Source organism: Clostridium sp. C8, assembly GCF_001010885.1.
GTDB lineage: Bacteria > Bacillota > Clostridia > Clostridiales > Clostridiaceae > Clostridium > Clostridium sartagoforme.
Genome location: NZ_LBMX01000031.1, coordinates 1 through 42,301 on the forward strand (window position 1 = coordinate 1; position 42,301 = coordinate 42,301).

Below are 42,301 nucleotides of genomic sequence, written 5' to 3' on the forward strand. Positions count from 1 at the left end.
AAAGGGACTGTGCACTAATTATTAGTGCGACAGCCCCTTTTTATCTTTATAATGAGAATATTAAAATAGTAAAAAAAGTTAATAATTTTGAAGATTTAACTAATAATATCATATGTAAAATATTGGGAAAAGGTATTATAATTAAGTAGGAAATTACCTTAACAAACATGCACTTATTTTGTACTGGGATAGTAAACCCCCAACATTAAACGTTTACTAAGGAAATTTATTCTATAAATATAGAAGTTAGAGTTAATTAAATGTTTATTAAGGTGTGTTTGATTTGATAATTTACAATAATTTAGGGAGGTAAAATATGTATCGTAAAAAGAAGAGAATAATATCTCTAAGTGTTTTAGTCACGTTAGTTTTATCTATCTTAGGACAATCAATTCCAATAGATGTAGCAGCAATAGAAACAGTAAATCGAGAAATTACACCATGGAAGGGGGAAAAATGGCCAGAATTAATACAGGCAGAAACAAAACTTGGACCAAATGATAAAAAATTTACTCACAAGGAATATATGGGAATAGATTATACTGATCTCAAAGGTAAAACAGTTAGGGCGGTAGATGTGTTTGGAATAAATAGAGAGGAATCATCTACTTCAACAGTTGCTTATCATGATGTAGAATCAGCTCGTCTTGGTGCTTTGAATTATGAAAAGGAAAGATCAAATTATTATCAGCTATTAACAGGTGAAAATAATGATTGGGATTTAACAGTAGTGCAAAATGCCAGTGAAGCACAGAAGTTCTTAGACAATGGTTTTATGAATTCTAATTATGAATTAGATAATAATGATGGGTGGAAAAATGTTTCTTTACCAGCAAGCTGGACAAGCTATGGCTTCGATTTTCCAATATATACAAATGTGCAAATGCCTTGGCAAAGCAAATATGATCAAAATGTAACCGTTCCAAAAGCACCAGTGAACTATAATCCTGTTGGTTTATATCGTAAGAATTTTGTGTTAAATGAAAATATGATACAAGATAATGGAAGAGTTTATATATCATTTCAAGGTGTAGAATCAGCTTATTATGTATATGTAAATGGTAAGGAAGTTGGATATAGCGAAGATAGTTATAGACCACATGATTTTGATATTACAGATTATCTAAATCCTCAAGGGGAAGAAAATTTATTGGCTGTAAAAGTTCATAAGTTTTGTGATGGTACCTGGATGGAAGATCAAGATATGATTTATGATGGAGGGATATTTAGAGATGTATATCTTAGATCAACTCCTAGTACACATATATATGATTATTCAGTAGTTACTGATTTAGATGAAAATTTTATTAATGCAGAATTAGACTTATCTTTAAAATTAAAAAATTTATCATCAGAAATTTCCTCTAATTATAAAGTTGATGTAAAACTTTTTGATGAAAGTGGAGTTAATATATTAGAAGATGATGAAATGATTATTCCTATATCCAATATAGAATCTAATAAAACAGTAGAAGTAAAAGGGCTTAAAACTATCGTTTCTCCTAAATTATGGTCAGCAGAGAATCCAAATCTATATACATTAGTAATGACATTGAAAGATAGTAGAGGAAGCCATTTAGAAAGTTTATCACAACAGCTTGGATTTAGAGAAATAACATTTACTAGTAGTGCCGTAAACAATAGAACTGATTATAATAGAGTAACTTCATCTTATGATACTATTAGAATAAATGGTCAACCGCTATTATTTAAAGGAACAAATCGTCATGATACTGATCCAGTGTATGGTAAGCATGTTCCAAGAGAAGTTTTAGAAAAAGATGTTGAATTGATGAAACAATTTAATATCAATGCAATTCGTACATCACATTATGGAAATGATGAATACTTATATTACTTAGCGGACAAATATGGCTTATATATGATGGGTGAAACTAATGCAGAATGTCATAGTTTAATGAATAATCAAAATGCAATAGGAACTTATTTAAAACCACTTACAATGGATAGAACAAATACTTCATTCCAAACATTAAAGAATCAAACAGCTATAGTTATGTGGTCAATAGGAAATGAAATGTCTTATAGTAAAAATGGGGCAAATAATTTGTATCCTGAAATGGTATGGTATTTTAAAGATCGTGATAATACGCGCCCTGTTCATAGTGAGGGTTTAGGATCCAATGGGGGAGTAGATACAGATAGTAATATGTATCCAACTGTAGATACTACATGGTCTAGAGCATCAGCTTCAACAAAGATGCCATATGTACTTTGTGAATATTCTCATGCTATGGGAAATGCGGTAGGTAATTTAAAAGAATATTGGGATGCTATAAGAAGCTCAGAAAATATGATAGGAGCCTTTGTATGGGACTGGGTGGATCAGTCACGTTTAGCTGAACTACCAAAGCGATATAGCATTAAGGATCAAAGTAGTAATTCTGCTAATGGAGCTGTTTATGGAAGTGGAGTAGCAGTAGATGCAGAAATAGAATCAATAACAGGTAAAGCATATGATGGATATACTATAATTGAATCCCAAAATAATAATTTATATAATAGTGAACTATCAGGAGATAATGCTTCATTTACTTTTGAAGCAATTGTAAAACCAGCATCTACAAATATGAATAGTGTATTACTTTCAAAAGGCGATAATCAAGTTGCCTTAAAGACACAAAGCTCTGGAAGTGGATTAGAATTTTTTGTAGTTACTAATGGAAGTTGGAAAAGTTGTACTGCGAATTTCCCGGAAAATTGGGTTGGAAACTGGCATCAAGTTGCAGGAACTTATGATGGTAGTACTTTAAAGATATTTATTGATGGTGTTCAAGTTGCTTCTAGAGCAGATAAGGTAACTGTTGATTCAACAGAAGCCCCAGTAGCTGTTGGATATGATACAGTAAGAAGTAGAAGTTTTGATGGTGAAATATCAATGGCACGTATATACAAGGATGCATTAACAGCAGATGAACTAAAAGCACAATACAATGTTAATCCTGAAATAAGTTCAGATTCATCAAAAGTATTAGTATGGATAGATTATTCAAAAAATATAGAGGAAAGTTCAGATGGCGTTTGGGATTATTATGCATCATCTGATGTATATCAAACTTTTTATAATGAAGAAGCAAATGGTAAATTCTATGGTTATGGTGGAGACTGGGGAGATACTCCAAACGATGGAGACTTCTGTAATAATGGATTAATATCAGCTGATAGAACAGTTCAACCAGAGTTATATGAAGTAAAATATCAATATCAAAGTTTCTGGTTTAAAGCCAATGAGAATGAGGTTGCTACAAGAAAAATTAATGTTTACAATGAAAACAATTTCAGAAATCTTAATGAATATAATCTTAATTGGCAATTATTAGAGGATGGTCAAGTAATTGATAGTGGTGTAATGGCTGATGTAAATGTTGCGCCTAAAGAAACCAAGGCAATAAATATACCATATAATATGCCAGAGCAAATTAAAGCAGGTTCAGAATATTATTTAAATATTTTTGTAACATTAAAGGAAGATACTTTATGGGGAAAAGCTGGTCATGAAGTTTCACATGAGCAATTTGAAGTAGCTGCTAATGTGCCGAAGGCAGCTCCAGTTATTTCAGAAAAAGATATTGATGTAGAGGAAAAAGAATCAGAGTTTTTAGTATCAGGAGAAAACTTCTCTTTTAATATAGACAAGACAACAGGATTAATGAATAACTATGTTTATAATGGAGAAGTATTAATTGAAGAAGGACCTACTCCAAACTTCTGGAGATCTCCAATAAGTAACGATAATGGTAATTATGATGGCACTTGGAAAAATGCAAACCAAAATATAACTGTTAATAGTATAAATGTAGGTAAGTCTGAAGATGGAAGAACTGTAATTACAAGTGATTTAGTATTAAATAACGCAAAAGGAGCAACAGAAAAAATTATATATACTATAAATGGAACTGGAGAAATAACTGTTAATCTTACAACAGATGCAACTAAAACAAGTATGGGAAGATATTTGAAAGTAGGATCAACAATGACTTTACCAGAAAATTATGAAGATGTAACTTGGTATGGAAATGGACCAATAGAATCTTATCAAGATAGAAACACTTCTTCAATTGTGGGAGTTTATGAAAATACTGTATCAAATTTCTTCTATCCATTTTTGAAAACTCAGGATTCAGGAAACTTGACAGGAGTTAAATGGATTAGCTTAAAAAATTCAAATACTAATAATGCATTATTAGTAACTAGCAAGGAATTACTTGAAGCCAGTGCGTTACATTTCACGGCTCAAGATTTAAGTAATACAAGACATCCATATGAATTAGGGTCTCCAAGAAAAGAAACAATATTATCAGTAGATTATGTATCACAAGGTAATGGGAATAAGAGTTGTGGACCAGATACACTACCACAATACAGAGTAAATAATGATAAAGCATATAATTATGAATATACAATTGTACCATATACAACAGATAAGTCACCAATGGAATTAAGTAAAGCGTGGAGAGATGTTAAAGGGTTTGACGAAAAAGAAATATCAAAAGAAATTAAGGATTTAGTAGTATATTCATATTCTCAATATGATGATATAATGGGTCTTAAATTTAAATATGACAATTTAAGCGAAGAACAAAAACAAATAGTTGGAGAAGATCTTAAAAATAAGCTTGTAAGAGCAGTAAAAGATGTAGAAGCAATTAATGGAAAAGCTCCAGCATATATAGAAGATAAGAGTAAAAATAAAATAAATCCTATTATTATGAAAAGTGCTACTTTAGTCACAGATGATATTAGCGGTATTAAGCTAAATGGAAGATTAGAGCTTGCTAATAATAAGGGAGAAAATGAAGAAGATATATTTGACTCAATATTTAAAGGTAAACAAGCATTTACAACTGAGACATGGGTAATGCCTACTGGTAGTGGTAAAGACTACAATATGATTATAGGCAAAGGAGATAGTAGCTTTGGCTTAAGGACTAGAGATGGTAGTTCAGGAAAAATATCTGTAGATATTTTTGTTAAATCTACAGATAATAAATGGTACACAAAAGAAGCTATTATTGATGTTCCGTCAAATTGGATAGGAAATTGGCATCAAGTGGTAGGAAGTTATGATGGTAATGTATTATCAGTATATCTTGATGGAAACCTACTTGGAACAGCTCCAGTTTCAGCAAATGGTGTTGTACAAAATGATCAATCCTTATGGCTTGGATATTGTCCAGAAACAAATAGAACAAGTGATTACAAATTTGCAAGTTCTAGAGTTTACTCTAAAGCGTTGACAGAAGAAGAAGTAAAAGCACAAAAAAATGCATTTGAAAATAAAGAAAATGAATATGCAATTAATCCAGAAGATAATTCAGTTGTTATGTGGTTGGATATGAAGGACTTAGTTGTTCCAGGAATAAATTCTGAAGAAGCTAATAAATCATTATTAACTAATTTATACAATGATTTAAAGGATAAAATAAAAGAGGATTATACAGAAGAAAGTTGGAATAACTTTATTGAGGCGCTTAATGAGGCAAAAGCTATACTTGACAATAAGTATGTACAACAAAGTGAAGTTGACGAAGCATTTAATAAATTAACCCTAGCAGCAAGTATGTTAGAATATGCGGTTGACAAGGAAACTTTAGCAGGAACAATAGAGATTGCAAAAGAGAAATTACAAAACCAAGATAGCTTCACACCTGCATCAGTAGAAAGTTTGAAGAGGGCAATTGAAAAAGCAGAGGGAATCCTAAATAATAACGAAGCTACTCAAGAAGATGTTAATAGTATGGTTGAAGAATTACTTGAAGCAATGATAAACCTAGTTGATAGAGCTGATAATTCATCATTAGTAAGCATTATAAATACAGGAGAAGCTTTAATAAAATATAAAGATAAATATACTAGTTCATCATGGGATAAATTTATAGTAGCTTTAAATAATGCAAAATTAATTGCAGAAAACGGAGATGCTACAGAAAATGATATAAGTAAGGCTAAGGATGAGCTTGGAGAAGCTATGGTGAATTTAGTATTTAGAGCAAATAAAACATCTTTAGAAACAGTTTTAGGTGTAGCAAATAAAGTCCTTTCTAATATTGGGTCATACAAGCCTATAACAGTTGAGGGTCTAGAAGCTATAGTTAAGGAAGCTCAACTAATAATTGAGAAAGATGATGCTAATCAACAGGAAGTTGATAGAATAACTAAAACCTTATTAGATGCAGTTTCTAAGGTATCTATAAAAGCTAATAAAGAAAATCTAATAAATGTAATAAATAAATTAGAGCAAACAGACTTAACAATTTATACAAAAGCAAGTTCTAAGGAATTAATTGATTTGCTAGAGAAGTCAGATGAAATATTAAAAGACGAAAATATTGAACAATCAAAGGTAGATGAATTACAAGTTAATATTAATTTAGCAATAAATAAATTAGTATTGAAGGGAGATAAAACAGAATTAAATGCAAAAATAGCTTCAGCAGAGAATTTAGATAAAGAAAAATATACAACTTCTAGTTGGAATGTATTATCACAATCTTTAGTTAATGCAAAAGATGTAGTGGATAATCAAGATGCAGATCAAAAAACTGTTGATGAAGCATTAGTTGCTTTAAACAATGCAATTAAAGGTTTAATCACAAAAACTGATGAAGATAATACAAACAACAATGGTGGAAACAATAATGGTGGAAACAATAATGGTGGAAACAATAATAATGGTGGAAATAATAACAATGGAAGCAATAATCAAAATGGAAAAGGTGATGATTTACCTGAAACCGGAGGAACAAACTCTTCATATGTAATAATACTAGCTATAAGTATAATGATAGCTGGAGGTATCCTTACAAATAAGAGAAAGAAAGATGCAACTAATAATTAAGAGCATATAATATTTAAGGAGAAGCTGAAAGGCTTCTTCTTTTTTGAATTCGCTAATAAGGTATATAAATTTAAAAATAGAAATATATTTGAATTTATTATATTATAGATATAATGGCTATTTATTATAAATTCTATATTTATAATTTGTACAATTGAAAATAATATAAATATATGCAAAGATAAATAGATTTTGATTAAATAAAATATTTACTATTGTAGTGAAGACGTGTAAAATAATAAATTAGTCAAAGTATGTTAGAAAGGACTGAATTTAAATGCAAGGAACTTGGATAGAAGTTAGAGTTATAACTAAAAGTGAAGCACTAGAACCTGTTTCAGGAATATTTTATGGATTAGATTGCAAGGGGGTTGCAATTGAAGACCCAAATGACATATTAGAAAGAGAACAAGGTCCATTAACTTGGGATTTTGCAGATATAAACGTATTAGAGCATAAAGGTAAAGTAGCAGTTGTTAAAGCTTATTTTTCAGAGGAAGATAATATAAATGAAATATTAACGTACATAAATGAAAAAATGGATGAACTTAAAGAGCTTGGAATTGATACAGGATTAGCTAAAGTAGAAAGTGAAAAAATGTTTGAAGAAGATTGGGCTAATAACTGGAAAAAGTATTATAAACCAACTAAAGTAGGCGAAAAAATAGTTGTGAAACCTATATGGGAAGAATACCAAGAGCAAGGTGACGAAAAAGTAATAGAACTTGATCCAGGTATGGCATTTGGAACAGGGACACATGAAACAACAAGAATGTGCATTCAATCATTAGAAGAGTATGTAAAAGCTGATAGCACTGTTTTTGACGTTGGATGTGGCTCAGGGATACTTGCTATAGCTGCAGCTAAACTTGGGGCTAAAATGGCAGTAGGAGTTGATCTAGATCCGGTTGCTGTTGAGTCTGCAAAAGAAAATGTTGGATATAACAATTTAGATAATATACAAATACTTTATGGTAATTTAGTAGAAGTAATTGATGGAAAAGCAGATATAGTAGTTGCTAATATAATAGCAGAAGTTATATGCATTTTAACAGAAGATGTAAAAAGAGTTTTAAAAGATAATGGATACTTTATTACTTCAGGAATAATACATGACAGAGTAGAGATGGTTACTAAAAAGCTTGAAGAAACTGGTTTTGAAGTAATCGAAATAAATAAAGATGGGGAATGGAACTGTATAGTTGCAAAAGTAAGATAAGTTTTAAGGAGAATGAACAATGCATAAATTTTTTACTCCTAAAGAAAATTTTATAGAAAATAAAGCAAAAATATTAGGTGATGATGTAAAACATTTATATAAAGTACTAAGGCTAAATGAAGGGGATAAAATAGTTTTAAATAATTGTGATGGAGAAGAATTCACAGGTATTATTTCAACAATAACTAAACAAGAAGTCATTATTGAAATAATAGAAAAGCTTCAAATAAACAATGAAAGTAATGTAAAAATATATTTGTTTCAAGGATTACCAAAAGCACAAAAGATGGATTTAATAGTGCAAAAAGGTACAGAACTTGGAATTACTGAATTTATTCCAACTCTAACAGATAGAGTTGATATAAAGTTAAAAGGTGATTTTAAAAAATTAGATAGGCTTAATAGAATAGCTTTAGAAGCGGCCAAACAAAGTAAGAGAAGCTTAATACCAAATGTAGTAGATCCAATTAGTTTTGATGATGCTATAAATAAAATGAAGAGTTTAGATATAGTTATAGTTCCATATGAAAATGCAGAAAACTTTGGAATCAAAACTCTATTTAGTAATACTGATATTGATAAATCTAAAATCAAAACTGTGGGGATACTAGTTGGTCCAGAAGGCGGTTTTGAATTAAATGAAATAAATAAACTACAAGAAAATGGAGCTTATATAGTAACTTTGGGAAGTAGAATACTTAGAACAGAGACAGCAGGTTTTGTAGCTACTTCTTTAGTTCAGTATGAGCTAGGAGATTTAGGAGGAAATTAATAATGAAAGTTGCATTTTCTACATTAGGATGTAGAGTTAATGTATATGAATCAGAAGCAATGGCTGAAAAGTTCATAAGAGAAGGTTATGAAGTTGTAGATGCTAGTGAGGCAGCTGATGTATATGTGATAAATACTTGTACTGTTACTAATATGGGTGACAAAAAATCAAGACAAATTATAAGTAGAGCAAGAAGATTAAATGAAAATTCTATAATAGCAGTTGTTGGTTGTTATTCGCAAATAGCACCAAAAGAAGTTTCAGAAATACCGGGAGTAGATGTAGTTCTTGGTACAAGAAACAAAGGTGATGTTGTGTACTATGTAAATAAGGCTAAAGACGAAGGAAAGTCACAAGTTCATGTTGAAGGAGTACTTAAGAATAAAAAGTTTGAAGAACTTAACATAGAAGAGTACCAAGATAAGACAAGAGCATTCTTAAAAATACAAGATGGATGTAATAGATTTTGTACATATTGTATAATTCCATATTCAAGGGGATCAGTATGTTCAAAAGATCCTAAAAAGGTATTGGAAGAAGTTAACAAATTAGCAGAACATGGCTTTAAAGAAATAATTTTATCAGGAATACACACTGCTTCTTATGGATTGGATTTAGAAGGAAATGTTAATTTAATAGATATAATAGAAGAAATAGAAAAAGTTGAAGGAATAGAAAGAATAAGAATAGGATCAATTGAACCTGCATTCTTTACTCCTGAAGTTATAGAAAAAATAAAGAAATTTAAAAAGTTATGTCCACATTTTCATTTATCATTACAAAGTGGGTGTGATTCTACACTTAAGAGAATGAATAGAAGATATACAGCACAAGAATATGCTGATTCAGTAAAACTATTAAGAGAAACTATGCCAGATGTTTCTATAACTACAGATGTTATAGTAGGTTTTCCAGGCGAGACAGAAGAAGAGTTTAATGAAACATATGAGTTCTTAAAAAATATTAAACTTACTAAAACTCATGTATTTAAATATAGTCCAAGAAAAGGAACTAAAGCTTCAGATATGCAAGATCAAATTGATGGAAGTATAAAGGAAAAAAGAAGCAAGTTATTAATTGAGTTAAGCAATAAAAATGAAAAAGAATTTATAGAGAAATTTATAGGCACAGAAATGGATGTACTTATAGAAACGGAAGCTAAGGGACAAGAGGGGATGTATGAAGGGTATACAAGAAATTATATAAAGGTTCAGGTTCCTTGTTCATGTGCAGACGTTACTGGTAAAATAGTTGATATAGAAATAAGTAAAGTAGAAAATGAATATGGAATAGCAAAACTTTTATAAAAAACTATTCAGTACACTGTTAGCTAGAAATATTGTTTTGAAAAATAAAACAATATACTATATTAATTACTTGATATATTATATAATAATAAAATATTAATAATATTTAAAACTAATTGTAAGATAATAAAAAAATAAAGTTATTACTTAATGACTATTATCAATTAAAGGAACGGGGTGAATTTATGGATTGTATTTTTTGTAAAATAGCAAATGGTGAAATACCAAGTAAAAAAATATATGAGGATGAAAAGGTAATCGCGTTTCATGATATTAGTCCTGAAGCTCCTATTCATTTTCTAGTTATACCTAAGGATCATATACAAAGTGTAAATGAAATAAGTGAAGAAAATGCAAATATTATTTCACATATTTTCTTAGTTATTAATAAACTAGTAAGAGAGTTAAATATTGAGAAAACTGGATATAGAGTAGTAAATAACTGTGGAAAAGATGGTGGGCAAAGTGTAAATCATATACATTTTCATGTCTTAGGGCAAAGGGAACTAAAATGGCCACCAGGTTAAAGTTTTTTATCTAGATGTTGACTTTAAGGTATGCCTATTGTATAATATAGCGTGTGTTATTAAGCCCGTAGCTGAGTTAAATTAATTAATTTGAGCTAGCGGAGGGAGGGATAATAGATGTCAGAAATAAAAGTTGGAGAAAATGAAACACTTGAAAGTGCATTAAGAAGATTTAAGAGAAAATGTGCTAGAGCTGGAGTTCTTTCAGAAGTTAGGAAGAGAGAACACTATGAAAAGCCAAGCGTGAAGAGAAAGAAAAAATCAGAAGCTGCTAGAAAGAGAAAGTTCAAGTAGGAACTATTTTGATTTAAGATTTCAATAGAACTTAATTATTTAAGCTATTATTGGAGAATATACTTATCCAATACTTTAAATATATTATTTTATAATATATTTAGTTGAGGAATATAGTTTTATATTTTATCAAAAATAAGTGTAAGTATTATTATACTTGAATTTAAAGGGGAATAAACAGGATTTAATTAATCGGATTTTCTGAAGAGATAGATCTTGTTAAAGTACCTTCCTCAGCAGTTAAACAAAGAAAAATAAAATTGTTAAATGAACGGCTACACCATCGGTGTTAATAACATTGGATATATATCTAGGCTTTAATAAGCTTAGTATAGGCAGTTAAAGTCAATTTATAATAAGAATATTAACTAATAAATAAAAGCAAAGGAAATTTAATTTCTTTTGCTTTTTTTCTTTTTAAATTTTATTTGATAAAAATATTAATATAGTCTTACTAAACATCAATTATTTATGTGTAATTTTCTTAAGATTCTTATCATAAATTACTATTAGGCACAATCAAACAAATAATAAACCAGTATGTTATCATATTTTGCGTAATACTGTGTCAGTAAACACTTAGATAGCTACCAGTATCTGCGCATTTACTTCCTTGTCTTACACAAAATACTCGTTACATCTTTGGTTTATTATTTATATTCATGTGCCTTAGAAAAAATATAAGGAGAGAAGATTATGCAAGGAAAGATAGAGAGAAGTAGAGAGATAATAGCGGAAAAATTAGACTTACCTAAAGATATAGTACTAAGCGTTCCTAAAATAACAATTATAGGGAACGATGAAATAACAATAGAAAATCACAAAGGAATAGTATTATTTGATAGAAATAGTATAAAGGTAAATACTAAAGTAAAAGTTATTAATATTGAAGGAGAAAACTTTGAAATATTATATATTGGAGATTCTACAATAACGATTAGCGGAAAATTTAGATCAATTTCATACGAGGTGTAATATGGCAACAGGAGTTTTTGAAAGTGGAAAAGTAGTAGTAGAAGTTAACATATTAAAACCAGAAAGACTTTTAAACATATTATGGAATGAAAATGTAAATGTTATAAATATAAAAAGAATTGATGTGGCAACAATAAGAATATCAATAGATTATAATGACTATGATATACTAGTAGAAGCAGTTAGAAGTTTGAATGGGAAAAGTAAAATTGTTTCTAAAACAGGAATATTATTTATTGTAGGAAAACTAAAAAGCAAACTATTCTTAGCAATAGGAGGAATGCTATTTTTAACTATATTATTATATTTATCTACCTACGTATGGAGCATAGAAATTAATACTAAAAAGAATGTTTCTCCATATGAATTAAGACAGCAATTATATAGTATAGGTATAAAACCAGGAATAAGTAAAGATAAAATAGATGTAAAAGATATTGAAAAACAGTTAGAAAACATGAATTCAGAAATATTATGGTTAAGGGCAAGAATAGAAGGCTCAACCTTAAAGATATTTATTGAAGAAAAAGTTAATCCGCCAGAAATTAAAGAAGGTAAGTATGGAAACTTAGTTGCTAAAATGGATGGAGAAGTTAGTAGAGTATATGCTTTTTCAGGAAGGTCTTCAGTTCATATTGGAGATATGGTAAAGGTAGGAGATGTAGTTATTGAAGGAATCAATGGGAAGGAAGAAGATCCTTATCAAGTGGTACCAGACGGGGTAGTTATGGCAAATACTTTTTATGAAAAGAGTATGACAACTAAGATAGATGGAACAGAGCTTAAAAGAAGCGGAGAAAAGGATAGCGATATTTATATAAAAATATTAGGTAAGAAAATTTATCTTAAAAAAGCTATAAAAGAATTTAAAGAGTATGATAAAATAGAAGAGAGTGGAAAAATAATAAATAAAGTAAATTATTTTGAAAAGAAGGAATATCCAGTTCAATTATCGAAAGAAGAAGCTATAGATAAAGCTGTAAAAGAATTGGAAGAATCATTATATAGTAATTTAACTAGAGAAGCTAAAATAATTGATAGAATAATAAGTACTAGTGATAGCTCAGATGGGAATATAGTTGTTAATGTAGTGTTTGTAGTAGAGCAAAATATAGTAAATAATGAACCAGTAGAGTATTGAAAAACTATTCAGATTAGAGGGTGAGGGACTTGTTTTTAAATAAAAAAGATAAAGAAAATAAAAAAGAAGAAAAAAAATACAAAAGAATATTAATATATCTAATTGTATTTTTAACTATATACTTTCTTTTATTAACTGTAATTGCGCCTAAAAGGCATAATTTATCTGTCGGTGATATAGCAACTGTAGATATAAAAGCACCTATTGATACAATAGATGAAATTGCTACAAAGGAAAAGGAAGAAGAGGCTATAGCAAAAGCTAAAGAAGATAAACAGTACACAGTTAAAAGTGATGTTAAAACTCAAGCAATTGAAAATGCAAATAAATTGTTTAGTAAAATTACCGCTGAAAATGCATCTAACCCAAGTAAAGAAGAGACCGATAAAATAGCTGAAATAAAACAAATAGAAGAATTTAAGCTAACAGACGAAGAATATAAAGAGCTTTTATCATTGAATTCAGTTAGATTATCAGAAGTACAAAAATTAATAATAGAATCATTGGAAGCAGTATACAAAGAAAATATAGGTGAAAATGATTATGAAAGCTTACAAAAAGCTAAAAATATAGTGGATACTAATTTAGGAAAAAGTAATATTGATAGAACTTTGGAAGATATATTAAGAAATATAACTTATACTGAAATAAAACCAAATTTCTTCTATGATAGTGAAAAGACAGAGGAAAAAATTAAAGAAGCTCAAAAAAATGTTCAAAAAGAAATAATAAAGAAGAATCAGATAATAGTAAAAGAAGGAGAGCCTGTAACAGAAAGACAATTAGAAGTTTTAAAGGAATTAGGACTTTTAAATGATGGAACAACTAAAAGTTATTTATTATCATTTATTTCTCTAGCAATATTAGTTGCTTTAATTCTATTTATTCAATATAGTTATATAGCAAAAGAGAGAGCAGACATATTTAAAGATACTAAAATGATAATATTGATAAGCAGTATTAATATTATCATGCTTATAATTTCAATGGGAGTAAATATAATTTCACCATATTTAATGCCATTAGTATGCAGTGCAATGCTTATGACTATTTTAATAGATAATAAAATATCATTAGTTATAAATTTATTAAATATAACATTTATATCTATAATTGTAGGATTTAATCCATCTGTTATACTAATATCAATAGTAAGTGTTGTTCTTGGCTCAAGTGCACTTAAAAAAGTACAGCAAAGAAATGATATAATATATTCAACTCTTTATATAACTGTTGTGTCAGCTATAGGAACAGTAACGCTAGGGATGATTTCATCAAATAACTTAAAGGAGATTTTTATAGAAACTGGGTATACAGCAATAGGAATCCTACTTTCTGGAATATTAGCAGTGGGACTACTTCCATTCTTCGAATCAATATTTGATGTAGTTACTAATATAAAGCTACTAGAATTATCAAACCCAAACCAACCATTAATGAAAAAGTTACTTATGGAGGCACCGGGAACTTATCATCATAGTATGATGGTTGCTAATTTGGCAGAAGCAGCTGCGGAAGTTGTTGGAGGTAATCCAGTTATAGCTAGAGTAGGTGCATATTATCATGATATAGGAAAAACAAAAAGGCCGTATTTCTTTGGAGAAAATCAAATGGGGAAAGAAAATCCGCATGATAAAATAACTCCGAATCTAAGCACATTAATAATTTTATCGCATACTAAAGATGGCTTAGAAATGGCTAGGGAGCACAAGATTCCTAAAGTAATACAAGATATAATAGAACAGCATCATGGAACAACCTTGGTTAAGTATTTTTATTATAAACTTAAGAATTCATCAGATAGGCCAGAAGAAATTAAGGAAGAAGACTTTAGATATCCAGGGCCTATACCATCAAGCAAGGAATCAGGAATATTAATGCTTGCAGATAGTGTAGAAGCATCAGTAAGGTCAATTGGTGAACCGACAAAAGGTAAAATAGAAGAAATGGTGAATAACATAATAAATGATAAACTTAATTCAAGACAACTTGTAAATTGTGATTTAACCTTAAAAGATATAGAAATTATAAGAAAAAGCTTTTTGAAAACTTTAGATGGAATATATCATCATAGAATTGAATATCCTACTGAAAAGAAAGTAAAATAATTAAGAAAATTATAATGACTTTAAAAAGGGAAGGGGATATAACCTTTCCTTTTATTTTTATAAATAAAAAGGAGAAAAAAATGTTATATACAGAAAATAGACAAAATAAATTAGAAGTAACAGAGCAATTTATAAATAAAATAACAGAGGTATGTAATTTTGTATTAAAAGAAGAAGAAGTGTTGTGTGAATATCAAATTTCGCTGTTATTTGTTGATAATAATGAAATAAGGGAAATAAATAAAGAAACAAGAAATATAGATAGAGAAACAGATGTATTATCTTTTCCAATGTTAGATTTTGATTATAAAAAAGTATTTAAGGATATGTACGTAAATTATGTTTTTGATGAAACATATAAAGATGGAGACGAATTAGTATTAGGAGATATGGTATTATCATTAGAAAAGGCTATGGAACAGAGTGTAGAATATGGACATTCTTATGAAAGAGAAGTAAGCTATTTAGTAGTACATTCAATACTTCATTTATTAGGATATGATCATATAGATGAGGATGACAAAAAAATAATGAGAAAAAGAGAAGAAGAAATATTAAATAAATTACGAATTAGAAGATAATACTATAAGTGTGGGGGTATTATATGAAAATAAAAAGGCTAGTAGAGAGCTTTAATTATGCAATATCAGGAGTTTTAGATACTGTTAGAACACAAAGAAATATGAAAATTCATTTGTTTACTGCATTATGTGTACTCTTAGCATGTTTTTTATTGGATGTATCAAAAATAGAATTTCTTATTTTAGCAATTACAATAACATTAGTTCTTGTAGCTGAAATAATTAATACAGCTATAGAAGCAACTATTGATATATCAACTAATTATTATCATCCTTTAGCCAAAATAGCTAAAAATGCAGCAGCAGGAGCTGTATTAGTAACAGCAATAAATGCATTACTTGTAGGGTATATAATATTTTGGGATAAGATATCTAATATTTCTTATGATTTAATACATAAAGTAAAAGAATCAGAACCATATATGATATTTATAGCACTAGTATTTGTTACTATTGCAACTTTAATAATTAAAGCTATATTTGGCGAAGGCACACCATTAAGAGGTGGAATGCCTAGCGGGCATAGTGCACTTTCGTTTTCAATTGCTACAGCACTTTCATTAATAACAGAAGAACCAATATGCATAATTCTAAGTTATCTAATGGCTCTTATAACAGCTCAAAGCAGAGTGGATTCTAATGTTCATTCTATATGGGAAGTAATAGTAGGAGCTTTATTTGGAACATTACTTACTTTACTTATATTTGTTATATTTAAATTGTAATGTATCAAGTAGTTGAGTTTACAAAACTTAATAACAATACTTTAATTTTAAGAAAGTAATGATATAATAAAAGACACAACAATTTTATAGGAAATTAGGAGGAAAGATGTTTAAATCAGGATTCGTAACAATAGTAGGTAGGCCAAATGTAGGAAAGTCAACGTTATTAAATCAAATAATGGGAGAAAAACTATCAATAGTATCTAATAAACCACAGACTACTAGAAATAATATACAGACAATATTAACTGGAGAAAATCATCAATTAATCTTTGTAGATACACCAGGAATACATAAACCTAAGCATAAATTAGGAGAGTATATGGTTAATTCCGCTAAAGAATCTATGAAAGAAGTAGATCTTGTATTATTTTTGATTAATCCAGAAGAAGAAATAGGAAGAGGAGATAAATTTATAATAGAAACACTAAAGAATCAAAAAGCACCTGTGTTTTTAGTTGTAAATAAAATTGATGAATTTACTCAAGAAAGAGTAGCTAAAACTCTTCAAATGTATTCCTCAGAAATGGAGTTTAAAGAAATAATACCTATTTCTGCTTTGAAGGGGAAAAATGTAGATAAATTAGTTGAATTAATGATAAATTCAATGCCAGAAGGTCCTAAATATTATCCAGATGACATGATTACAGACGTTCAGGAAAGATTTGTTATTTCAGAAATAGTTAGAGAAAAGGCGTTGAGAACATTAAGAGAAGAAATACCTCATGGAATTGCAGTAGATATAGTACAAATGAAACAAAGCCCAATTGGAACATGGCATATTGAAGTTGATATGCTTTGTGAAAAAGATTCTCATAAAGGGATAATAATAGGGAAAAATGGCCAAAGTCTTAAAAAAATCGGAGAAACAGCAAGATATGAAATAGAAAGATTTTTAAGGAATAAAGTAAATTTAAAGATTTGGGTAAAGGTTAGAAAAGAGTGGAGAGATAATCAAAACCTATTAAAAGAATTGGGGTATAAAAAGGTTAAGTAAAATAAGGGGATGGTGTTTCTGTCACTACATAAGGTAAATGCAATAGTTATAAAAACTAAGGAATTTAAAGAAAATGATAAATTAGTATGGTTATATACAGATAAATTGGGGAAAATAACAGCTATAGCAAAAGGATCTAGAAAAAGTAAGAGTAAACTTCTATCTCTTACTTTACCTTTATGCTATGGAGAGTATGTTTTATTTAAAGGGAAAAGTTTATTTAATTTACAAGAAGGAAAGATAATTAATTCTTTTCAAGGATTATTAGATAGTTTAGACAAATTAACCTACTCATCGTATATATGTGAATTGATAGATATATGTGTAGAAGAAGGGGAAACAAATGAAGAATTATTTAGAAATTTCTTAACTTGTATGTATTTACTTAATACTAATGCATTAGATTATGAAATGCTTACTAGATCCTTTGAATTAAAATTATTAAAAGCAACTGGGTATGGATTAAATTTAGAAAACTGCGTAAGTTGCAGAGAAAAAATATCAGTATCCAATTATATATCTTTATCACATTATGGAGGTGTATGTGAAAATTGTAGAAGAGAACATGGGACATATATATCTAAGCCTGCATATAATGCAATAAAATTTCTCATGAGAACACCTATGGATAAGATATATAAACTAAACATAAATGAAGAAGTAAAAAAAGATATAAGTAAAATAACAACATTTATTATTTCTTCAAACTATTCTAAAAAACCAAAAAGCTTAGAAATGCTAAATTATATAAAGGAGTGAATGAATATGGGAATAACTTTAGAAAAGGTAGATAAAGTAAAAGAAAGAACAGGCGTAAGCTATGCAGAAGCAAAGTATGCTCTTGAAGTAAGTAATGGAGATGTATTGGAAGCAATAATATACATTGAGGGTATTAAAGGAATAAAGCCAGATTATATAAAAGAAAATGATACAAAAGAAAATGACTCAAAAGATAAATATGAAACAATAGATGAATTTAAAAGATGGCTAAAAGATTTAATAAATAAAGGAAATGTTACAAGAATTAGAATTAGCAAAGATGGAAAAGAAATTGTAGATGTACCAGTTAATGCAGGGATAGCAGCAGGAGTAATAGCTGTTATAATACCTCCAGTATTAGCTTTTGTTGTTATTGCAGCAGTAGTAACACAAATAACAATAGAAATAACTAAAGCTGATGGTAGTGTAGAGGTTGTTAACAAATATATTAGTAAAGCAGTTGATGACATAAAAGATGCAGCAACTGATGTAGCTTATATGGTTAAAGACAAAGTAAATGAAGTTAAAAATGAAAAATTTAAAGGTAATGACAATAAAAGCAGTAAAAAGAAAAGTGATAAAGAAGAACAAATAGATGAAAATGTATTTACATACACTGTGAATTTTGAAGATGATACTAAATCGGAGTAATATTAAGATAAACAGTAGATACAGTAGAATAAAATAAACAGAAAAGGAATATTCAGCTAATATGACTAATTTTTCAGAAAATTAAGTATAGTCAAACTTTTATAAAATGTTATAATTAGTATGTAAATATCAAACAAATCAAAATTATCTGAATATTCCTTGCAAATGTAGAAAGAGGGATAAATTTGCAATTATCACCAAGGCAAGAGCAAATAGTAAAGATAGTAAAAGAGGGACAGCCAGTAACTAGTGAAGCTTTAGCTGAAAAACTAGGAGTAACTAGGGCTGCATTAAGAGCTGATTTAGCCATTCTAACGATGATAGGCATGTTAGATGCTAGACCTAAGGTTGGTTATGTATATTTAGGAAAAGCTCATAATACTAGAATTTTGGAGAATATATCTAAGGTTCTAGTTGGTGAAATAATGTCTAAACCAGTTACAGTTACAGAAGAAACAACAGTATATGATGCAATCGTATTCTTGTTTTTAAATGATGTAGGGACATTATTTATAGAAAGTAATGGTATATTAGTTGGAGCAGTTTCAAGAAAAGATTTTTTGAAAAATGCTATAGGGGGAACCGATATACATAAGGTTCCAGTGGGAGTTATAATGACTAGAATGCCAAATATCATATGTGGATACGCAGAAGATAGTGCATATAGCTTAGCAAAAAAAATTATAGAACATGAAATTGATAGTATACCAATAGTAGAAAAGGTAGAAAATTCTACTAATGAAAAAAATCAATTTAAAATAATTGGTAAAATATCAAAGACTAACATAACTAAACTTTTTGTAAAGCTTGGAGAAGGCAATTAGAGTAAGGACTATGGATTAAATGTTTTAGGGTAACTACAGTGCAGAAGTACTGTTAGTATATATATTCAATTTGATTGAACGGAGGAGTATTGAGATGGAGAAAAAGAAGTACGTTTACCTTTTCAGTGAAGGCAATGGATCTATGAAGAACCTTCTAGGAGGTAAAGGAGCAAATTTATCAGAAATGATTTTACTAGGAATTCCAGTACCACAAGGATTCACAGTTACAACAGAGGCTTGTAATAAATATTACGAGGATGGAAAAGTAATCTCAGAGGACGTTATCGAAGAAATTCACCAAAAAATTTCAGATTTAGAAAAACTAACAGGAAAAGAATTTGGAAGTTTAACAAAACCTTTATTAGTGTCTGTAAGATCAGGTGCTAGAGTATCAATGCCAGGTATGATGGATACAGTATTAAACCTTGGTTTAAATGATCAATCAGTAGTAGCTATGGCTGATTTAACTCAAAATCCAAGATTCGCATATGATTCATATAGAAGATTTATTCAAATGTTCTCAGATGTTGTTATGGGTATTGAAAAGAGATTATTTGAAAATTTAATAGATGAACTAAAAGAAGAAAAAGGTGTTGAGGTTGATACTGATTTAACAGCTGATGATTTAAAGGTATTAGTTGGAAGATATAAAGAACTTTATAAAAAAGAAATGGGAAAAGAATTCCCACAAGATCCAAAAACTCAATTAATTGAGTCAATAACAGCAGTATTTAGATCATGGGATAATCCAAGAGCTATAGTTTATAGAAGATTAAATGATATTCCAGGGGAATGGGGTACAGCTGTTAACGTACAAGAAATGGTATTTGGTAATAAGGGAGAAACTTCAGGAACAGGGGTTGTATTCTCAAGAGACCCAGCTACAGGAGAAAATAAAATATATGGTGAATACTTAATGAATGCACAAGGTGAAGACGTTGTTGCAGGTATAAGAACACCACTTCCAATAGCTAAGTTAGAAGAACAAAATCCAGAAATATACAAAGAATTTACAGATATAGTTCATACATTAGAAAATCACTATAGAGATATGCAAGACATGGAAATAACTATAGAAGAAGGAAAATTATATTTCTTACAAACTAGAAACGGTAAGAGAACAGCTCAAGCAGCTTTAAAGATAGCTGTTGATTTAGTTGAAGAAGGAATGTTAACTAAAGAACAAGCAATATTAAAGGTTGAGCCAAATCAATTAGATTCTTTACTTCACCCAGCTTTCCATACAGAAGATTTAAAAAAAGCTACACCAATTGCAAAAGGTCTTCCTGCATCTCCAGGAGCTGCATGTGGTAAAATAGCTTTCACTGCAGAAGAAGCTAAGGAAAGAAAAGAAAAAGGCGAAACTGTAGTTTTAGTTAGATTAGAAACTTCACCAGAAGATATAGAAGGAATGATAGCAGCAGAAGGTATATTAACTGTTAGAGGTGGTATGACATCTCACGCAGCAGTTGTTGCTAGAGGAATGGGAACTTGCTGTGTTGCTGGATGTGGAACTTTAAAAGTTAATGAAGAGGCAAAAACACTAGAAGTTGGTGGAAAAGTTTATACAGATAATGACTTTATTTCAATAGATGGTTCAACAGGTAATATATATGGAGAAGCTGTTAAGACAGTTACACCAGAAATATCAGGACATTTTGCTACATTTATGGCATGGGCAGATGAAATTAGAAAATTAAAGGTTAGAACTAATGCTGATAGCCCAAGAGATACTAAGCAAGCTGTTGAATTTGGAGCAGAAGGAATAGGTTTATGTAGAACTGAGCATATGTTCTTTGCTGAAGATAGAATTATGGCAGTTAGAGAAATGATAGTTGCTAAAAATGAAGAGCAAAGAAGAAAAGCTTTAGAAAAATTACTTCCAATGCAAAGAGAAGATTTTATTGGAATATATGAAGCATTAGGTGGAATGCCAGCAACTATAAGATTCTTAGATCCACCACTACATGAATTCTTACCTCATAATGATGAAGACATTATGGGCTTAGCTAAAGAAATGGGATTAACATTTGAAGAATTAAAAGCAACAGTTGCAGAATTACATGAATTTAACCCAATGATGGGTCACAGAGGATGTAGATTAGCAGTTTCTTATCCAGAAATAGCTGAAATGCAAACTAGAGCTGTAATCGAAGCTGCAATAGAAGTTAAAAATTCTAAGGGATATGACATAGTTCCTGAAATAATGATTCCTCTTGTTGGAGAAATAAAGGAATTAAAATATGTTAAGGATATAGTTGTTGAAACAGCTGAGAGAGTTATGGAAGAAAAAGGTGTTAAGCTAAATTATATGGTAGGAACAATGATTGAAATACCAAGAGCTGCATTAACTGCAGATGCAATAGCTAAAGAAGCTGAATTCTTCTCATTTGGAACAAATGACTTAACTCAAATGACATTTGGATTCTCAAGAGATGATGCTGCTAAATTCTTAAAGGATTACTATGATAAAAAGATATATGAACAAGATCCGTTTGCTAAAATAGATCAAACAGGTGTTGGTGAACTAGTTAAGATTGCAGTAGAAAAAGGAAGAGCTGCAAGACCAGGAATTAAGCTTGGAATATGTGGAGAACATGGTGGAGATCCATCATCAGTAGAATTCTGTCATAATATAGGATTAGACTATGTATCTTGCTCACCATTTAGAGTTCCATTAGCAAGACTAGCAGCTGCACAAGCACAAGTTAGAAATAAAAGATAATATATATAAGAGGAGGTGTTAAACCTCCTCTTTAAAATTTTACATCATAATGATTTCGAAAGGCATTCATAAGTTCATAAGTAAATTGAAGTTGATTTTCTGCTCTGTCTAATCCTTTATTTAGAAGAAGAATAAAGGAGTTTTTATTACATCTCTTAATATTTTTATAATAATCTCTAGATAACTTCCAAAATTTTTGAGGAAAAGATATATAAGCTAATATATATTTAAAATCAGATTGCGTAAGAGTATTCTCTTCCATATATCTATCAAGAACATCTAAAGTTAAATTTATCTGCCAATTTGTATTTTCTCTTTTTAATAGCCTCCTTAAAAAGTAAGATATATCCCTAGAGCAATAATCCATTTTACATTTATCAAAGTCAATTAGTGCAATAGTATCATTATTTATTAATATATTTTTATTTACATAATCACCATGACAAAGAGACCTCGAAAGTTCCTCAGGTATAATTGAAGATGATACTTCAAAGGAAATCTTAGCAAGTTCTAGGTTTTCACTTAGATTTTCAAGAAATATTTTTGAAAATCTATCATTGTATTTATGAGCGTTATTTATATTAATTAGTAATTGATTAAAATGTTTTGATATAGTTTCATTATAATTTTCAAATCCTTCCCTTTGATTACTACCAACTATTGAGGAAAAGTTTTTAGAAGCTATATGTAATTTTCCAAGTGTTTTTGAAGAAAGTAAAACATGATTTAAATTATCAAAATCACACTTTTCCCCATCAAGCCATGGAGTTAAAATAAATAACATATCATTATATTTCACATATCTATTTCCATTATTAGTTGGCAAAAGTTTTGGAACATTTATTCCATTTCTATGACACCACTCCATTGCAGAGTAAACATATAAAAGATTTGCCTCATCATAATAAACTTTTTTCAAACAATAGCTTTCACTAGCAGAATCTATCCTATATACAGCTCTTTGCTTATCTGTATCTTTAAACTTTATACTAGTTATAGATGCATTCTGAAGATTGTAATAAGATAAGATATTAGACTTTATTTCCTCAACAGGAAGCAGCTCATCTTTTAAATCTGATAATACGTTTTCCATAGTTCTCTCCTTATATAATTACTCATTATTAAGATATTAGTAAAAAAAAGAAAGTATACTTGGTATTAAATATATTATTATAAAATATGTTTAAATAGAGGAAAATAGAGAAAAATATAGAATATGTAATATAGAGGTGAGATATATGAATGTAAGAGAAAAAATAGAGAGTTTCGAAAGGTTGACATTAATTCCACAAGCTACTTTCAGCACCTTGACACTAGGAAGAAAAATAAAAGAAGAAAGTGATAGTATAAGAACTTGTTTTATGGTTGATAGAGATAGAATAATTCATAGTAAGTCTTTTAGAAGATTAAAGCATAAAACACAGGTTTATATAAAAACTTTTGGAGATCATTATAGAACAAGATTAACTCATACATTAGAAGTATCTCAAATAGCAAGAACAATAGGAATTGGTGTTGGATTAAATGAATCACTAATAGAAGCTATTTCATTAGGACATGATTTAGGGCATGTGGCTTTTGCACACAATGGAGAAGAGGTATTAAATAAATTTTTAGAGGGTGGATTTAGACATAATGAACAAAGTGTGAGAGTTGTAGAAAAACTTGAGAGGAATGGATTGGGTCTAAATTTAACGGAAGAAGTTATAGATGGAATATTACATCATAGTGGTCTTGAAAATGGTTATAATAAAGCTAAGACACTAGAAGGTAGAGTTGTAAAAATAAGTGATAAAATAGCTTATTTAAATCATGATATAGATGATTCAATAAGAGCAGGACTTTTAAGTGAAGATATATTGCCTAAAGAAGTTATAAAGGTATTAGGTAACACTCATTCTAAAAGAATTGAAACTTTAGTTTTAGATGTAATTAAAAATACTACAGAAGCATTAAATAATAATGATATAGATATTAAACTTAGTAAAGAAGTTTGGGAAGCAATGACTGAACTAAGAAGATTTATGTTTAAAAATGTTTACTTAGGGGATATTTTAAAAGTAGAGAGAAATAAAGCAAAGTTTATTCTAGAAAATTTGATAAATTATTACTATACACATGAAAATGAACTACCTAATATATATCAAAATATAGCGAAAGAAGAAGGATTAAAAAGAGCAGTAGCAGATTATATAGCAGGAATGAGCGATGATTATTGCTTAAATAAATTTAATTCTCTTTTTGTTCCTAAAGTAGTTATATATTAAGAGCTATTAAAAAATATAAATTTGATTAAAATTTTAAATTAGAGAAAATATAAATAAAGAATATTTAATAAAAATTAATTTTAAAGAAGGAAATATAGAAAAAATGTCGAAATAAATATAAGTTGACGAAAATTATGAGTAAGGAGGTGAATCTCCTTGCAGATTTCTGAAGAGATTCTAGAAAAGGTAAAAGAACAAAATGATATAGTAGATGTAATATCTGAATCAGTTAGGCTTAAACGATCTGGAAGAAACTTTTCAGGACTATGTCCATTTCATAATGAAAAGACACCATCATTTTCAGTATCGCAAGATAAGCAAATATATAAATGTTTTGGGTGTGGAGAATCTGGAAATGTAATTTCTTTTGTTATGAAAAATAAAAATATGCCCTTTGTAGAAGCAGTTAAATATTTAGCTGATAGAGCTAATATTACAATAGAAAGTGAGCAAGGGAGAATAAGTCCAACTGCAAAAAAGAGAGAAATACTTTATAAAGTAAATGTAGAAGCAGCAAGGTTCTTTTATTCAAACTTGAAAAACACAAGAGAAGCAAAGGAATATTTTTTAAACAGAGGCATAAAGGAAGAAACAATAAAGAAATTTGGGTTAGGCTTTGCAAAAGATAGTTGGAACAATTTAATATTACATTTGAGAAAATTAGGATTTAGAGATGACTTATTACTTGAGGCAGGATTAGTTTCGACCTCAGAGAGAACAGGAAATAAATATGACAGGTTTAGAAACAGAGTTATATTTCCAGTATTTGATTATAGGGGTAAGGTAATAGGCTTTGGAGGAAGAGTCTTAGATGATTCAAAACCAAAATATCTAAACTCTCCAGAAACTTTGGTTTTTCAAAAGGGAACCAATCTATATGGATTAAATTTTGCTATAAAAAGTAAGATGCAGGATAGATATTTCATTATGGTAGAAGGATATATGGACTTAATAACTTTGCATCAATATGGAATTACAAATGTAGTAGCATCCTTAGGTACAGCTTTAACTACAAATCAAGCTAGATTATTAAAGAGATATGCTGATAAAGTTATAATATCATATGATGCTGACATAGCTGGTCAGGCAGCAACTATGAGAGGTCTAGAGATATTAAAAGATGCAGGATTTGACGTAAGGGTGTTAAGTATTCCACAAGGAAAAGATCCAGATGAATACGTAAGAAGTAATGGAAAAGAAGCATTTATTAAATTAATTAATAATGCTGAAAGTTTAATAGACTATAGGATTAAAAAAGCAGAAGAAGGAATTAACCTTAAGGATAGCAATGATTTAGTTAAATATGGGAAAAGAGTAACAGAGATTTTAGCAAATGTTAATTCTATAGAAAAAGATGTCTATATAAAGAAGATATCAGAAAATACTGGTATAAGAGAACAAACATTATATGATTTATTATCAAAAAAAATGACAAAAAGTATAAAAGAAAATGCTTTCATGAATAATAAGGAAGAAAATGGAACAAAATTATATTTAGAGCCAGCTTTTTTAAAAGCTGAGAGATCTTTAATGAAATTATGTTTAGAAGAAGAATATTTTGACTATATTAGTCAAGTGATAAGCCAAGATGAGTTAATTCTTCCAGAACATAAAGAGATTTTTTCTATTATTAAAGAAGCTAAAAAGGGAAAGATAAATAATATAATAACTTTTTTAGAATCAAAATGTACTAATTTAAAAACTATTGATGAAATAATAAAAATTAAAGAACAACATGTTCTAATAGGTAAAGATAATAAAAGATTAATACAAGATTTTATCAAGCAATTAGATAATTATAAATTAAACCAACAGTTAGATGAGTTAATAAAAAAACAAAAGCTGTTAGAAGCACAAGGTAAAATTGAAGAATCTATAAAAATAGCAATTGAGTTAAAAAAAGTTAATGAGAAATTAAAGAGAGGTGCAAAGTAGTAGTTGGCAATAACGGAAGGAGGTAACAAAATGGTAGATGAAAAAACAAAAGCTAAGCAAGGTAAAAAAGAGAATGAGGATAAGACTAGCAAAATGAATATAGTTAAAAATCTACTAGATAAAGGAAAGAAAAATGGTACTTTAACATATAAAGAAATAATGGATGAAATTGAACATATAGACTTAAGTCCAGAACAAATAGAAAAAATATATGAAGTGTTAGAGTCCATGGGTATAGAGGTTATAGGTGATCCTAATGGTATTGATGTAGTTGAAGAAGAATTAGAATTAGATTTAACTATTCCAGAAGGTATAGCTATAGATGACCCAGTAAGAATGTACCTAAAAGAAATTGGAAAAGTTCCTTTATTATCTTCAGAAGAAGAAATAGAATTAGCAAATAGAATAGAACAAGGAGATCAAAGAGCTAAAAAGAAATTAGCAGAAGCAAATTTAAGACTTGTTGTAAGTATTGCTAAAAGATATGTTGGAAGAGGAATGTTATTTCTAGACCTTATTCAAGAAGGAAATTTAGGACTTATTAAAGCCGTAGAAAAGTTCGACTATAGGAAAGGATTTAAATTTTCTACCTATGCTACATGGTGGATAAGACAGGCAATAACTAGAGCTATTGCAGACCAAGCAAGAACTATAAGAATACCTGTCCATATGGTAGAAACTATAAATAAATTAATAAGAGTACAAAGACAATTATTACAAGAGCTAGGAAGAGATCCTTTTCCAGAAGAAATTTCAAAAGTTATGGACTTACCAGTAGATAAAGTAAGAGAAATACAAAAAATAGCTCAAGAACCAGTATCTTTAGAAACTCCTATAGGTGAAGAAGAAGATTCACATCTTGGAGATTTTATCCCAGATGATGATGCTTTAGCACCAGCAGAAGCGGCAGCATTTACTATGCTTAAGGAGCAATTAATAAATGTTCTAGATACTTTAACTCCAAGAGAAGAAAAAGTATTAAGACTAAGATTTGGATTAGATGATGGAAGAGCAAGAACTTTAGAAGAAGTTGGTAAGGAATTTAACGTAACTAGAGAAAGAATAAGACAAATAGAAGCTAAGGCTTTAAGAAAATTAAGGCACCCTTCAAGAAGTAAAAAATTAAAGGATTATTTAGATTAGCACCAAAAGGTGCTAATTTTAATTTAGCAAGGAGAAAAAAATATGGAACTAAGCGAAAGATTAAATTTTATAATTAAAAATATTGAAAATACCTCAGTACTAGCAGACATAGGCACAGATCATGGATATATTCCATTACATGCTTTGAAAAGTGGAATTTGTAGTAAAGCTATAGCTGTAGATATAAATAAGGAACCATTAGATAAAGCAAGGTTAAATGCAATATTAGAAGGCATGGGAGAGGAATTAGAGTTTAGATTAGGTGATGGACTTAAAGTTTTAGAAAAAGATGAAGTGGAAGTTACAGTAATTGCTGGTATGGGTGGAAATTTAATTAAAGATATACTGGAAGAACAAATTGAAAAAGTTAATTCTATGAAGTATTTAATACTACAACCAGCACAAAATCCAGAAGTTCTAAGAGAATATCTTTACACTAATAATTATGAAATAATAAATGAAGATCTTTGTTTAGATGAAAATATATATTATGAACTTTTTAAAGTAAGGAGAAAAGAAGGAGAGGCTACGAACTTAGATCCAATATACTATGAAGTAAGCCCTAAACTTTTAATGCAAAAACATCCTTTAATGAAGGAGTATTTAATTTCAAAAGTTGAAAACTATGAAAAAATTAATAGTTTCATAACAGAAAGTACTATTAATGCAAATGAAAGAAGAAAATCAATACAAGAGAAGATAGACGTTATTACAAATATGATTAATTTTCTATAAGGAAGATGTTTATGAAAAAAATTAAAGATATTATTAGAATAATGGAGGAGTTTGCTCCAAAAACATTAAAAGAAGATTTTGATAATGTAGGTTTGATGGTAGGAGATAGAAATAAAGAGGTGAAGAAAATACTTTTAGCTTTAGATTGCACATTGGATGTAATAAAAGAAGCAAAAGAAAAAAGCGTAGATTTAATAATAACTCATCATCCTCTTATATTTAGAAAGCCAAGCAGTATAACAACAGATACATTAACAGGTAAAAAGATAATAGAATTAATTAAAAATGACATAAGCTTATATTCAAGTCATACTAATTTAGATTCTGCAGAGAATGGTTTAAATGAAACTATAGTAAATCTATTAGGTTACAGCACTAATGAACTTATAGAAGTTAATAAAATGGCTAGAAATGATAATGAAGGATTAGGAAGAATTGTTAGATTAGAAGATTTTATTAAATTAGAAGACTTAATAGAAGATATTAAAGAAAAATTAAATGTAAAATCATTGAAAGTCGTTAAGGGTTGTGAAAAAGTTAAAAATATTGCGATCATTAATGGAAGTGGCAGTGATTTCTTTGAAAAAGCATACAAAAAAGGTGCAGATTGTATAATAACAGGTGATACAACATATCATTATGCATCTGATTATAAAGAATTAGGAGTCTCAATAATAGATACAGGGCATTTTTCTTCTGAATGGATTGTTTTTTTACAAGTTATCAATAAATTAACAGATAAATTACAAGACATAGAAATCTTAATATCTACTAAAAGTGAAGACCCTTACACATTTGTGTAAGGGTTTTTCTCTTACTTAATTCTTCAAATGGAAATGTATAAAGTTGCTTTTAATTAAAATAAAGCAACTTACATATGGTTACATTTTTATAAACAACTTTTATTAATTTAAAGCATAAACTAATAATAATAAGAGTAATATATGGGAGATTAATTATGGGAAAATCATATTATAGAAAGAAGAGCAGTTCTTGGGGCAAAACATTTCAAGATGGGTTTAAAGATATTTGTGAGGGAATAAGTAAAAACATAAGTAAGGGAGTACCGTTTTTTAGAAATTGTTGTAATCCTGCAGCTAGATTATGTATATTTATACTCATTCTCTTAACATTATTACTTTCGGGAATAGGATTTTATTCTTGGGTAATTCTAATTATGTTAGTAATAATCCTACAATTTGTTTAAAATGTAAAAAATATCATTTGCATTATTGACTAAGTTGTGATAACATAATCTTCGCGAGTAAGACATGCAATCGCTGCTAGACTAGATCTAGGAGAGGAAAGTCGGAGCTCCATAGGGCAGGGTGCTGGATAACGTCCAGTCAAGGCGACTTGAAGGAAAGTGCAACAGAGAGATACCGCCTAAAGTTTAAACTTATAACTTCTAATTTATTAGAATGTATAAGTTCCACTAACCAAATCGTAGATTTGGAGTGTTATTTAGGTAAGGGTGGAAAGGCGAGGTAAGAGCTCACCAGCATCATGGTGACATGATGGCTATGTAAACCCCACTTGGAGCAAGGTCGAATAGGGAAACATTTTGGAGTTGCCCGCTCCGTTTCCGGGTGTACCGCTTGAGCTTATTGGTAACAATAAGCCTAGATAGATGATTGCTTAATACAGAACTCCGCTTATGGCTTGTCTCGCATAAGTAATAGCAAGGGTTTATAGGTGTAGATATTAAAATCTTACCTTAATATTCTCTTGTTATTTTATTTTTAATAATTGTTAAATATTTATCAATGAGGAATTTTCTAGATGGGTTTTTTATTCTATAGATTTAATCTTACTTATTATTAAATAAGTGCATGTAACTATAGTTGCAAAAATAACAGTCATTCCAATATAATAGGTAAAACGATATGATTGTGCAACTGTCACTTTAGTCATTAAGAGAAATAATATCATTGGTAAAATATAAAAACTGAAGAATACAAAAAATGTACAGGATAAGATAAAAATAAAAAATACTTTAAGATATTTCATAAAACTACTCCAATCATAAATTATTTCCTTAATTATACTATATTTGTTTATAATTGGTTAGAGGAAAATTTAATTAGTAGCTCTAAATTTTATTTGAAAAGATTTTTATAAAAAACTATTGCTAAAACTATTATAATATGATAATATAAATGAATAGCGAAAAGCTAATTAATATAGGTTTGATTTAGATAAATAATTTCTCGTAAATTGGAGATTATTATCCATTTGGAATCTTTAAATTTAGGAGGAATATTTATGACAGATAAAACAATAACTTGTAGAGATTGCGGAAGCGAATTCATATTTTCAGTAGGAGAACAAGAATTCTACAAAGAAAAAGGATTCGATAATGAGCCAACAAGATGTATATCTTGTAGAAGAGCTAAAAAAGAGCAAAATAGAAGATAATTTTTGTTTAAATCAAGAGTTTTAAGTATATCTTAAAACTCTTTTTTATTTTAAAAATAAAAAAGATATCTACTATAGAAAGAGGAAAATAAAGTGAATTTATAAATATCTTTATGATATATCTAAAATCAATAAAGAGAAGGTTCTTAGTAGCATCCTTTAAAAAAGCTACTTGCCATAAAGATAAAAGTACTTAGAAATTTAGGTGCTTTTATTTTATATAAAGAAGAAAAGAAATAAATTAATTATTGAATCAATTTATATTAGGAACATTATTATAGAATTAAATATAATTAATATTGTTTAATACCAGGTAGAAAAGCAGTATGTATAAAATTCTACCTGGCAAATAGTTAACTACTTGTATAGATAATAAATTAAAGACAAGTTTTTTGTCAATCAGAAAATTATAAATAAAAATTTTTTATAGGTAAAAGTCATAAAAAAATTAAATTTATAATATTAGATAATATAATAAATAAATTGGAGAGATTTAAATGGAGAATTTTATTATCTTAATTCTAATTTCCTTACTAGCTGAAAGTGTATGGGAAACTTTAAAGATGATATGGCAAAATGGAAAGTTAGTTATAGATAGAGTAGGAGCATTAGTGGTCTCCGTACTAATAGCTATAGGAACTAATCTAGATATATTATCATTACTAGGGGTAAAAACTTTTATTCCCTATTTAGGTGTTATATTAACTGGGATATTAATAAGTAGAGGATCGAACTTTATACATGATTTATTAGTTAGAGTTGGAAATATAAAAATTAGTGAATAGAAAAAAATTTCAAAAATAACATTCAGAAAAGTTAAAACAATCCTTGCATTAATAATCAAGGATTGTTTTTTAATTATAATAAATCATTATGTAATATTTTATTATAAGAGTTTAGATCATCTAAGGAATTAAAAGCGTCCAAGACACTATTAATAATATAAATAAACAAAAACGTAGAAATTAGAATAATCAAATAAAAAAGTATATTTGACATAATTACCATATAAATCACCTCAGTTTAATTATTTCCAGCAATATGCAATTTTAAAACTAAAGCATAAGAAATAATTTTTTTTATTTAGTTAATACTATATATAGACAATATAAATTTTACAAAGGAGGAATTAATATGTCTCAAAGTAATAATACAAGGGAAAATAAAACTAGTATAGTAGGATGGATAGGAAGATTAGTAATGGTGGCTATAATTTTAGGAATAACATCCTTTTTTACTCCTGGATTTAGTATCAATGGATTATGGTCTTATTTAATAGCAGCAGTAGTAATTACTATATTAGATTATATAGTAGAATCCTTTATGGGAGTAGATGCTTCTCCATTTGGAAAAGGGTTAAAGGGGTTTGTTATTTCAGCAGTAATAATATATGTAGCACAGTTTTTTGTGCCTAATATGAGAGTATCAATTATAGGAGCCTTAATAGCAGCATTAGTTATAGGGATATTAGATGCTATTTTCCCATCAAGAGTTATGTAATTATAAAGTTATATACTAAATTAAATTTAAAAATAAGAGTTCTCAAATAAGAGAATTCTTATTTTATATTCAATAGATAAAAATTCAGCACTTGATTTAGAAAAATATATTTTTTATACTAAATGTAAGTTAATAAATTAAGGAAGGTGATTTTTGAATGAAGGATTTATTTACACCCTATAAAATGAAGGGGCTTGAGTTAAGAAATAGAATTGTATTACCTCCAATGTGTCAATATTCAGTAGAGAAAAAAGATGGAATAGCTAATGAATGGCATTATATGCATTATGTAAGCAGAGCAATTGGTGGTGTAGGATTAATAATTATAGAGATGACAGATGTAGAACCAGATGGAAGAATAAGTGATTATGATTTAGGATTATGGTGTGATGAACAGATAGAGCCTTTAAAGAAAATAGTAGATGAGTGCCATAAATATGGTGCTAAAGTGGCAATTCAAATTGCACATGCAGGAAGAAAGGCTGAAGATGCAGAGATACCAGTTGCACCATCGCCTATTCAATTTGATGAAAAAAGTAAAACTCCAAAGGAATTATCTACAGAAGAAGTAAAAGAAATTGTGGATAAATTTAGATTATCAGTTAAGCGTGCTATTAAAGCAGGATTTGATGCTATAGAAATTCATGGAGCTCATGGATATTTAATACATCAATTTCATTCACCATTAACTAATAAAAGAAGTGATGAGTATGGAAAGGATTTAACTAAATTTGGAGTAGATATAATTAAAGCAGCTAAAAGTGAAATGCCAAAAGATATGCCTCTAATAATGCGCATATCAGCAGTAGAATATGTAGAAAATGGATATGGAATAGAAACAGGTATTAAGCTTTCCAAAGCATATAAAGAAGCAGGAGCAGATATATTTCATATTAGTGCAGGGGGAGAAGGCAAAATAGCAGCAGCCGGTAAACCAGGAACACATGCAGCATATCAAGTACCTTATGCAAAAGCTATTAAAGAAGCTTTAAACACAGATGTTATTGCTGTTGGAAGGCTAGATGAGCCTGAGCTTGCTAATGCAGTAATAGGAAATGAAGAAGCAGATCTTGTAGCAGTTGGAAGAGCAATGTTTAGAAATCCATATTGGCCATTAGAAGCAGCTATTAAATTAAATAAAAAGGTTGATCTACCTAGACAATATGAATTAGGTTTTCCAAGAAATATTTTAAATAAATAGGGAGATTAAATGAGAGATTTAAAGTATCCAGCAATTTATAAGCATTTTAAGAATAAATATTATGCTGTTATGGGAGTTTGTAAATATATAGAAAACAAAGATAATAGCGAAGATTTTAAAGTATTAGAAGCATTTCATACAGAATTAAATTCATTAATAGAAATATACATAAAAGATGATGGATATTTTCATTCAAATGATAATGATAAGGACTCAACTTTAGTTTTATATAAAGCTCTTTATGATGATAAAGGAATATATGCTAGACCTATGGAAATGTTTTTAAGTGAAGTAGATAATGATAAATATCCAGAGGTGTTACAAAAATATAGATTTGAATTATTTAAATATTAATTGGAAAATTAGTATAAGAACTTAGAATATCTTATTAATATAATAAAAGTTTATAGATAATAAAAATAGAACCATGTATAGTACTAAGGCAAATTAAATACTATACATGGTTCTGCTACATTTTTAAGTACTTAGGGATGTTTTTATCAGTTTCCATTATATGTACCTTTATCCAATTAGAAACAACATCTAGTATATTATTTATAGATCCTTTTTGATCCATATCTATAGAATATATGTCAAATTTATTAATTTCTTCGATAAAAGCATCATGAGCAAATTTATGTGTTAAAAATTTTGAGTAGCCATTTTCACGCATAAAATCTTCTTCAGTTTGGAAATGATAAATGGTATATTCTTTTAACTCTTCAAGTATAGTGATAATTTCATCATATTTATCATTTTCCTTATTTTTCAGTAATAGTTCATAGCATTTATCAAGTATATCAAATAATTCTTTATGCTGCTTATCTATAATGTCTATGTTAACAGAAAATTTATCAGACCAAGATCCCATTTTAACTCCTCCATTATAATAATTATAATTTTATTATAATAAGATAGCTCCAAATAAACAATAGAAATAAATTTTTATTAAGTATTAATTTCTTTATGAAATCTTAGAGATATTAAATATTGAACTTATTAACAAAGTTATAAATATATTTAAATTATATAAATAATCATTTGAAAATTATAAAAATATATTTTAATTTAGTAAAAATTTACCAAAAACGTCTTTTATAATTGACTGTTATATTTTATCGGTATATTATGAATATAGCTAAATGTTTGGATTGTTATATATTTTAAAGTGTAGAAAAATATTAGTAAAATATAATTTATTAGTATACTAAAAAAGTATAAGTTTTAGGAGTGAAACTATGGAAATTTTAAAGGTGTTAATTGGGAAGTTTAATAACAAAAAGGTAGAAAGCTATAACTTAAGAAACTCTAATGGTTTTGGGATAAATGCATTAAATTATGGTGCTATAATAACTGATATATTAGTACCAGATAGAAATGGAATAATTGAAAATGTAGTTCTTAAATATGAAGATATAAACTCATATGAAAAAAATCCATCATATTTAGGAGCATTGATAGGAAGAACAGCTGGTAGAATTGCAAAAGGTAAAGTCGAATTAAATGGCAACGTTTTAAGTTTTGATAAAAATTATGGGCCTAATCAAGGTCATGGAGGAATAAATGGCTTTGACAAAAGGTTTTTAGATGTAAAAACAAACATTAACGAAAACGAAGGATATATAGAATTTTCTTATTTAAGTCCATCAGGGGAGGAAGGATATCCTGGTAATTTAAAAATTAATGTAAGATATACTATAACAGAAGAAAATGAATTGAAAATATCATATAAAGCAATAAGTGATGAAGATACATTAGTTAATCTAACTAATCATAGTTATTTTAATTTAAGTGGCAATTATAAAGAGAACATTTTAAATCATCATTTATATATAGATAGTGATTTTATAACTGAAATAAATAAAAATCAAGTTCCAACTGGAAAGATAATAAGCGTAGATGGAACTCCATTTGATTTTACAAGTCCTAAAACAATAGGAAGAGATATAGAGGAAGAAGATTATCAACTGGAAATTGGACAAGGATATGATCATACTTGGATACTAAATGGCGGTAATGATATAAAAATTAGATTATACCATAAAGCTTCAGGAAGGCAAATGGATGTTTACACAAATCAAAATAGCGTAGTTTTATATTCGTTAAATTTCCCAGATGATGAAAAAATATCTTATGCAAATAGAAGTGCTAAGAGAAGAGAGGCCTTGGCAATAGAAACTCAAAGTCCTCCTATAGGAGAGAATAATATATTTGCTAAGTATTCAATTTTAAGAAAAGGTGAAGAGTATAATAAAGAAACAATATATAAGTTTTCAATTATATAAATTATTAGGCAGTACTAATTCAAGTATTGCCTTTTTACTTATATAAGTTGATAAAACACTGATATCAATTGAATAATCTCAAATTAAAATAGAATTAAGCTAGGTGTGTGATATTTATTACATCGTATATATCATTTTTTCTAAAGTTACTATATAAAATATAAGTAGATAACTATAGGAGAGGTATTTGTATGCAAAAGAGATTAGTTTATGATATCTTTATTGGTTTATTATCGCTAATGGGTGCAATAATGATAATATTAGAACTTATGTATAAACTGCCCATTAGTGTAGTAGAAACTTTTTATTATATAAATTTAATAATTTGCTATATATTTTTTATGGACTATATAATAAGATTAGGTTTATCAAAAAACAAAATGAATTTTATAATTAATAATCTTGTAGATTTAATTTCTATAATACCTGTTTTTGGAATAAGCAAAATGATTTATACTTTGAATATAGGAATGGTTATAGACTTAAAATTATTAATAAAAATAACAAAAGTAGTTATACTTATAATTTTTATAATAAAATTTAAGAATAAAATAAGAGAATCTGTAAAAATTAATAAATTTAACTATATGTTAGTTTTAACTACTATTATAATTGTATTAGCAGCAGTAATTATAGCTTTATTAGAAAATATGAGTTTTGGAGATGCTATATGGTGGAGCTTTGTAACTTTCACTACCGTTGGGTATGGAGATGTACTTCTCACAACTAATAGTGGAAGAATAGTGGCTATTTTATTAATGATTTTTGGAATTGGATTTATAGGAGTAACTACAAGTACGATAGCGGCTTATATAATAAATAATGATGGGAGAAAGAAAAGAAAAAGAGATTTTAAGGACGAAACTATAGATTTTATTAAATATAAAATAGATAATCTTGATTCATTATCAGATTCAGAATTAGATAATATATATAAGACTTTAAAAACCTTAAAATCAAATAATAAGGAAAAGTAGTAAAGGAAGAGGTACACATATGAAAAAAGTATATAGAACTATAATTATGATATTGATAATATTAATTTTATCTTCTTATTTAGGATATATATATTTATATAAATATATAAAAAAAATAGAAATAAATTCAGTTATTTCAAATGAGGAAATAACTAAGGAAGAAGAAATATTAATTAATTTTATAGACAGTAAATTAATTAATGAGTTTGGAGGAATATATACTAATTATAATAATGTCAAAACAGAAGGGGATTTAACTAAGGGGCATGATATCTTATCAGAATCTCAAGGAATGATTTTAAATTATTATTTATATAAAAATGATCAAGCAAATTATAAAAAATCCTTTCAGTATTTAAAAGAAAATATGATTTTAAAAAATAAATTAGTTAGTTGGAGAATAGAAAATAATAAGCCTTCAGAGGTATCAGCGACAATAGATGATTTAAGAATAGTAAGATCTCTAGTAATTGCTTCAGAAGAATTTCATAATTTAAGATATAGATACTATGGAATAAAGGTTTCAAATGGAATATATAAAAATTTAATTACAGACAATAGATTAATAGATTTTCATGATGGATATGGAAAAAGTAATATAACTACCTTATGTTATTTAGATTTATATGCAATAAAACTTTTATCTTTATTTGATGACAAATGGAATGAAGTTTATAATAAATCAAGTGAAATTATAGAGCAAGGTTACATAAGTAAGGATTTACCACTATATAGAAAGTATTATGATGGTAGTACAAATGAATATGATAAGGAAGAAAATATAGATACTTTATTGTCTATATTAGTTATTTTAAATAAAGCAGAAGTGAATGAAGATATAAGCGAAAGTACAAATTGGATTAAAGATAGATTAAAAAATTTTGGATATATATCAACTTCATATAATGTAAATATGAAGGATGAAAGTAAAATAGAATCTACAGCTATTTATGCTAATATTGCACAATTAGCAAAGGTAATAAATGATGAAGAACTTTACAAAATGGCAATAAATAAAATGAAAGTTTTCCAGGTAATAAATATAAACAGCAATATATACGGAGCATTTGGAAATGAAAAAACTGAAGAAGTATATTCCTACGACAATTTAAATGCATTACTAGCACTAAGAAGAAAATTTAATAAGTAAGAAAATAAAAATGAATCAAGAAGCAATATTTCTTGATTCATTTTTATTATATATGAAGTTATAATCTCTTAGCATATGTAGAAAAGGTAAATTTGTCTGGTCTATGACGTGATTCAGTATATTCAAATAAAGTTCCATCTTCTAAATAGACATAATTTTTTATTATGGCAACTAAATTGTAATTTTTTAAATCTATAAACTTCATGTCGAGTTTAGAGACTGGCTCTACCGAAACTATTTTTTGAGCACCAGCAATTTTTAAAGAAAGATTATTTTCTATGTGTTCATAAATTGACTTACTTGCAATATTTTTATCCAAGTCTTTAATTATGTCTTTTAAGAAGAAATTTATATCTAATATACTTTCTTCTCCATCTATATTTCTAGATCTTATTATATAAATAACTTTTGATCCTAATGAAAAACCAGTTTTTTTTGAGAGCTTTTCATCAACTGTTAATTCTTCGAATCTATGTACATGAGTTAAATAATTTACATTGTTAGTTACTGAAGCTTCTTTAAAGCTTTGTAATCCACCAACTAAAAATTTAAGTTGTTGTTTTTCTAAAATAAAAACTCCTTTTCCATGAACACTTGCAACAAGACCTTCAAAGGATAGCTGATTTATTGCTCGTCTAACAGTATTTCTACTTACTTCAAATAATGATGTTAATTCATTTTCAGAAGGAAGTTTTTCGCCAGATTTAAATTCATCATTTAATATTTTATTTTTTAAGTATTCATATATTTCCGTGTATTTCACTTGTTTCATATTAATTAAAATCTCCTTTAGGGCTTACTATATAGTATATTATAGCACTAAGAGGTAAAAATAAAATAAAAAAAGAAAAAACAATCTTGTTTAAACAAGTGTTGACATACTTGTTTAAACAAGATATAATGTAATCGTAATCAAAAATAAAATATTTAAAAGGAGAGAACGCTATGGGAAAGTTTAGACAAGAGGCATTAGACTTGTTAGAACTTGTTGGGGGGAAAGACAACATTGCCAGTGCAAGTCATTGTGTAACTAGATTAAGATTTGTCTTAAAAGATGAAAAGATTGCTAAAGAGAGAGCGAAGGATATTGAAAAACTACCATCAGTTAAAGGTACATTTGTAAATGCAGGTCAATTCCAAGTCATTATAGGAAATAGTGTACAAGCTTTTTATGATGAATTAATTCAAGTATCAGGATTGAAAGCAGAGTCTAAGGAAGAAGTTAAAAAGGCTGCTCAAAAGAATATGTCAATAGTACAAAGAGTTATAGCTGGACTTGCTGAAATATTTATTCCCATTTTACCAGCAATTATTACTGGGGGTTTAATATTAGGATTTAGAAATATAATAGGTGATTTAGCTGTATTTGGAGATGGTACACAAACACTTACTAGTTTACATCCAATTTTAGCAGAAATTCATAGTTTTTTATGGATTTTAGGAGAAGCAATATTCCACTTCTTACCTGTGGCGGTAACTTGGTCAACAGTTAAAAAATTTGGTGGCTCAGAAATTCTTGGTATAGTACTTGGTATTACATTAGTATCACCACAGTTATTAAATGCTTATGGATATGCAGAAGCAGTGCAAAATGGAAGTGTTCCATTCTGGAATTTTGGTTGGTTTACAATAGACAAGGTTGGATATCAAGCACAAGTAATTCCAGCTATGTTATCTGGTATCGTATTAACTAAAATTGAACTTACACTTAAAAAATATATACCTGATGTATTGAAATTAATAGTTATCCCATTTACAACTCTTTTAGTAACAGTTTTATTATCTTATATAATAATTGGACCAATTTCAAGAGAACTTGGCAATTACGTTGCAATTATTTTCAATTATTTATTAACAGGACCATTTAAGATACTTGGAGCAATAATTTTTGGAGTAGCTTATGCGCCATTAGTTATTACAGGATTACATCATACTTTTATTGCAGTAGATTTACAATTAATTGCAAATGGGGGTACTATGATATGGCCACTTATAGCATTGAGTAATATTGCTCAAGGAGCTTCAGCAGTAGCTATGTTAATAATATACAAGAAGAATGCAAAAATAAAATCAATAGCAGCATCAGCAGGTATATCTGCATGGTTAGGGGTTACTGAACCAGCTATGTTTGGTATTAATTTAAAATATAAATTCCCATTTATTGCAGCATTAATAGGATCAGGCTGTGCAGCAGTAATTTCAATACTTTCTGGAGTATTAGCTAATTCTATTGGAATAGGAGGATTACCTGGATTTTTAGCAATTCAACCTCAATATTGGGTTCCTTTTATAATCGCAATGGTAGTAGCAGTAGTAGTTCCAATAGTTTTAACCTTCATATTTAATAAAAAGTTTGGATCAGATATAGAAAACTTAGAATAATAAAAAAATTGAGCTGTCACATCTTTGTGACAGCCCATATCTATTAAGAGGTGGAGTAAATGAAAGAACAGAATTGGTGGAAATCATCAGTAGTATATCAAATTTATCCTAAAAGTTTTAAGGATAGCAATGGAGACGGAATTGGAGATATAGTTGGAATAATAGAAGAATTAGATTACTTAAAGAATTTAGGGGTGAAGGTACTTTGGCTTACACCTATATATGTATCACCTCAAAATGATAATGGTTATGATATAGCGGATTATTATAATATAGATAAAATGTTTGGAACTTTAGAAGATTTTAAACAATTACTTAAGGAAACTCATAAAAGAGGAATGAAGTTAATACTGGATATGGTAGTGAATCATACATCTACAGAGCATATTTGGTTTAAAGAAGCGCTTAAAGGTAAAGATAATCCTTATCATGATTTTTACATATGGAGAGAATTGCCTAATAATTGGAGATCTAAGTTTGGTGGATCTGCATGGCAATATGTAGAAAGCTTAAATGAATATTATCTTCACCTATTTGATAAGACACAGGCAGATTTAAATTGGGAAAATCCAAAACTTAGAGAAGAAATATTTAAAATGATGAGATATTGGCTAGATATGGGAGTTGATGGATTTAGATTAGATGTTATTAATCTTTTATCTAAGGATGAAGAATATTTAGATGATGATTTTAAATCCCCTACTAGAGATGGTAGAAGATTTTATACTGATGGACCTAAGATACATGAGTATTTAAAATTAATCAATAATGAAGTTTTTTCAAAATATGATGGAATTATGACTGCTGGTGAAATGTCTTCTACAACAATAGAGAATTGTATAAAATATACTAATCCAAATAATGAAGAGTTAAATATGACTTTTAATTTTCATCATTTAAAGGTAGATTATCCTGAAGGCGAAAAGTGGAAGTTAGCGCCATTTGACTTTGAAAAGCTAAAGGATATATTGTTTAGTTGGCAAGTAGAAATGGAAGAAGGAAATGGATGGAATGCTTTATTTTGGTGTAATCATGATCAACCTAGAATAGTATCTAGATTTGGAAATGATACAGTTTATAGAGACGAGTCTTCAAAAATGTTGGCTACAGCTATGCATTTAATGAGAGGAACACCATATATATATCAAGGTGAAGAAATTGGAATGACAAATCCTAATTTTGATAATATTAATGAGTACAGAGATGTAGAGTCACTAAATGCTTATAATATTCTCTTGAATAAGGGCATAAATGAAAATGAAGTTATAAATATATTAAAAAATAGATCAAGAGATAATTCAAGAACACCAATGCAATGGAATAGTGAAGAAAATTCTGGGTTTACAAAGGGAACACCGTGGATAGGCGTTTCAAAGAACTATAAAAATATAAATGTATATTCTGAAAAGAAAAATTCTAATTCTATATTAAATTACTATAAAGACTTAATAAATTTAAGAAAGAATAATGAAGTAATATGCGAGGGCAGTTTTATACCAATTTTAAAAGATCACCCAAGGATATTAGCTTATATTAGGGAACATAAAGGTCAAAAAATATTAGTAGTATGTAATTTTTATGGAGAAAAAATTATGGCATCTTTAAGTGAGTTAGACAATGTAAAAACTAAAATGATTTTAACTAATTCAGATGAAAATAAAATCGATGAAAATAAGATATTTTTATCACCTTATGGATGTATGGTAATTTCTTTGAGTAAATAAAATATTATAAAAAATACTTATAATGTTTTATAAGTAAAAACCATGTATAGAAAGAATTTAATTCTTTATATACATGGTTTTTAAAGTTATATATGATTATACTAATATATAATTTAATAT

General features: G+C 28.2%; 35 protein-coding genes and 1 other RNA gene. 33 read left to right on the plus strand and 3 right to left on the minus strand.

All coding sequences use genetic code 11. The features are described from left to right. Window positions 1-316: 316 nt before the first annotated feature. The 16 genes from AAT22_RS04205 to ppdK all read left to right on the plus strand — a co-directional run bounded on the left by AAT22_RS04205 (window position 317) and on the right by ppdK (window position 22,464). A complete protein-coding gene (locus AAT22_RS04205; protein ID WP_052953906.1) occupies window positions 317-6,859 on the plus strand; it encodes a glycoside hydrolase family 2 TIM barrel-domain containing protein in 6,543 nt (2,180 codons plus the stop codon). Between the two features lie 277 nt (window positions 6,860-7,136). Then, a complete protein-coding gene (gene prmA, locus AAT22_RS04210) occupies window positions 7,137-8,078 on the plus strand; it encodes a 50S ribosomal protein L11 methyltransferase (protein ID WP_016207168.1) in 942 nt (313 codons plus the stop codon). Window positions 8,079-8,097: 19 nt separating this feature from the next. Beyond that, complete coding sequence (locus tag AAT22_RS04215) at window positions 8,098-8,850, plus strand: RsmE family RNA methyltransferase (RefSeq protein ID WP_016207167.1); 753 nt, start codon at window positions 8,098-8,100, stop codon at window positions 8,848-8,850. Between the two features lie 2 nt (window positions 8,851-8,852). Next, window positions 8,853-10,157, plus strand: a complete 1,305-nt coding sequence (gene mtaB, locus AAT22_RS04220; protein WP_047000361.1) for a tRNA (N(6)-L-threonylcarbamoyladenosine(37)-C(2))-methylthiotransferase MtaB — start codon at window positions 8,853-8,855, stop codon at window positions 10,155-10,157. 185 nt (window positions 10,158-10,342) lie between these two features. Next, a complete protein-coding gene (locus AAT22_RS04225) occupies window positions 10,343-10,684 on the plus strand; it encodes a histidine triad nucleotide-binding protein (protein WP_047000362.1) in 342 nt (113 codons plus the stop codon). Window positions 10,685-10,801: 117 nt separating this feature from the next. Next, window positions 10,802-10,978: a 30S ribosomal protein S21 gene (rpsU, locus tag AAT22_RS04230; RefSeq protein WP_003441547.1), complete on the plus strand. Its 177-nt coding sequence runs from the start codon at window positions 10,802-10,804 to the stop codon at window positions 10,976-10,978. Between the two features lie 696 nt (window positions 10,979-11,674). Further along, a complete protein-coding gene (gene yqfC / locus AAT22_RS04235) occupies window positions 11,675-11,953 on the plus strand; it encodes a sporulation protein YqfC (RefSeq protein ID WP_016207164.1) in 279 nt (92 codons plus the stop codon). A gap of 1 nt (window position 11,954) precedes the next feature. Then, a complete protein-coding gene (yqfD, locus tag AAT22_RS04240; RefSeq protein WP_016207163.1) occupies window positions 11,955-13,094 on the plus strand; it encodes a sporulation protein YqfD in 1,140 nt (379 codons plus the stop codon). A 29-nt stretch (window positions 13,095-13,123) separates the two neighbouring features. Further along, a complete protein-coding gene (locus tag AAT22_RS04245; protein ID WP_047000363.1) occupies window positions 13,124-15,202 on the plus strand; it encodes an HDIG domain-containing metalloprotein in 2,079 nt (692 codons plus the stop codon). A gap of 80 nt (window positions 15,203-15,282) precedes the next feature. Further along, window positions 15,283-15,783, plus strand: coding sequence for an rRNA maturation RNase YbeY (gene ybeY / locus AAT22_RS04250; protein WP_016207161.1), 501 nt, complete (start codon window positions 15,283-15,285; stop codon window positions 15,781-15,783). Between the two features lie 23 nt (window positions 15,784-15,806). Continuing rightward, a complete protein-coding gene (locus AAT22_RS04255; protein WP_016207160.1) occupies window positions 15,807-16,508 on the plus strand; it encodes a diacylglycerol kinase in 702 nt (233 codons plus the stop codon). A 106-nt stretch (window positions 16,509-16,614) separates the two neighbouring features. Then, a complete protein-coding gene (era, locus tag AAT22_RS04260; RefSeq protein ID WP_016207159.1) occupies window positions 16,615-17,505 on the plus strand; it encodes a GTPase Era in 891 nt (296 codons plus the stop codon). A 9-nt stretch (window positions 17,506-17,514) separates the two neighbouring features. Next, on the plus strand, window positions 17,515-18,264 hold the full coding sequence (recO, locus tag AAT22_RS04265) for a DNA repair protein RecO (RefSeq protein WP_040436672.1): 750 nt from the start codon (window positions 17,515-17,517) through the stop codon (window positions 18,262-18,264). A 6-nt stretch (window positions 18,265-18,270) separates the two neighbouring features. Beyond that, complete coding sequence (locus tag AAT22_RS04270) at window positions 18,271-18,915, plus strand: DUF4342 domain-containing protein (protein WP_016207157.1); 645 nt, start codon at window positions 18,271-18,273, stop codon at window positions 18,913-18,915. 185 nt (window positions 18,916-19,100) lie between these two features. Then, complete coding sequence (locus AAT22_RS04275; RefSeq protein ID WP_047000364.1) at window positions 19,101-19,739, plus strand: helix-turn-helix transcriptional regulator; 639 nt, start codon at window positions 19,101-19,103, stop codon at window positions 19,737-19,739. A 94-nt stretch (window positions 19,740-19,833) separates the two neighbouring features. Then, window positions 19,834-22,464 (plus strand): pyruvate, phosphate dikinase, encoded by a 2,631-nt coding sequence (ppdK, locus tag AAT22_RS04280; RefSeq protein WP_047000365.1) that lies wholly within the window; start codon window positions 19,834-19,836, stop codon window positions 22,462-22,464. A gap of 31 nt (window positions 22,465-22,495) precedes the next feature. Here ppdK and AAT22_RS04285 read toward each other — a convergent pair whose 3' ends face one another. Further along, window positions 22,496-23,557: a CotS family spore coat protein gene (locus tag AAT22_RS04285; protein ID WP_047000366.1), complete on the minus strand. Its 1,062-nt coding sequence runs from the start codon at window positions 23,555-23,557 to the stop codon at window positions 22,496-22,498. A 145-nt stretch (window positions 23,558-23,702) separates the two neighbouring features. On the opposite strand from AAT22_RS04285, the gene AAT22_RS04290 reads away from it, so the two are divergent. The 12 genes from AAT22_RS04290 to AAT22_RS04340 all read left to right on the plus strand — a co-directional run bounded on the left by AAT22_RS04290 (window position 23,703) and on the right by AAT22_RS04340 (window position 34,017). After that, window positions 23,703-24,731, plus strand: a complete 1,029-nt coding sequence (locus AAT22_RS04290; RefSeq protein ID WP_047000367.1) for a deoxyguanosinetriphosphate triphosphohydrolase — start codon at window positions 23,703-23,705, stop codon at window positions 24,729-24,731. A 156-nt stretch (window positions 24,732-24,887) separates the two neighbouring features. After that, complete coding sequence (gene dnaG / locus AAT22_RS04295) at window positions 24,888-26,666, plus strand: DNA primase (protein WP_047000368.1); 1,779 nt, start codon at window positions 24,888-24,890, stop codon at window positions 26,664-26,666. 30 nt (window positions 26,667-26,696) lie between these two features. Further along, window positions 26,697-27,809: an RNA polymerase sigma factor RpoD gene (gene rpoD, locus AAT22_RS04300; protein ID WP_047000369.1), complete on the plus strand. Its 1,113-nt coding sequence runs from the start codon at window positions 26,697-26,699 to the stop codon at window positions 27,807-27,809. Between the two features lie 42 nt (window positions 27,810-27,851). Next, window positions 27,852-28,544, plus strand: coding sequence for a class I SAM-dependent methyltransferase (locus AAT22_RS04305; protein WP_047000370.1), 693 nt, complete (start codon window positions 27,852-27,854; stop codon window positions 28,542-28,544). Window positions 28,545-28,555: 11 nt separating this feature from the next. Further along, window positions 28,556-29,347, plus strand: a complete 792-nt coding sequence (locus AAT22_RS04310) for a Nif3-like dinuclear metal center hexameric protein (RefSeq protein ID WP_047000371.1) — start codon at window positions 28,556-28,558, stop codon at window positions 29,345-29,347. Between the two features lie 155 nt (window positions 29,348-29,502). Beyond that, window positions 29,503-29,751 carry a hypothetical protein gene (locus AAT22_RS04315; RefSeq protein WP_047000372.1) on the plus strand — a complete coding sequence of 83 codons (249 nt, stop codon included), beginning with the start codon at window positions 29,503-29,505 and terminating at the stop codon, window positions 29,749-29,751. A 54-nt stretch (window positions 29,752-29,805) separates the two neighbouring features. Further along, window positions 29,806-30,218, plus strand: an RNA gene (gene rnpB / locus AAT22_RS18535) — RNase P RNA component class A. Window positions 30,219-30,809: 591 nt separating this feature from the next. Then, the gene (locus AAT22_RS04320) at window positions 30,810-30,962 is read left to right on the plus strand and encodes a zinc-ribbon domain-containing protein (protein WP_008677353.1); all 153 of its coding nucleotides are present in this window, start codon (window positions 30,810-30,812) and stop codon (window positions 30,960-30,962) included. A gap of 497 nt (window positions 30,963-31,459) precedes the next feature. After that, complete coding sequence (locus AAT22_RS04325; RefSeq protein ID WP_016207146.1) at window positions 31,460-31,747, plus strand: hypothetical protein; 288 nt, start codon at window positions 31,460-31,462, stop codon at window positions 31,745-31,747. 349 nt (window positions 31,748-32,096) lie between these two features. Beyond that, on the plus strand, window positions 32,097-32,462 hold the full coding sequence (locus AAT22_RS04330) for a phage holin family protein (RefSeq protein ID WP_016207145.1): 366 nt from the start codon (window positions 32,097-32,099) through the stop codon (window positions 32,460-32,462). Window positions 32,463-32,619: 157 nt separating this feature from the next. Continuing rightward, window positions 32,620-33,663 carry an NADH:flavin oxidoreductase/NADH oxidase gene (locus AAT22_RS04335; protein ID WP_047000373.1) on the plus strand — a complete coding sequence of 348 codons (1,044 nt, stop codon included), beginning with the start codon at window positions 32,620-32,622 and terminating at the stop codon, window positions 33,661-33,663. A gap of 9 nt (window positions 33,664-33,672) precedes the next feature. Then, the gene (locus tag AAT22_RS04340; RefSeq protein WP_047000374.1) at window positions 33,673-34,017 is read left to right on the plus strand and encodes a DUF1653 domain-containing protein; all 345 of its coding nucleotides are present in this window, start codon (window positions 33,673-33,675) and stop codon (window positions 34,015-34,017) included. 115 nt (window positions 34,018-34,132) lie between these two features. Here the strand turns inward: AAT22_RS04340 and AAT22_RS04345 are convergent, their stop codons facing one another. After that, window positions 34,133-34,534, minus strand: a complete 402-nt coding sequence (locus tag AAT22_RS04345) for a bacteriohemerythrin (RefSeq protein WP_047000375.1) — start codon at window positions 34,532-34,534, stop codon at window positions 34,133-34,135. Window positions 34,535-34,901: 367 nt separating this feature from the next. Between AAT22_RS04345 and AAT22_RS04350 the strand changes: the two genes are divergently transcribed. From AAT22_RS04350 to AAT22_RS04360, 3 genes are all read left to right on the plus strand, one after another. Beyond that, window positions 34,902-35,948 (plus strand): aldose epimerase family protein, encoded by a 1,047-nt coding sequence (locus tag AAT22_RS04350; protein WP_047000376.1) that lies wholly within the window; start codon window positions 34,902-34,904, stop codon window positions 35,946-35,948. Window positions 35,949-36,139: 191 nt separating this feature from the next. Next, window positions 36,140-36,925: a potassium channel family protein gene (locus tag AAT22_RS04355; RefSeq protein WP_047000377.1), complete on the plus strand. Its 786-nt coding sequence runs from the start codon at window positions 36,140-36,142 to the stop codon at window positions 36,923-36,925. A 19-nt stretch (window positions 36,926-36,944) separates the two neighbouring features. Beyond that, entirely contained in the window at window positions 36,945-38,075 is a 1,131-nt protein-coding gene (locus tag AAT22_RS04360) for a glycosyl hydrolase family 8 (RefSeq protein ID WP_047000378.1), read from the plus strand. 58 nt (window positions 38,076-38,133) lie between these two features. Here AAT22_RS04360 and treR read toward each other — a convergent pair whose 3' ends face one another. Beyond that, window positions 38,134-38,847 (minus strand): trehalose operon repressor, encoded by a 714-nt coding sequence (gene treR / locus AAT22_RS04365; protein ID WP_016207138.1) that lies wholly within the window; start codon window positions 38,845-38,847, stop codon window positions 38,134-38,136. A gap of 173 nt (window positions 38,848-39,020) precedes the next feature. Between treR and treP the strand changes: the two genes are divergently transcribed. Then, window positions 39,021-40,457, plus strand: coding sequence for a PTS system trehalose-specific EIIBC component (gene treP, locus AAT22_RS04370; RefSeq protein ID WP_016207137.1), 1,437 nt, complete (start codon window positions 39,021-39,023; stop codon window positions 40,455-40,457). Between the two features lie 59 nt (window positions 40,458-40,516). Then, window positions 40,517-42,181 (plus strand): alpha,alpha-phosphotrehalase, encoded by a 1,665-nt coding sequence (treC, locus tag AAT22_RS04375; protein ID WP_047000379.1) that lies wholly within the window; start codon window positions 40,517-40,519, stop codon window positions 42,179-42,181. Window positions 42,182-42,301: the final 120 nt, after the last annotated feature.

Coding starts and splice junctions, on each gene's coding strand:
- AAT22_RS04205 (WP_052953906.1), top strand. CDS start 317: ATGTATCGTAAAAAGAAGAGAATAATATCTCTAAGTGTTTTAGTCACG.
- prmA (WP_016207168.1), top strand. CDS start 7,137: ATGCAAGGAACTTGGATAGAAGTTAGAGTTATAACTAAAAGTGAAGCA.
- AAT22_RS04215 (WP_016207167.1), top strand. CDS start 8,098: ATGCATAAATTTTTTACTCCTAAAGAAAATTTTATAGAAAATAAAGCA.
- mtaB (WP_047000361.1), top strand. CDS start 8,853: ATGAAAGTTGCATTTTCTACATTAGGATGTAGAGTTAATGTATATGAA.
- AAT22_RS04225 (WP_047000362.1), top strand. CDS start 10,343: ATGGATTGTATTTTTTGTAAAATAGCAAATGGTGAAATACCAAGTAAA.
- rpsU (WP_003441547.1), top strand. CDS start 10,802: ATGTCAGAAATAAAAGTTGGAGAAAATGAAACACTTGAAAGTGCATTA.
- yqfC (WP_016207164.1), top strand. CDS start 11,675: ATGCAAGGAAAGATAGAGAGAAGTAGAGAGATAATAGCGGAAAAATTA.
- yqfD (WP_016207163.1), top strand. CDS start 11,955: ATGGCAACAGGAGTTTTTGAAAGTGGAAAAGTAGTAGTAGAAGTTAAC.
- ybeY (WP_016207161.1), top strand. CDS start 15,283: ATGTTATATACAGAAAATAGACAAAATAAATTAGAAGTAACAGAGCAA.
- AAT22_RS04255 (WP_016207160.1), top strand. CDS start 15,807: ATGAAAATAAAAAGGCTAGTAGAGAGCTTTAATTATGCAATATCAGGA.
- era (WP_016207159.1), top strand. CDS start 16,615: ATGTTTAAATCAGGATTCGTAACAATAGTAGGTAGGCCAAATGTAGGA.
- recO (WP_040436672.1), top strand. CDS start 17,515: ATGGTGTTTCTGTCACTACATAAGGTAAATGCAATAGTTATAAAAACT.
- AAT22_RS04270 (WP_016207157.1), top strand. CDS start 18,271: ATGGGAATAACTTTAGAAAAGGTAGATAAAGTAAAAGAAAGAACAGGC.
- ppdK (WP_047000365.1), top strand. CDS start 19,834: ATGGAGAAAAAGAAGTACGTTTACCTTTTCAGTGAAGGCAATGGATCT.
- AAT22_RS04285 (WP_047000366.1), bottom strand. CDS start 23,557: ATGGAAAACGTATTATCAGATTTAAAAGATGAGCTGCTTCCTGTTGAG.
- AAT22_RS04290 (WP_047000367.1), top strand. CDS start 23,703: ATGAATGTAAGAGAAAAAATAGAGAGTTTCGAAAGGTTGACATTAATT.
- rpoD (WP_047000369.1), top strand. CDS start 26,697: ATGGTAGATGAAAAAACAAAAGCTAAGCAAGGTAAAAAAGAGAATGAG.
- AAT22_RS04305 (WP_047000370.1), top strand. CDS start 27,852: ATGGAACTAAGCGAAAGATTAAATTTTATAATTAAAAATATTGAAAAT.
- AAT22_RS04310 (WP_047000371.1), top strand. CDS start 28,556: ATGAAAAAAATTAAAGATATTATTAGAATAATGGAGGAGTTTGCTCCA.
- AAT22_RS04315 (WP_047000372.1), top strand. CDS start 29,503: ATGGGAAAATCATATTATAGAAAGAAGAGCAGTTCTTGGGGCAAAACA.
- AAT22_RS04320 (WP_008677353.1), top strand. CDS start 30,810: ATGACAGATAAAACAATAACTTGTAGAGATTGCGGAAGCGAATTCATA.
- AAT22_RS04325 (WP_016207146.1), top strand. CDS start 31,460: ATGGAGAATTTTATTATCTTAATTCTAATTTCCTTACTAGCTGAAAGT.
- AAT22_RS04330 (WP_016207145.1), top strand. CDS start 32,097: ATGTCTCAAAGTAATAATACAAGGGAAAATAAAACTAGTATAGTAGGA.
- AAT22_RS04335 (WP_047000373.1), top strand. CDS start 32,620: ATGAAGGATTTATTTACACCCTATAAAATGAAGGGGCTTGAGTTAAGA.
- AAT22_RS04340 (WP_047000374.1), top strand. CDS start 33,673: ATGAGAGATTTAAAGTATCCAGCAATTTATAAGCATTTTAAGAATAAA.
- AAT22_RS04345 (WP_047000375.1), bottom strand. CDS start 34,534: ATGGGATCTTGGTCTGATAAATTTTCTGTTAACATAGACATTATAGAT.
- AAT22_RS04350 (WP_047000376.1), top strand. CDS start 34,902: ATGGAAATTTTAAAGGTGTTAATTGGGAAGTTTAATAACAAAAAGGTA.
- AAT22_RS04355 (WP_047000377.1), top strand. CDS start 36,140: ATGCAAAAGAGATTAGTTTATGATATCTTTATTGGTTTATTATCGCTA.
- AAT22_RS04360 (WP_047000378.1), top strand. CDS start 36,945: ATGAAAAAAGTATATAGAACTATAATTATGATATTGATAATATTAATT.
- treR (WP_016207138.1), bottom strand. CDS start 38,847: ATGAAACAAGTGAAATACACGGAAATATATGAATACTTAAAAAATAAA.
- treP (WP_016207137.1), top strand. CDS start 39,021: ATGGGAAAGTTTAGACAAGAGGCATTAGACTTGTTAGAACTTGTTGGG.
- treC (WP_047000379.1), top strand. CDS start 40,517: ATGAAAGAACAGAATTGGTGGAAATCATCAGTAGTATATCAAATTTAT.